The organism is Thermophilibacter sp., from assembly GCF_966187215.1.
Genome location: NZ_CBIFYV010000110.1, coordinates 1 through 48028 on the forward strand (window position 1 = coordinate 1; position 48028 = coordinate 48028).

45 protein-coding genes and 1 tRNA gene are annotated in these 48028 nt (G+C 72.3%); 42 read left to right on the forward strand and 4 right to left on the reverse strand.

Annotated features, from left to right (window positions below):
• Positions 1–145: 145 nt before the first annotated feature.
• Positions 146–343, reverse strand: coding sequence for a hypothetical protein (locus tag ACWTSU_RS08565; RefSeq protein ID WP_455139726.1), 198 nt, complete (start codon positions 341–343; stop codon positions 146–148).
• Positions 344–502: 159 nt separating this feature from the next.
• Between ACWTSU_RS08565 and ACWTSU_RS08570 the strand changes: the two genes are divergently transcribed.
• The 24 genes from ACWTSU_RS08570 (at position 503) to ACWTSU_RS08685 (ending at position 26733) form a co-directional block, all read left to right on the forward strand.
• Positions 503–1279 carry a zinc ribbon domain-containing protein gene (locus ACWTSU_RS08570; protein ID WP_455139728.1) on the forward strand — a complete coding sequence of 259 codons (777 nt, stop codon included), beginning with the start codon at positions 503–505 and terminating at the stop codon, positions 1277–1279.
• 51 nt (positions 1280–1330) lie between these two features.
• A tRNA-Arg gene (locus ACWTSU_RS08575) sits at positions 1331–1407 on the forward strand.
• Positions 1408–1719: 312 nt separating this feature from the next.
• Complete coding sequence (locus ACWTSU_RS08580) at positions 1720–4116, forward strand: HAD-IC family P-type ATPase (protein WP_455139730.1); 2397 nt, start codon at positions 1720–1722, stop codon at positions 4114–4116.
• The gene (gene acnA, locus ACWTSU_RS08585) at positions 4103–6793 is read left to right on the forward strand and encodes an aconitate hydratase AcnA (RefSeq protein WP_455139732.1); all 2691 of its coding nucleotides are present in this window, start codon (positions 4103–4105) and stop codon (positions 6791–6793) included. The genes ACWTSU_RS08580 and acnA overlap by 14 nt, the downstream gene beginning before the upstream one ends.
• A complete protein-coding gene (locus ACWTSU_RS08590) occupies positions 6787–7773 on the forward strand; it encodes a zinc ribbon domain-containing protein (protein WP_455139734.1) in 987 nt (328 codons plus the stop codon). Before acnA ends, ACWTSU_RS08590 begins: the two co-directional genes overlap by 7 nt.
• Positions 7774–7890: 117 nt before the next feature.
• A complete protein-coding gene (locus ACWTSU_RS08595; protein ID WP_455139736.1) occupies positions 7891–8439 on the forward strand; it encodes a peptidylprolyl isomerase in 549 nt (182 codons plus the stop codon).
• A 29-nt stretch (positions 8440–8468) separates the two neighbouring features.
• On the forward strand, positions 8469–9758 hold the full coding sequence (locus ACWTSU_RS08600) for a tetratricopeptide repeat protein (protein ID WP_455139738.1): 1290 nt from the start codon (positions 8469–8471) through the stop codon (positions 9756–9758).
• Between the two features lie 9 nt (positions 9759–9767).
• The gene (gene mreB / locus ACWTSU_RS08605; RefSeq protein WP_455136195.1) at positions 9768–10811 is read left to right on the forward strand and encodes a rod shape-determining protein MreB; all 1044 of its coding nucleotides are present in this window, start codon (positions 9768–9770) and stop codon (positions 10809–10811) included.
• Between the two features lies 1 nt (position 10812).
• Positions 10813–11844 (forward strand): rod shape-determining protein MreC, encoded by a 1032-nt coding sequence (mreC, locus tag ACWTSU_RS08610; protein ID WP_455139740.1) that lies wholly within the window; start codon positions 10813–10815, stop codon positions 11842–11844.
• A gap of 10 nt (positions 11845–11854) precedes the next feature.
• Positions 11855–12406 carry a rod shape-determining protein MreD gene (mreD, locus tag ACWTSU_RS08615; protein WP_455139742.1) on the forward strand — a complete coding sequence of 184 codons (552 nt, stop codon included), beginning with the start codon at positions 11855–11857 and terminating at the stop codon, positions 12404–12406.
• A 4-nt stretch (positions 12407–12410) separates the two neighbouring features.
• Positions 12411–14447, forward strand: coding sequence for a penicillin-binding protein 2 (mrdA, locus tag ACWTSU_RS08620; RefSeq protein WP_455139744.1), 2037 nt, complete (start codon positions 12411–12413; stop codon positions 14445–14447).
• Between the two features lie 13 nt (positions 14448–14460).
• Positions 14461–15651, forward strand: a complete 1191-nt coding sequence (locus tag ACWTSU_RS08625) for an FtsW/RodA/SpoVE family cell cycle protein (RefSeq protein WP_455139746.1) — start codon at positions 14461–14463, stop codon at positions 15649–15651.
• A gap of 11 nt (positions 15652–15662) precedes the next feature.
• Positions 15663–16553, forward strand: coding sequence for a hypothetical protein (locus tag ACWTSU_RS08630; protein WP_455139748.1), 891 nt, complete (start codon positions 15663–15665; stop codon positions 16551–16553).
• Positions 16550–18421 (forward strand): TIGR03960 family B12-binding radical SAM protein, encoded by a 1872-nt coding sequence (locus tag ACWTSU_RS08635; protein ID WP_455139750.1) that lies wholly within the window; start codon positions 16550–16552, stop codon positions 18419–18421. Before ACWTSU_RS08630 ends, ACWTSU_RS08635 begins: the two co-directional genes overlap by 4 nt.
• Entirely contained in the window at positions 18418–19194 is a 777-nt protein-coding gene (locus ACWTSU_RS08640) for a TIGR03936 family radical SAM-associated protein (protein WP_455139752.1), read from the forward strand. The genes ACWTSU_RS08635 and ACWTSU_RS08640 overlap by 4 nt, the downstream gene beginning before the upstream one ends.
• A 143-nt stretch (positions 19195–19337) precedes the next feature.
• On the forward strand, positions 19338–19646 hold the full coding sequence (rplU, locus tag ACWTSU_RS08645; protein ID WP_455136203.1) for a 50S ribosomal protein L21: 309 nt from the start codon (positions 19338–19340) through the stop codon (positions 19644–19646).
• Between the two features lie 41 nt (positions 19647–19687).
• Entirely contained in the window at positions 19688–19936 is a 249-nt protein-coding gene (gene rpmA, locus ACWTSU_RS08650) for a 50S ribosomal protein L27 (protein ID WP_455139754.1), read from the forward strand.
• Between the two features lie 345 nt (positions 19937–20281).
• A complete protein-coding gene (gene obgE, locus ACWTSU_RS08655) occupies positions 20282–21634 on the forward strand; it encodes a GTPase ObgE (protein WP_455139756.1) in 1353 nt (450 codons plus the stop codon).
• 56 nt (positions 21635–21690) lie between these two features.
• Positions 21691–22803, forward strand: a complete 1113-nt coding sequence (gene proB, locus ACWTSU_RS08660; RefSeq protein ID WP_455139758.1) for a glutamate 5-kinase — start codon at positions 21691–21693, stop codon at positions 22801–22803.
• A 15-nt stretch (positions 22804–22818) separates the two neighbouring features.
• Positions 22819–24078 (forward strand): glutamate-5-semialdehyde dehydrogenase, encoded by a 1260-nt coding sequence (locus ACWTSU_RS08665; protein WP_455139760.1) that lies wholly within the window; start codon positions 22819–22821, stop codon positions 24076–24078.
• Positions 24075–24782 carry a nicotinate-nucleotide adenylyltransferase gene (gene nadD / locus ACWTSU_RS08670; RefSeq protein ID WP_455139762.1) on the forward strand — a complete coding sequence of 236 codons (708 nt, stop codon included), beginning with the start codon at positions 24075–24077 and terminating at the stop codon, positions 24780–24782. The genes ACWTSU_RS08665 and nadD overlap by 4 nt, the downstream gene beginning before the upstream one ends.
• A complete protein-coding gene (locus ACWTSU_RS08675; protein WP_455139764.1) occupies positions 24782–25420 on the forward strand; it encodes an HD domain-containing protein in 639 nt (212 codons plus the stop codon). The genes nadD and ACWTSU_RS08675 overlap by 1 nt, the downstream gene beginning before the upstream one ends.
• Complete coding sequence (gene rsfS, locus ACWTSU_RS08680; protein WP_455139766.1) at positions 25417–25818, forward strand: ribosome silencing factor; 402 nt, start codon at positions 25417–25419, stop codon at positions 25816–25818. Before ACWTSU_RS08675 ends, rsfS begins: the two co-directional genes overlap by 4 nt.
• Before the next feature lie 93 nt (positions 25819–25911).
• A complete protein-coding gene (locus ACWTSU_RS08685; RefSeq protein ID WP_455139768.1) occupies positions 25912–26733 on the forward strand; it encodes a zinc ribbon domain-containing protein in 822 nt (273 codons plus the stop codon).
• A 169-nt stretch (positions 26734–26902) separates the two neighbouring features.
• On the opposite strand, the gene dinB is transcribed toward ACWTSU_RS08685, so the two are convergent.
• From dinB to ACWTSU_RS08700, 3 genes are read right to left on the reverse strand one after another with little or no spacing between them, the layout of a single operon-like run.
• A complete protein-coding gene (gene dinB / locus ACWTSU_RS08690) occupies positions 26903–28117 on the reverse strand; it encodes a DNA polymerase IV (protein ID WP_455139770.1) in 1215 nt (404 codons plus the stop codon).
• Between the two features lie 59 nt (positions 28118–28176).
• A complete protein-coding gene (locus ACWTSU_RS08695) occupies positions 28177–29418 on the reverse strand; it encodes a sensor histidine kinase (RefSeq protein WP_455139772.1) in 1242 nt (413 codons plus the stop codon).
• Positions 29419–29422: 4 nt separating this feature from the next.
• Positions 29423–30097, reverse strand: a complete 675-nt coding sequence (locus ACWTSU_RS08700) for a response regulator transcription factor (protein ID WP_455139774.1) — start codon at positions 30095–30097, stop codon at positions 29423–29425.
• Between the two features lie 235 nt (positions 30098–30332).
• On the opposite strand from ACWTSU_RS08700, the gene rpsP reads away from it, so the two are divergent.
• The 18 genes from rpsP to ACWTSU_RS08790 form a co-directional block, all read left to right on the forward strand.
• Positions 30333–30683, forward strand: coding sequence for a 30S ribosomal protein S16 (gene rpsP, locus ACWTSU_RS08705; protein WP_455139776.1), 351 nt, complete (start codon positions 30333–30335; stop codon positions 30681–30683).
• Positions 30684–30693: 10 nt separating this feature from the next.
• Positions 30694–30969: a KH domain-containing protein gene (locus ACWTSU_RS08710; protein ID WP_455139778.1), complete on the forward strand. Its 276-nt coding sequence runs from the start codon at positions 30694–30696 to the stop codon at positions 30967–30969.
• Positions 30970–31038: 69 nt separating this feature from the next.
• Positions 31039–31491, forward strand: coding sequence for a ribosome maturation factor RimM (locus ACWTSU_RS08715; protein WP_455139780.1), 453 nt, complete (start codon positions 31039–31041; stop codon positions 31489–31491).
• A gap of 1 nt (position 31492) precedes the next feature.
• Positions 31493–32227, forward strand: coding sequence for a tRNA (guanosine(37)-N1)-methyltransferase TrmD (gene trmD, locus ACWTSU_RS08720; RefSeq protein WP_455139782.1), 735 nt, complete (start codon positions 31493–31495; stop codon positions 32225–32227).
• Between the two features lie 4 nt (positions 32228–32231).
• Positions 32232–32819 (forward strand): signal peptidase I, encoded by a 588-nt coding sequence (gene lepB / locus ACWTSU_RS08725; RefSeq protein ID WP_455139784.1) that lies wholly within the window; start codon positions 32232–32234, stop codon positions 32817–32819.
• Between the two features lie 34 nt (positions 32820–32853).
• On the forward strand, positions 32854–33762 hold the full coding sequence (locus tag ACWTSU_RS08730) for a glycine--tRNA ligase subunit alpha (protein ID WP_455139786.1): 909 nt from the start codon (positions 32854–32856) through the stop codon (positions 33760–33762).
• Positions 33763–35862 (forward strand): glycine--tRNA ligase subunit beta, encoded by a 2100-nt coding sequence (gene glyS, locus ACWTSU_RS08735; RefSeq protein WP_455139788.1) that lies wholly within the window; start codon positions 33763–33765, stop codon positions 35860–35862.
• 45 nt (positions 35863–35907) lie between these two features.
• Positions 35908–36312: a kinase/pyrophosphorylase gene (locus ACWTSU_RS08740; RefSeq protein WP_455139790.1), complete on the forward strand. Its 405-nt coding sequence runs from the start codon at positions 35908–35910 to the stop codon at positions 36310–36312.
• Between the two features lie 208 nt (positions 36313–36520).
• A complete protein-coding gene (ppdK, locus tag ACWTSU_RS08745; RefSeq protein ID WP_455139792.1) occupies positions 36521–39277 on the forward strand; it encodes a pyruvate, phosphate dikinase in 2757 nt (918 codons plus the stop codon).
• An 81-nt stretch (positions 39278–39358) separates the two neighbouring features.
• Positions 39359–40402: a deoxyguanosinetriphosphate triphosphohydrolase gene (locus tag ACWTSU_RS08750; RefSeq protein WP_455139794.1), complete on the forward strand. Its 1044-nt coding sequence runs from the start codon at positions 39359–39361 to the stop codon at positions 40400–40402.
• A 307-nt stretch (positions 40403–40709) separates the two neighbouring features.
• Complete coding sequence (locus tag ACWTSU_RS08755; RefSeq protein ID WP_455139796.1) at positions 40710–41663, forward strand: DUF6273 domain-containing protein; 954 nt, start codon at positions 40710–40712, stop codon at positions 41661–41663.
• Between the two features lie 111 nt (positions 41664–41774).
• Positions 41775–42119, forward strand: a complete 345-nt coding sequence (gene rplS, locus ACWTSU_RS08760) for a 50S ribosomal protein L19 (RefSeq protein ID WP_455139798.1) — start codon at positions 41775–41777, stop codon at positions 42117–42119.
• Positions 42120–42184: 65 nt separating this feature from the next.
• A complete protein-coding gene (locus ACWTSU_RS08765) occupies positions 42185–42976 on the forward strand; it encodes a ribonuclease HII (protein WP_455139800.1) in 792 nt (263 codons plus the stop codon).
• Positions 42977–43151: 175 nt separating this feature from the next.
• Positions 43152–43592: a YraN family protein gene (locus tag ACWTSU_RS08770; protein ID WP_455139802.1), complete on the forward strand. Its 441-nt coding sequence runs from the start codon at positions 43152–43154 to the stop codon at positions 43590–43592.
• Complete coding sequence (locus ACWTSU_RS08775) at positions 43589–45076, forward strand: YifB family Mg chelatase-like AAA ATPase (protein ID WP_455139804.1); 1488 nt, start codon at positions 43589–43591, stop codon at positions 45074–45076. The genes ACWTSU_RS08770 and ACWTSU_RS08775 overlap by 4 nt, the downstream gene beginning before the upstream one ends.
• A 12-nt stretch (positions 45077–45088) precedes the next feature.
• On the forward strand, positions 45089–45985 hold the full coding sequence (locus ACWTSU_RS08780) for a DNA-processing protein DprA (protein WP_455139806.1): 897 nt from the start codon (positions 45089–45091) through the stop codon (positions 45983–45985).
• Between the two features lie 19 nt (positions 45986–46004).
• Positions 46005–47342, forward strand: a complete 1338-nt coding sequence (gene trmFO, locus ACWTSU_RS08785) for a methylenetetrahydrofolate--tRNA-(uracil(54)-C(5))-methyltransferase (FADH(2)-oxidizing) TrmFO (protein ID WP_455139808.1) — start codon at positions 46005–46007, stop codon at positions 47340–47342.
• On the forward strand, positions 47339–48028 hold a 690-nt coding region (locus tag ACWTSU_RS08790), incomplete at its 3' end, for a site-specific integrase (RefSeq protein WP_455139810.1). The genes trmFO and ACWTSU_RS08790, both read left to right, overlap by 4 nt.

Genomic DNA, 48028 nt, shown 5'->3' on the forward strand with positions numbered 1-48028 from the left:
CGTCCGTCGCGGGCATCGCCCTGAACCCCAGGACCGCTTAGGGAGAAGCTCGCTCGAGGCGGGGCGCCCGCCGATGGGATCTCCCCGCTGGCGGGCGCCCCGTGCGTTCCGTGGATGGGGGCGGCTCGACTGACCGTGCCCCTCGCTACTTCTTTCTGTGCGACCTCACCACGACGACGATGGCCACGATGACGACGATGGCCATGACGACGTAGGGGAGGACGTCGCCGAGCTGGAGTCCCACCTGCGGGTCGTGGACCTGGACCAGCTGCCCGCGCGAGCGCGACGCCGTGCGCACCAGCGCGTCCCCGTACGCCGCGGCCCTCGTCATGTTCTCGAGCATGTTCGCTCCTCTCGCCTGGTTCCCTCGGACGGCTCCAGCGTAGGTCCTCCCGGCGCGCGTTTGTTGCGCAACATGGGGACGAGGGCGGGGGCTATGATGTGACTGGGCCGGTCGCCCGAGTCCATGGGTCGTGACGGCACCCGGATCTGAGGAGGCATCATGTTCTGTCCCAAGTGCGGCACCCAGCTTCCCGACAACGCGCAGTTCTGCGCCTCGTGCGGCGCGCGCATCGCGCCGGCGCCCACGACGGGCGCGCCGGCCGGCGCCGCCCGGGTCACGAGCCGGCACCCCAGGAAAAAGCCGCTGATCGTGGCGGCGGCTGTCGTGGTGGTGGCCGTCGTCGGCGTGGTCGTCGCCTTCGCCACCGGGCTTCTCGGCGGGCCGAGGGTCCCCAACGGGACCATCTCGATCAACGGCTTGCTGTACTTCCAGTTTGAGCGGCAGGGGTCGGACGCTTACGTGACCGTGGGCGGCGCGTATGGCGACGGGGACAAGTCCCCGTTCGTGAGGGGAAGGCTCGTCAGGGACGGGAGCAACGAGGACGGCACCGTCTGGCGGCTCGAGGACGCCACGCTCCCCGACGGCGGGACGCTCTGGGACTGGTATCGCCTCCAGTTCCCCGACGGCGCCGCCGACGGCAAGCTCGTCGGCGCGTGGAAGTTCTCCTACGGCTACGACGACCCTGAGGACAATGACTATGCTTACAGCACGCTCGCGAACTTCAGCGATGACGGGGGAGCTTGGATTCTGACGGTCTCCGGTGGGCTTGACCTCACGCAGCAGCACTATTCCTACGACGACGCGGTGGCGCTCAGCCAGAGCGTCGACGGCGCGAACCTGGGCGACGGCATGACCTGGTGGCCCAACGGCGACAACTACCAGTTGGGCATGAGCGGCTACGACTACAGCTACGACATCACCTTCGACCTCTCGTAGGCGCGCCGTCGCTGGCGCTTCTCGCCGAATCGGCTATACTGTCACCCGCACGCGCCCATAGCTCAGTGGATTAGAGCGTCTGCCTCCGGAGCAGAAGGTCGTGGGTTCGAATCCCCCTGGGCGCACCATCGCACGTTCGGGCCCGGTCGCCATGTGGTGACCGGGCCCTTTGCGCGCGCCTCCCCTTACGCGAGTGCACGAAATTATTGATATTCGTGCTAAGTTCGATGGCGCGGACTTCTCGTGACCTGCGGTTTTGTGGGCAAGAGGGGCTTCAAAGCCGGATGGATATCAATAATTTCGTGCACTCGCGAATCCGGAACTGCGGCGCGCCACCCGTCGCCCGTCACATGGCCGCCGCGTCTCTCTTTTTCGTAAGGATTCCGTCACCCCGGCCGTCCCGTGGCACAATGGACGCCGCACGCGACGGGAGGGGAGCGATGACGGGCGAGAAGGACCAGGGCCTCGCGGGCCTCACGGACGAGGAGGTCGCCGAGCGGGTGGCCCAGGGGCGCACCAACGCCAACACCGACGTGCGCACCAAGTCCGTGGGCCAGATCGTGGCCGAGCACGCGCTCACGCTGTTCAACGCCGTGAACCTCGCGCTGGCCGTGCTCGTGCTCGTCACCGGCCAGTACCGCAACATGCTCTTCATGGTGGTCGTGGCCGCCAACCTGCTCATCGGCGTGGGCCAGGAGCTGCGCGCCAAGCGCATGGTGGACCGGCTCACGATTCTCACGCAGAAGGAGGTCACGGTCATCCGCGCCTCCGGGGAGCGCAGCGTGGCGCCCTCGGAGCTGGTGGCCGACGACCTCGTGCGCCTGGCCCACGGCGACCAGGTGCCCGCCGACGGCGTCATCGTCTCCGGCCATGTGAGCATGAACGAGAGCCTGCTCACCGGCGAGTCGACCCCGGTCTCCAAGGGCCCCGGCGACGAGCTGCTCTCGGGCAGCTTCGTGGACGCCGGCAGCCTCGTGGCGCGCGTCACGCGCGTGGGCGCCGAGGGCTACGCCGCGCGCATCAACGCGGAGGCCAAGTACGTCAAGCCCGTGCGCTCCGAGATCCAGGACACCCTGCGCGCGATCATCCGGCTGGGCACCGTGGTGCTCGTCCCGCTGGGCGCGGGGCTGTTCCTGCGCTCGCTGCTCATGGATGGCGGCACCCCCTCCGACGCGATCCTCACCTCGGTGGCCGCGGTCATCGGCATGATCCCGCAGGGGCTCGTGCTGCTCACCTCGTCGGTGCTCGCGATCGCGACCTTCCGCCTGGGCCGGCGCATGGTCCTCGTGCAGCAGGCCTACTGCGTTGAGACCCTCGCGCGCGTGGACACGCTCTGCCTGGACAAGACTGGCACGATCACCACCGGCGAGATGGAGGTCTCCGACGTCGTGCCCGCGCCCGGCCGCGCCGCCGACGAGGTCGTCGTCGCGCTCGCGCGCGTCACGCGCGCCAACGAGGCCGACGCCAACGAGACCGCCCGCGCGATCCTCGCCTACGTGGGCGAGAAGGGCGAGAGGGACGCGGCGCCCGCGGCCCGCGCGGTGCCCTTCTCGTCCGCGCGCAAGTACTCCGGGTGCGTGACGGCGGACGGCCGCGCGCTGGTCATGGGTGCCGCGGCCTTCGTGCTGGGGGCCGGGCGCGCCGGCGAGGCCGACGCGCTCACGCAGGCCCTCGACGCCACCGAGCGCGTGCTCGTGGTGGCCGAGTCCGACGGCTTCGACGAAGCCGACCGGGTCGTGGGTTCCCCGCGCCTCCTCGGCTGCGTGGCCATCCGCGACCAGATCCGCCCTACGGCGGCAAAGACCATGCGCTACTTCCTCGAGCAGGGCGTGGAGCTGCGCGTCATCTCGGGCGACGACCCGCGCACGGTCTCGGCCATCGCCGCGCGCGTGGGCGTGCCGGGCGCCGAGCGGTACGTGGACGCCACCACGCTGGCCACGCCCGAGGACCTCGACGCGGCGGTCGATGGGGCCCGCGTGTTCGGGCGCGTGACCCCGCAGCAGAAGCGCGAGCTCGTGCGCGCCCTGCACCGGCGCGGGCGCACCGTGGCCATGACCGGCGACGGCGTCAACGACGTGCTCGCCCTGCGCGAGGCCGACTGCTCGGTGGCCATGGCGTCGGGCTCGGCCGCGGCGCGCAACGTCTCGGAGATCGTGCTCGCCGACAACGACTTCGCGCACATGCCCGAGGTCGTGGCCGAGGGGCGCCGCTCGATCAACAACCTGCAGCGCTCGGCGTCGCTGTTCCTCGTCAAGACCGTCTTCACCGCGGTGCTCGCGCTCATCTGCATCGTGATGCCCCCGTACCCGTTCATCCCGATCCAGATGTCGCTGCTCTCCACGGCGGTGATCGGCATCCCGTCGTTCGTGCTCGCCCTCGAGCCCAACCACGAGCGCGTGCGCGGGAGCTTCCTCGCCAACGTGCTCGCGCGCTCGCTGCCCGCGTCGGCGGCCATCCTCTGTGCGCTCCTCGCCGAGCTCGTCGTGGGCCGCGCGCTCGAGCACTCCTTTGACGAGATCTCAACGGTCTGCACCGTGCTCGTGGCCTTCGTGGGCATCGCGCTCATCTGGCGCATCTCCCAGCCGCTCACGCCGCTGCGGGCGGTCCTTCTCGCCGTCATCGTGGCCATTGTTGCGCTTGGGTGTACGGTGGGCCGCTCGTTCTTCGAGTTCGTGGACATGGACGCTAGCATGGGGGCGGTCATCGTCGTCGCGGGCCTGGCGGCGGTGGCGCTGTTCAACGTCATGTACGACCGCTCGCTCGCGGGCTACGAGACAAGCGCGCGCTTCGCGCGGCTCGTGAGCAAGGTTGAGGGGAGCCATCATGGCAGAGGTTAGGGACGACCTGTTCGCGGCGGTCGCGGCCGCGCGGCGGACGAGCACGGTCGAGGCCGGGGGCGTCGCGCGCCCGGCGGTGGTGGTCTCGGGCCTGCCGGGCGCGGACCGGCTGCCGCGCGCGCTCGTCTGCCTGCTGGAGAACGTGGTGCGCCGCGCCGCGAGCGACGAGGCGGCGGCGCGCGGGGCGGCCGCCGTCCTCGAGGCGGGCCTGGCCGGCCGCGCGGGCGACGAGATCGAGTTCATGCCCGCGCGCGTGCTCTTCCAGGACTTCACCGGGGTGCCGGTCTTCGTCGACTTCGCCGCGATGCGCGACGCGATGGCGGCGCGCGGGGGCGACCCGAGGACGGTCAACCCCAAGATCCCCTGCACGCTGATCGTCGACCACTCGGTCATCGCCGACGTGTCCGAGCGCGCGGGCGCCGCCGAGGCCAACGAGGCGCTCGAGGCCGAGCGCAACCGCGAGCGCTTCGCCTTCCTCAAGTGGGCGAGCCGCTCCTTCGACAACGTGGAGATCGTGCCGCCCGGCGGCGGCATCTGCCACCAGCTGAACATCGAGCGCTTCTGCCGCGTGGTCGCCACCGACGCGCTGGCGTCCGACGAGCTCGCCTGCTTCGACACGCTCGTCGGCACCGACTCGCACACCACCACGGCCAACGGGCTGGGCGTGCTCGGCTGGGGCGTCGGCGGCATCGAGGCCGAGGCCGCCTCGCTGGGACAGCCCGTCTCGATGCTCGTGCCCCCCGTGACGGAGCTGCGCCTGACGGGGGCGCCGGCAGACGGCGTCTCGGGCATGGACGTGGCGCTCACCGTGGCCCAGCTCCTGCGCGCGGAGGGCGTCGTGGGCCAGGTCGTGGAGGTGACGGGCCCGGGCGTGGCGGCGCTCAGCGCCACCCAGCGCGCCTGCGTGGCCAACATGACGCCCGAGTACGGCGCCACCGCCACGCTGTTCCCCACCGACGACGTCACCTGCGACTACCTCGAGCTCACCGGGCGCGACCCGGCGGAGGTGGCCTTCGCGCGCGCCTACCTCGAGGCCCAGGGCGTCTACGGCGGCGAGGGGGACGCGGGCCGCGTCTACGCCCGCACCCTGGAGCTCGACCTCTCCTCCGTGGAGGTCTCGCTCGCCGGCCCGTCGCGCCCGCACGACCGCGTGGGCGTCGGCGGCCTCAAGGGACGCTTCGAGGACGCCGCCCGCGCCGCGGGGCGCGACCTCTCCGAGCGCGTGGAGGTCGAGGGCGCGGGCCCGCTCGGCCACGGGGCCATCGCCATCGCCGCGATCACGAGCTGCACGACGGCCACCGACCCGGCGATGATGGTCGCGGCGGGGCTCCTGGCGAGAAACGCCCGCGCGCGCGGCCTCTCTCCCAAGCCGTGGGTCAAGAAGGTCCTCGCCCCGGGCAGCCACGCCACGGAGCTTCTGCTCAGGCGCTGTGGGCTCGACGAGCCCCTGCGCGAGCTGGGCTTCTTCACGTGCGGCTTCGGCTGCATGAGCTGCATCGGAAACTCCGGCGAGATCAAGGCGTGCCTCAGGGCGCGCGCGCGCGAGCTCGAGCTCACGAGCGTGCTCTCGGGCAACCGCAACTTCGAGGGGCGCATCTCGCCCGACGTGAGCCAGAACTACCTCTGCGCGCCCGCGCTCGTGGTGGCGTACTCGATCGCGGGCACCGTGGACGTGGACCTCGCGTCCGAGCCGCTGGGGACGGGCGCCGACGGCGAGCCGGTCATGCTCGCCGACGTCATGCCCACCGACGCCGACGTGGCCGCCGAGCTGGCCGCCCATCTCGACGGGACGCTCTTCGAGGAGGGCGCGCGGGGCCTCATGGAGGGGTCGGCCGCCTGGCGGGCGCTCGGGTCCGAGCCCTCTGACACCTTCTCGTGGGACGAGGCGTCGACCTACGTGCGGCGCCCGCCCTACTTCGAGATCGCCCGCCGCTCGGACGTCTTCGAGGTGCGCGGCGCGCGGGCGCTCGCGCTGCTCGGCGACTTCGTGACCACCGACCACATCTCGCCGGCCGGCGCCATCGCGCCCGACTCCCCGGCGGCGCGCTACCTCACCGAGCACGGCGTCGCCCCCGCCGACTTCAACACCTACGGCGCGCGCCGGGGCAACCACGAGGTCATGGCGCGCGGCACCTTCGCCAACGTGCGGCTGAGAAACGCGCTGGCCGGCGGCCGCGTGGGCGGGTGGACCACCAACCTGCTCACCGGCGAGGTCCAGAGCGTCTTCGACGCCGCGGAGGCCTACTGCGCCGCGGGCGTCCCGCTCGTCGTGGTGGCCGGCAAGATGTACGGCTCCGGCTCCAGCCGCGACTGGGCGGGCAAGGGACCGCTCCTGCTGGGCGTGCGCGCGGTCATCGCCGAGAGCTTCGAGCGCATCCACCGCTCCAACCTCGTGCAGATGGGCGTGCTGCCCCTGCAGCTCCCCGAGGGAGAGACGGCGGACTCGCTGGGCATCCGCGGCGACGAGACCTTCGACGTGGAGCCCGTCGACCTCGGCGGCGGGCTGCCGGAGCCGCGCGCCGCGCGCGTGCGCGCCACGCGACCCGACGGCACCGTCACCGAGTTCTCCTGCGCCGTGCGCGTGGACACGCCGATGGAGGGGGCCTTCCTCGCCTCCGGCGGCATCCTGCCCTACGTGCTCGACCGTCTCGCGGGAGGGGAGGAGGCCCGGTGCTGACCTGCCCCAGCTGCGGCGCGCGCGTCGACGACGGCGCGCTCGTCTGCCCGCGCTGCCACGCGCAGCTCGACGTGACGCGGCGCATATCCCTCTCCGAGGCCAGCTGGTGCCCCGGCTGCGGGGCGCTGGTGGCGCCCGGGGAGACCACGTGCCCCAAGTGCGGGACGCGCGTGGCCCCCGAGCGTCCGGCCCGGCGCGAGCGGGACCTCGACCTGCCCGACATCGCGGACGACGAGGACGGCACCGGCCGCACCGGCGTCATGACGCGCATCGAGAGCGCCATCCCGCCGGCCGACGACGACGCGGGCCGCGCGGCCGCGCGCGACCGCATCCCGCGCCCGCGCGTCTTCGCGCTCGCGGCCCTTCTCGCCGTGGTGGTGGTGGGCGGCGCCACGCTGCTCATCACGCACCCCTGGGACCCGGCCGCCACCCGGACGCGCGCGAGCGAGCCCGCCGACACCACGTACTCGGGCTTCCCCGGAACGGTCGAGACGCTCTCGGGCCAGGACGCGGGCTCCGGCTCCGACGATGGCTCCACGGGCGACGACCAGCCGGCCACGCCGCTCGAGGCGATCTCCTCGGCGTACGAGCGGCTCGGTCAGCTCGCCGAGCGCGTGGACGAGAGCGAGGACGCGCTGCGCGCGCTCGTCACGGGCGTCGTGGAGTCTGACGCCGACGAGGGCCTCTCGGGCGCGCGGTCCGTGTCGATCGACGTCTCGAACCTCATATCGTCGTCCAGCACGCTCTCCGACGACGACGGCGCCTACGCCGAGGAGCTCGAGCACCTCGTGACCCTCGCCAACTGGCTGCGCAACCGCTGCGACGCCCTCACCGCGGCCTGGGGCGAGGCGGCGGGCGCCGACGACGCGACCTCGGTCGCCGACTCGGTCAGCTCGACGCTCGCCGGCGCATCGGACTACCGGGCCCTCTTCGAGCGGAACTACGACGACTGGGCCCCGACCGCCGAGGACGCCTCCTAGCGCCGTCGCCCGCGCGCCGCGTCTGCCGAATGTGTGAAACCGTGCGCGTCCTGATAGAATCATTGAGTTGAACACGCGCGCGGGCACGCCCGCCGACGGCGACGCTAAGGAGGGGACATGGGCTTTCTCGCCGACCAGCTCTACACCCCGACCTACGAGGTCACAGGCGACGAGGTCGCGGTCATCGACACCTCGCGGGGCACCATCCGCGTGAGGCTCGACGGCGCCGGCGCGCCGGTGCACGTGGCCAACTTCTGCGAGCTGGCCTCCTCCGGCTTCTACGACGGCCTCAAGTTCCATCGCTACGTCCCCGGCTTCGTGATCCAGGGAGGCTGCCCCAACACGCGCGACATGACGCCCGAGCAGGTGGCGCGCGGCGAGGCGGGCCCCAGCGGCCGGCCGGGCACGGGAGGGCCGGGCTACCGCATCCGCGAGGAGTTCAGCGTGAACCCGCGCAACTCCCACGAGGACGGCGCGCTCGCGATGGCGCGCTCCCAGGACCCCGACTCGGCGGGCTCGCAGTTCTACCTCTGCCTGGGGCCGCAGCACGGCCTCGACTCGGGCTACACCGTCTTCGGGCAGACCATCGAGGGAAGAGACGTCATCGACCTGCTCCGCGCGGGCGACGTCATCAACAGCATCAGGATCGAGCACGCGAAGGCGTAGCGCCCGGCTCCTGCGAGGGGGAGAGAAACGTGAACCAACAGGCTTTCGAATCCGGCAAGCGCGCGTACCAGCAGGCCGACTGGCTCGGTGCCGTCACCCTGCTCGGTCAGGCCGTCGCCCCCGGCGAGACCTCGGGCGAGGTCGAGCACCTGCGCGGCAATGCCTACATGAAGCTCGGCCAGTACGACGCCGCCGCGGCCGCCTACGCCGCCGCGCTCGCCGACGCGTCCTACGGCAAGCGCGGCGCGCTGAGCTGCAACCGCGGCCGCGCGCTGCTCGCCGCCGGCCGCACGGAGGAGGCCGTCGCCTCGCTCACCGAGGCCGTCTCCGACGACTCCTACGCCACGCCCTACAAGGCCTACATGGCCCTCGGCAGCGCCTACGAGCGGCTGGGCGACGTCCGCAACGCCGGCATCGCCTACCGCAGCGCCGCGATCGACGAGTCCAACCCGGCGCCGTCGCTCGCCCTGTCCGACCTCGGCAGCTGCTTCATGCGCCTGGGCCGCCCGGTGGACGCCGTGGAGGCCTACCGCACCGCGCTCGACTTCACCGGCCCGCTCGAGAGCCAGAACCGGATCTGGTGCGACCTCGCGCTCGCCTACGTGGCCGCCAACCGCATGAACGAGGCCGTCGACGCCTTCGCGCACGCCACGGCCGACGGCACCCTCACGCTCACCCCCGAGGCCCAGGCCTCCTACGACGCCGCCCGCAAGGCCGTTGCCTCCATCGGCCAGCGCCGCCCCTCCGAGACCGACGCCATGCTCGCCGCCGCGGGCTACGGCGTCACCTCCTACGACCCGCTCGACCCCACCGGTGCCTCCGGCGAGCTCATGCCGTCGCCCGAGGACACCGGCTTCTTCGAGATCCGCGAGGAGGACATCGTCGAGCAGGATAAGCACGACCGCAAGGCGCGCCGCAAGCACCGCCGCACCGGCCTCAAGGTCTTCCTCGTTATCCTCGTGCTGCTGGTCCTGCTCGCCGGCGCCGCCGCCTTCGCCTACGTGAGCGGCTACGGCTGGCCCACGCAGCAGGCCGTTGCCGAGGAGCTCTTCGGCGCCAAGAGCGACGGGTCCGACATCGCCCCCTACGTGGCCCCCGGCACCTCGAGCGCGCAGATCCAGGAGATGTCCGACGTGCTGCCCTCCGGCGCCGAGGTCACGGTCAACGGGGTGGACCGCTCCATGAGCACGTCCACCGTGACGCTCACCGCCACGCTCGCCGGCGGCGGGGAGCAGGACTACACCATCGAGATGGTGCGCGACGGAATCGGCTGGAAGGTCAGCTCCGTCGAGCCGACCTACCTCGCGACCACTGAGTAGGAACCGAGCATGTCTATCATTGACTCCCTCTTCGGTGAGTACGGCGGCGACCTCGCCATCGACCTCGGCACGGCCAACACGCTCGTGGCCGTCCGCGGGCAGGGCATCGTGATCAACGAGCCCTCGGTCGTGGCGATCGACAAGTCCGAGAGCCGCGTCCTGGCCGTGGGCGCCGACGCCAAGCGCATGATCGGCCGCACGCCCGGCTCGATCATCGCCGAGCGCCCCCTCAAGGACGGCGTCATCGCCGACTTCGACGTCACCGAGGTCATGCTCCGCTACTTCATCGAGAAGGCCCGCGAGCGCCGCTACCCCTGGTCGCCGCGACCGCGCGTGGTGGTGTGCGTGCCCTCCGGCGTCACGTCCGTCGAGAAGCGCGCGGTCTTCGAGGCCACCATCCAGGCCGGCGCGCGCCAGGCCTACCTGATCGAGGAGCCCATGGCCGCGGCCATCGGCGCCGACCTGCCGATCGAGGACCCCACCGGCTCGATGGTCGTCGACATCGGCGGCGGCACCACCGAGGTCGCCGTCATCTCGATGGGCGGCATCGTGGTCTCGCAGTCCATCCGCACCGCCGGCGACGAGTTCGACCAGACGATCCTCGAGCACGTGCGGGACGCCTACAACCTCTCCATCGGCGAGCGGACCGCCGAGGACATCAAGATCAAGGTCGGCTCCGCGGCGCCGCTCGCCGAGGAGCTCGACGTGGAGGTCAACGGCCGCGACGTGATGAGCGGCCTGCCCAAGACGGTGCGCATCGAGAGCGAGGAGATCCGCCGCGCCCTCGACCGCCCGCTCGACGAGGTCACCAAGGCCGTCAAGGACGCGCTCGACGTGACCCCGCCCGACCTCGCGTCCGACCTGATGTACTACGGCATCCTGCTCACGGGCGGCGGCGGCCTTTTGCGCGGGCTCGACCAGCGCCTGCGCGAGGAGACGGGCGTGCCCGTGAACGTGAGCCCCACGGCGCTCGAGAACGTCGTGGTGGGCTGCGCCAAGGTCCTCGAGGCCAACGCGCTGTCCGGCGGCTTCGTCCAGAGCACGGCGCAGTAGCGTGCAGCTGAGCTCGAGGGGGAGGGGAGCGGCCCCGACCCTGGGACCCACGACGCGCAAGCAGTCATCGGGCGTCCGCGCCCTCGTCGCGTGCCTGGTCGCGTCCGTCGCGCTGTTCACGCTCAGCTGCCAGACGGGCGAGTCGGGCCCGCTGGGGGCCGTCCGCGGCGCCTTCCAGACCGTGACCACGCCCGTGCGGCTGCTCGGGTCGGCCGCCGCCGCCCCGTTCCGCGGCCTCGGCAACATATTCTCCAATCTGACCGCCGACCAGGCGACGCTCTCCGACCTCCAGGCCGAGGTGGACGAGCTGCGGGCCCGCAACGCCGAGCTTGAGGAGGACGTGGGGGAGGCAGACCGCCTGCGCGAGCTGCTCGAGCTGCAGGACACCAGCCAGCTCACCTCCACGGGCGCCCACATCATCTCGGGCTCCACGGACTCGTGGAGCTCCACGGTCACGATCGACAAGGGGAGCTCGTCGGGGCTCACCGCCGGCATGCCGGTGACGGCCTCGAGCGGGGTCATCGGGCAGATCGTCTCGAGCGGGGCGACGAGCTCCACCGTGCGCCTGCTCTCCGACGAGAACTCCTCGATATCTGCGATGGTGCAGTCCTCGCGCGCCCAGGGCATGCTGCAGGGCTCGGCGACCGGCGAGGTGACCCTCGAGCTGGTGCGCACGAGCGAGCAGGTCAACGTCGGCGACGTCATCGTCACGAGCGGGCTGGGCGGCGTCTTCCCCAAGGGGCTGCCCGTCGGCGAGGTGGCGAGCGTCGAGAGCAGCCCGGGCGACATGTACCTCACGATCGTCGTGGACCTCTACGCCGATCCCTCCCGCGTGGAGGAGGTGCTCGTCATCACCTCGCTCACCGAGGAGCAGCAGGGCAGCGCCGAGGACATCGCCGAGGCGGACCGGCAGGAGCGCGAGGACGGCGCCTCGTCCGGCGACGGCTCGGACGAGGGAGCCTCCGACGACGGAGCGACCGACGACGCCGGCGCCACAGACGACGCCGGCACGTCCGGCGGGGACGCGGAGTAAGGGGGGGAGCGTGCAGGTAGCCGACAGGAACCGTGAGGCCCGGACCACGGCGGTCGTCGCCGCGGTGTGCCTCGTGGCGCAGCTCGCGCTCGCGCCCAACGTGGGGCTCGGCAACGGTCGGGCCAACTTCGCGCTCGTCTTCGCCGTCAGCGTGTCCCTCTCGGCGCCGCCCTCCCGCGCGGTGGTCGCGGGGTTTCTCGCCGGGCTCGTCTTCGACCTGTGCACGACCGGCCCGGTGGGGCTCATGGCGTTCTGCCTGACGGTCGCCTCGTTTTTGCTGTCCGGCGAGGGCCGCGAGCGGGCGGCGGGCGACCTCGGCCTGTGCGTCGCGCGGTTCGCGGTGGCCGACCTGGCCGTCGCCCTCGTCTACCACCTCGCCATGCTGCTGGTGGGGCAGAGCGACTCGCTCGTCGACGCGCTCTTCCTCAGGGCCCTGCCCACCGCCGCGCTCACGCTCGTCGCGTTCCTCCCCTTCGCCTGGCTCCTCAACCGCGCGCGCACCCCCGGCTCCTCGCTTGGGGGCCGTCGCCGCGGCAGCCACCTTTCCGGGAGGGGGCTGTAGGGGCGTGGACCTCTCGCTCGTCATAGTCATCGTGTGCGTGGTGCTCGCGCTCGCGCTGGTCGTCGTCTTCCTCGTGTTCGGCCGCTCGGAGGCCAACTTCACGCTCGACATCGGCGGGCAGGCCCCGCGCGCCGCGGGTGGCGCGGACTCGTCCGGCGAGAAGAAGTCGTCCAACCGCCTCGTCGGGCTGGCCGTCGGCGTGGGCGCGATCTTCTCGGCGCTCGTGGCGCGGCTGTGGTCCATGCAGCTCGTCTCCAGCGAGCAGTACGCGGAGCAGGCCGAGAGCAACCGGCGCAGCACCGTCTACACGCAGGCCCCGCGCGGCCGCATCCTCGACCGCAACGGGCGCGAGATCGTGGGGAACCGCTCGAGCCTGACGGTGGTGGCCGACTCCGATGTCATCGACGACACCGTGGAGGTGCAGCTGCTCGCCAACCTCATCGGCATGCCCGCGCAGGCGGTCCGCCGCAAGCTCCAGGACGCCACCGAGGGTGCCCAGGCCCCGCGCGTGGTGTCCGTGGACGTCTCCCGCCGCGTCGTGGCCTTCATCGGGGAGCACCCGGAGGCCTTCGAGGGGGTCTCGGTCGAGCAGCGCACCCAGCGCTCCTATCCCTACGGCTCGCTCGCCGCGCACGTGGTGGGCTACACCGGCACCGTGACCACCGACCAGCTTGAGGCGAGCCAGGACGTCGAGGGGGGCGTCTCCTATCGCTCCGGCGACGTGGTGGGGCAGTCGGGCGTCGAGCTCTCCTACGAGAGCGTGCTCGCGGGCGTGCGGGGCGAGCAGACCGTCTTCGTGAACGCCGACGGCGCCGTGCTCGGCTACTCGACCAACATCGAGCCCGAGGCCGGCTCCGACGTGGTGCTGACCATCGACATCGACCTGCAGCGCGCGGCCGAGGAGTCCCTGGAGCGCATCGTCACGCAGCAGCGCGACGCGGGGCGGGACTGCGTCGGCGGCAGTCTGGTCGCGCTCGACTGCACCAACGGGGAGGTGCTCGCGATGGCGAGCTACCCGACCTTCTCGCCCAACGTCTTCACCGGCGGCATCTCGCAGGCCGACTGGGACGAGCTCCAGGCCGAGGACGCCAACTACCCGATGCTCAACCGCGCCATCGCGGGCCAGTACCCCTCCGGCTCGGTCATCAAGCCGCTCACGGCCCTCGCCGCCCTCAACGCCGGCGTGGCCACCACCGGCTCCACCTACACGTGCAACGGCTGGTGGTCGTGGTCCGGCGACCGCTCGGGGGGCGTCATGCGCTGCTGGAACGAGAGCGGCCACGGGCCCATCGACCTCCAGAACGGCATCACCTACTCGTGCGACGTGGTGTTCTACGAGATCGGCAAGGGGTTCTACTACTCCGAGACCGACCCAGAGGGCATGCAGGAGACCTTCCGGGCCTACGGGCTCGGCTCCGTCACCGGCATCGACCTCGACGGGGAGGTGTCCGGTCGCGTGCCCGACGCCGCCTGGAAGTGGGACTACTACAAGGGGCTCGGCTACTCCGACGACGACGCCACCTGGAAGGGCGGCGACAACTGCAACATCGCCATCGGCCAGGGCGACCTGCTGGTGACCGCGCTGCAGATGGCCCAGGCCTACAGCAGCATCGCCAACGGCGGCCCCGCGTGGCGCCCGCACGTCCTGCGCGGCGTGCGCGCGAAGGTGGGCGACGGCTTCGTCACGGAGTACCGGGCCGAGCAGAGCCTCGACGTCGAGGAGGACGACTCCTATCGCACGCTCGTGCGCGACGGCATGCTCGGCGTGACCTACCGGGAGTCGCAGAGCCAGGCGGCGCACTGGACCAACCTGAGCATCCAGGTGGCGAGCAAGACGGGAACGGCCGAGCAGACCTACCTCGACCGCAACTGCTGCTGGTTCGGGGGCTACGGCCCCGTCGAGGACCCCAAGTACGTCATCGTCTCGAACGTCGACGGCGCCGACTGGGGCTCCTCGTCGGCCATGCTCGTGGTGCGCGACGTCTTCGGGGCCATCTACGACGAGCCCGACGGGTCCAGCGCCGTGGCGACCGGAGACTAGGGGGAGGGGAGCGATGGCACTCGAGTCACAGGCTGCCGCCGTGGGCGGCCCCGCGTCGCGCGGCGCGGGCGGTTCGCGCGTGGGGGGCCGGCGCGGGCGGCTCGACGGGGTCTACCTGTCCCAGCTCATCCCCGCCCTCCTCATCGTGCTGCTCGGCGTGGTCACCATCTGGTCGGCCTCGCTCACGCTCGAGGCCGCCAACTTCGTGAGCCACCTCGGGGGCATCGCCCTCGGCCTCGTCTTCGCGATCGTCGTCTGGCGCTACGACTGCCGGGCGCTCTCGAACCTCACCACGGCGCTGTTCGTGCTGGCGTGCGTGCTGATGGTGCTGCCGCGCGTCCCGGGGCTCGGCTACGAGGTCAACGGCATGATGGGGTGGGTGAAGCTCGGCCCGATCCGCTTCCAGCCCTCGGAGCCGTCGAAGCTCGTCGTCATCTTCCTCATGGCGTCCGCGTGCGCGCAGTACAACGGGCGCATCGAGACCTTCCGCGACTACGCCAGGCTCTGCGGGACCCTGCTCGTCCCGCTGCTGCTGATCCTGTCGCTCGACCTGGGCACGGGCCTGGTCATCTTCTTCATCGGCGCCGTGGTCATCACGGTCTCGGGCGCGCCGCGCGCCTGGGTGCTCGGGACCGTGGCGCTGATCGTGGCGGTGGCGGCGTTCGTGGTGGGGACGTCTCTGGCGGACTGGTTCCCCTTCCACATCCTCAAGCAGTACCAGCTCAACCGCCTGCTCGTCTTCGTCGACCCGAGCATCGACCCCACCAACGTGGGCTACCAGCTCCAGCAGGCTATGATCGCCGTGGGCTCGGGAGGGTTTCTCGGCAAGGGCCTCGGCAACGCCACGCAGGCACTCAACGGCTTCGTGCCCGAGGCCCAGACCGACTTCGTGTTCTCGCTGTACGCCGAGCAGTTCGGGTTCGTGGGCTCGGTCGTGCTGCTCGGCCTGTACGCGTGGATGATCGTGTCCACCATCCTCCTGGCCATGCGCACCGACGCGATGTTCCCGCGCCTCGTGCTCGTGGGCTGCGTGGCGATGTGGACCTTCCAGGTCCTGGAGAACGTGGGCATGTGCATCGGCATCATGCCGATCACGGGCATCCCGCTGCCGTTCGTGAGCTACGGCTCCTCGTCGATGATCGTCCAGCTCGGGTCCGTGGGAATGGTCCAGTCCGTGTGGCGCCACCGGCAGCGAGCGGCGTGAGGGGGCATCCGATGAGAGGTGGTTTCAGCGTCGGCCGCGCGGCCGAGGTCACCGGGGCGGGGCGCTCCGCGCTGCGCGAGTCCCGCGGGCCGGTGGCCCTGCGCGTGGTCGTCTGTGAGTCGTGCCCGCGCTGGCTCGCGCTCGCCGCGCGCGACGCCCTCGTGCCCGCGCGCGGGGGCGCCCGCCTGATCGTGGGCGACGACCGCGCCGCGGCGTCCCGCGAGGCCTGCGACGCCGCGCTCGTGCTGGGTGGCTCGGACGGGGCGGGGGCCGCCGCGGCCTCCCGACTCGCCGCCTCGGGCGAGCCGACGGCGCTCGTGCTGCCCGCGGGCTCCTGCGCCCGCGCCCCCGAGGGGGCCGAGCTGCTCGAGGTCGCGTCCGCCGACGGGGCGGCGGGGGTCATCGGCCCCTGGCTCGCGGGGGCCTGCGCCCGTCCGCTCGCCCTGGCGTCGGCCTTTCCCGTCTGCCGGGCCGCGGTCTGCGAGGAGCTCGTCCGCGCCTGCGCGGCGAGAAACGCCACCGTGGCCGCGCTCCCGCTCGTCCGCGGCGCCGACCTCCCGGTCATGTGCGCCAACCAGGTCGCCCTCGCCCTCGAGCTGGCCGCGGCCCACGGGCGGGGAGCCGGCCTCGCCCGCGTCGCCGACATCGGCGGCGTCTGCGCGCTCGGGGCGCTCTGGCGCGCCTGCGCCCGCGCGATCGCCCGCCGCTCCGCGCTGCCGGGCCGCGTCGTGGGGGCGCTCGTGGCCGCCGCGGGCACGGTCGCGACCGGCGCGGTCCTCTCGGCGCGGCTCTCCGTGGGGGAGGCGCTGCCGCGGGGCGCGGCCGGCGGCGAGGCGGCCCCCGCGCCCGGGCGGGACGCGAGCGAGGAAGACGGGTACGTGACCATTGGGGAGGCACGATGAGGGCACGACGAGAGAACCTCTTCCACCGGATCGAGCCGCTGCTCGCCCGGGTCGAGCACCCGGCGCGCTACCTCGACCACGAGTGGGGCTCGGTCCAGGAGCAGGACGGCCCCTTCCACCTCTGCATGGTCTACGCGGACGTCTACGAGGTCGGCCAGCCCAACCTCGGCGTGGCCATCCTCTACAACGCGATAAACGACCAGCCCGACATGAGCTGCGAGCGGTGCTACCTTCCTTGGCGCGACATGGCGGCGCTCATGCGCGAGAGCGGCGTGCCGCTGCTCTCGCTCGAGGGCGCGGCCCCGCTCGCCTCGTTCGACGCCATCGGCTTCACGCTCGCCCACGAGCTCATCGCCACCAACGTGCTCGAGGCGCTCGACCTCGCCGGCATCGCCCTGCGCTCCGACGAGCGCGACGAGGACGACCCGATCATCCTCGCGGGCGGTCCCTCCGCCTGGAACTGCGAGCCGCTCGCGCCGGCGCTCGACGCGGTGCTGCTCGGCGACGGCGAGGAGTCGATCGTGGAGGCGTGCGCCTGCATCCGCGACGCCCGCGCCGAGGGCGCGAGCCGCGCCGAGGTGCTGCGGCGCCTGGCGCGCGTGCCGGGCACCTACGTGCCCTCCCTCTACGACGTGGTCGTGGACGAGACCACCACGCGCTGGGGGCGCGCCGTGCCGCGCCCGGGCGAGGACGTGCCCGAGGTCGTGCTCAAGCGCTGCGTGGGCGACTTCGCCGCCACGCCCGCCGTCGCGCAGCGCATCGTGCCCTACATGGGGATCGTCCAGGACCGACTCTCGCTCGAGGTGCTGCGCGGCTGCGCGCGCGGGTGCCGCTTCTGCCAGGCGGGGATGACGTATCGCCCCGTGCGCGAGCGCCCCGCCGACCAGGTGGTGGGCGAGGGCGTCCGCGCCCTTCTCGCCACGGGCTTCAACGAGGTCTCGCTCACGTCGCTCTCGACGACCGACCACTCGCAGTGCGCGGCCATCCTCGGCCGCATGAACGAGGGGCTCGAGGGGACGGGCGTGCGCGTCTCCATCCCGTCGCAGCGGCTCGACTCGTTCGGCGTGGAGATGGCCGCCGCGGTGGCCGGCAACCGCAGGGGCGGGCTCACCTTCGCCCCGGAGGCGGGGAGCCAGCGCCTGCGCGACGTCATCAACAAGAACGTGACCGAGGACGACATCGAGCGCGCGGCGAGAAACGCCTTCGAGCAGGGCTGGCGCCGGTGCAAGCTCTACTTCATGATCGGCCTGCCGACCGAGACCGACGAGGACGTGGTCGGCATCGCGCGCACGGCCGAGCGCGTGCTCGCGATCGGGCGCGAGGTGGCCGGGGCGCGCGCGGGCGTGTCGGTGTCGCTCTCGGTGGCGGTGCTCGTGCCCAAGGCGTTCACGCCCTTCCAGTGGGCGGGGCAGCTCGACCCCGGCGAGGTGCGCCGCCGCCAGCAGCTGCTGCTCCACGAGGTGCGCGACCGCGCGATCCGCGTCTCCTACCACGACGCGGACGTCTCGCTCGTCGAGGGGGCGCTGTCGCGGATGGGCCGCGCGGGCTTCGAGCTGGTGCGCGCCGCGTGGGAGCGCGGGTGCGCCTTCGACGCGTGGACGAGCGAGTTCGACTTCGCGGCCTGGACAGAGGCCGCGCGCTCCTGCGGCATCGACCTGGCCGACGTGGCGTGCGAGGACCTGCCGCTCTCCGCCGCCCTGCCGTGGGACCACACCTCCCCGGGCGTCGACAAGGGCTACCTGCAGCGCGAGTGGCTGCGCGCCACGCGGGGCGAGACCACGCCCGACTGCACGCGCGCGAGCTGCACGGGCTGCGGCGTCTGCCCGACCCTGCGCGTCCGCAACGTCATCCAGGGGGTGAGGGCATGACCGCGCGCCCGCAGCCCACGACGGCCCGTCCCCAGGACCTGCCGACCAAGGCGGAGCTCGCGCGCCTGCGCGTGACCTTCGTCAAGGACGAGCGCCTCGCCTATCTGGGCCACCTCGACCTCATCTCGACCATAGAGCGCTGCGTGCGGCGCTCGCGCCTGCCCTTCTCGGTGGGCAACGGCTTCGCGCGGCGCATGCGCATCCAGTTCACGCAGGCGCTGCCGGTGGGCGCGTCGTCCGCGTGCGAGTGCTACGACGTTCGGCTGAACGAGCGCGTGGACGCCGACGAGTCGCTCGAGCGGCTGCACGCGGCGACCCCCGCCGCGCTGCGCCCGACCGGCGCCGCCTACGTGGACGGGCGGCTGCCCGCGCTCGAGGCCTGGCTCGACCGCTCGGCGTGGGAGGTCGAGCTTCCCGGCGCGCCGTTCGGTCCTGACGAGCTGGCCGCGGCCGTCGACGCGCTCGCGGGCGCCGGCGAGCTCACCTACCGGCGCGGCGAGAAGCTCAAGCGCGTGGACCTCGCCCGCGCCCTCGTGTCCGCGCACGTGACGGGGGAGGGCGGGATTGTGCGGCTCTCGCTCGACGCCCGCTCGGGACCGGGCGGGGCGCTGCGCCCGCGGGCGCTTCTCGACGCCGCCCTCGAGCGCGCCGGGCTCGCTGCGCCGGCGTCCGTCCGCGTGCGCCGCACCGGCCAGTGGCACGAGTCGGATGATGGGCGTCTTGTGGAACCTCTGGGCACTGCGCGCGCGACGGGCCGCGCACCACTATCCTGAGCAAGGTCGCATCGTCCCGGCGCGACCCCGCCCGTCTTTTCCCTTGCGGCCGGGGTCACGGCAACACCTGTGTTGACGAGCCAAGACGCTGCTTGTAATATAAGCAACTGTTGCATTCACGCCAGCAATGAAGGGTCATGCACATGTACGCAATCGTAGCAACTGGGGGCAAGCAGTATAAGGTTGCCAAGGGCGACGTCCTCGACGTCGAGAAGCTCGACGCGCAGCCTGGCGACAAGGTCGAGCTCCCCGTCCTTCTCCTGAACGACGGGACCAAGACCATCGTTGGCTCCGAGCCCCTCCAGGGCAAGTCCGTCACCGCCGAGGTCGTCGACCAGCACAAGGGCGAGAAGGTCCTCGTCTTCAAGCTCAAGAAGCGCAAGCGCTACCACCGCGCCCGCGGCCACCGTCAGAACCTGACGCGCATCAAGGTCGTTGAGCTCCCCGCGTAAGTTCGTCGTCTCTTTCCTCGGTTCAGAAGGCAGGTAACCCCATGGCTCACAAGAAAGGTCTCGGCTCCTCGCGCAACGGCCGCGACTCCCACGCCCAGCGTCTGGGCACCAAGCGCTACGGCGGCCAGTTTGTGAAGGCCGGCGAGATCCTCGTCCGTCAGCGCGGCACCCACATCCACCCGGGTGACAACGTCGGCATCGGCAAGGACGACACGCTGTTCGCCCTCACCGCCGGCACCGTCGAGTTCACCAAGGGCGACAAGCACAAGGTGCACGTCCGCGAGGCGTAAGCGGTATCCCCATCACATACGTCGCGACCCCGTTCCCGGTCGGGAGCGGGGTCGTTTTTTTGCACGCGTCGACCGGAAGCCCGATTTTGATCCGAACCCCGTGCGATTGGGTGGCATCCTTGATATGGCTGACGGCCCGGGCGCCCAACTCGTGATCCCTCTGAGACGCCCAACTGGGCAAACGTCGGAATCGGGGCACAAGTTGGGCGCCTGAGGGCGACCCGACATCAAGGATGCCACCCAATCGCGGCCCGTTTGCGCGCCAGGGGCCCGTTGGCGCGACGCGGACGGTTGGACGCCTCGTGCCGCATGTCCTACCATGGGGTCCGAGCAAAGGAGAACCACGTGGAGAACACCTTCACCGACCTGTCCCACATCAACGTCCGCGGCGGCGACGGCGGGGCCGGCTGCATGTCCTTCCGGCGCGAGGCCTTCGTGCCCAAGGGCGGCCCCGACGGCGGCGACGGCGGGCGCGGCGGCAACGTGGTCGTAGAGGCCGACCCGCAGCTCTCGTCGCTGATCGACTACCGCTACAAGCACCACTTCCGCGCCGAGCGCGGCACCCACGGCCAGGGCGCGCGCCGCCACGGAAAGGACGGCGCCGACCTCGTGCTGCGCGTTCCGGTGGGCACCGTGGTGCGCGAGCTCGACGCGGCCACGCAGACCCCCGCCTACACGATCGCCGACCTCACCCGTCCCGGGGAGCGCGTGGTGGTGGCCCCGGGCGGCGCGGGCGGGCGCGGCAACATCCACTTCGTGACCTCGGTGCGCCGCGCCCCGGCCTTCGCCGAGAAGGGCGAGCCGGCTCGCGAGCACTGGATTGAGCTCGAGATGAAGCTCATGGCCGACGCCGCGCTCGTGGGCATGCCGAGCGTGGGCAAGAGCTCGATCATCGCGCGCGTCTCGGCGGCGCGCCCCAAGATCGCCGACTACCCCTTCACCACGCTCGTGCCCAACCTCGGCGTGGCGCGGGCCGCGAGCGGGCAGTCCTTCGTCCTCGCCGACGTCCCCGGCCTCATCGAGGGCGCGAGCGAGGGCCGCGGGCTCGGCCACCAGTTCCTGCGCCACATCGAGCGCACGGCGCTCATCCTGCACGTGGTCGACGTCACGGGCGGCTACGAGGGCCGCGACGCTGAGCAGGACTACGAGACCATCAACGCCGAGCTCGCTGCCTACGCCTCCGAGCTCGCCTCCCGGCCGCAGATCGTGGTCGCCAACAAGTGCGACCTGCCGGGCACCGAGGACGCCGCGGAGCGCCTCCGCGCGCTCGCCGAGCGCGACGGGCACGCGTTCTTCGCGGTCTCGGCCGCGACCGGCGAGGGGCTCGACGCGCTCGTGAGCGCGACGGCCGCCGAGGTCGCGCGGCTCAGGGCCGAGGGCGCCGAGGAGGGCCCGGGCGCCGAGGAGGCGAGCGAGCGCTGGGAGCGCGAGCGCCAGCGCCGCGAGCGCGGCGTCCACGTGGCGCGCGAGGAGCGCCACGCCTGGCGCGTCAGCGGCACACAGGTCGAGCGCATGGTCGTCCAGACCGACTGGGACAACGACGAGGCCGTGGCCTACCTCCAGCACCGCTTCGCGCGCTCCGGCGTCGACGAGGCGCTCGCCCGCGCCGGCGCCGTGAGCGGAGACGAGGTCCGCATCCTCGAGCTCGCCTTCACCTACGAGGGCGCCGGCGCCGAGCGCGCCGAGGAGCCCCCCTAGGACGCCCGCGCCGACGACGATCTGGCCGCGAGCCTCGCGGACGAGAGCGAGGCCTGATGGACGGAGGCCGCCTCGTCGTCTTCAAGGTCGGCTCGTCCACGCTCGTGGACGACGCCGGCTCGCTCGACCGAGCCTTCATACGCTCGCTCTGCGACCAGCTGGCGCGCCTCATGGACGAGGGCACGCGCGTGGTCATGGTCTCCTCGGGGGCGGCCGCCACGGGCCGCGACGTGCTCGGGATGTCCGAGCGCCCCACCGACCTCGCGACCCTGCAGGCCTGCGCCTCGGCCGGGCAGGCGCGGCTCACCCAGGCCTACGCCGACGTCCTCGCCGAGCGGGGCATCCCGTGCGGCCAGGTCCTGCTCACCCGGCGCGACGTCATGGACCGCGACGGCTACCTCGGCGCGCGCACCACGCTCGGGCGCCTGATCGAGCTCGGTGCCGTGCCGGTGGTCAACGAGAACGACACCCTCTCCACTGCCGAGTTCGCCTTCGGCGACAACGACATGCTCGGCGCCCTGGTGGCGGCCCTGCTCGGCGCCGACCTCTACGTGATCTGCTCGGACGTGGAGGGGCTCTACGACGCCAACCCGACCGAGCACCCCGACGCCCGCCTCATCGAGCGCGTGACCGAGGTCGACCACGACCTCACGGCCGTCGCGGGCGGAGCGGGCACGTCCTACGGGACGGGCGGCATGTCCTCCAAGCTCCGCGCCGCCCGCGCGATGCTCGCGGCGGGCATCCCCACCGTCATCTGCCGCGGGCGCCGCCCGGACGTCCTCGTCGACGTGGCCCACGGCGAGCGGCTGGGCACGCGCTTCGAGCCAGCGACGGGCTCGGCCCACGAGGGCGGCCGCAAGCTGTGGATCGGCCTGGCCGAGGTCCCGCGCGGCACCATCGCGCTCGACGGGGGCGCCACGCGGGCCGTGCTCGCGCGCGGCGCCTCGATCCTGCCCGTGGGCGTCACCTCCACGAGCGGCACCTACGACGCCGGCGACGTCGTCACCGTCGTGGGGGACGACGGCGAGGTCATCGGGCGCGGCATCGCCCGCTACTCCTCCGACGACATGGCCCGCGTCCGCGGGCTCAAGCTCGACATCGTCGCGCGCTTCCTGGGACAGGACCGCGCGCAGCCGGCCGTCCACCGCGACGACCTTCTCGTCTTCTAGGGAAAGGGGAGACACATGGCCGAGGCACGCAGGAGGGCGGCGCTCGCGCGCGAGGCGTCCGCGGAGCTGGGACTGGCGAGCGCGGCTCGGCGCTCGCGGGCCATCGAGGCGGCGGCGCGGCTCGTGCGGGAGCGCGCGGCCGACATCGCCTCCGCCAACGCGCGCGACCTCGAGCGCGCCCGCGCGAACGACATGCCCGCTCCGCTGCAGGACCGCCTGCTGCTCGACGAGGCGCGCCTCGCCTCCATCGCGGCCTCGCTCGACGAGATCGCCCGCCAGGACGACCCGCTCGGGCGCGTCGTGGGCGGGCGCACGCTCGACTGCGGCGTGCGCGTCGAGCAGGTCACGGTCCCGCTCGGCGTGGTCGCCGTGGTCTACGAGGCGCGCCCCAACGTCACGGCCGACGCCTTCGCGCTGTGCGTGCGCTCCGGCAACGCGTGCGTGCTCAAGGGCGGGTCGGCCGCCCAGGAGTCCTGCGAGGCCATCGTCGCCTGCTGCCGCGACGCCCTCGCCGAGGCGGGACTTCCCGCCGATGCCGTCCAGTACGTGCCCGACGACGCCTCGCACACCCAGACCCGCGAGCTCATCACCGCCACCGGCCTCATCGACGCGCTCATCCCGCGCGGGGGCGCGTCGCTCATCCGCGCGTGCGTGGAGGGCGCCACGGTCCCCACGATCGAGACGGGCACCGGCAACTGCCACATCTACCTGCACCGCGACGCGGACGTCGAGAAGGCCGTGCGCATCGTGGTCAACGCCAAGTGCCAGCGCCCGGGCGTCTGCAACGCGGCCGAGTCGCTCTTGGTGGACGCCTGCGCCGCCGGGCGCCTGCTGCCCCCGGTGCTTCTCGCCCTGGACGAGCGGGGCGTGGAGCTCGTGGGGGACGAGCGGGCCCGCGAGGTGGCCGCCGCGACCGGCGTGGCGATGGGGGAGGCCACCGAGGCGGACTGGGGCACGGAGTACCTGGACCTCAAGATGAGCGTCGCCTGCGTAGCTGACGTGGACGCCGCGATCGCGCACGTCAACCGCTACGGTACGGGCCACTCCGAGGCCATCGTGAGCGAGTCCTACGCCGCCTGCGAGGCGTTTCTCGCCGGCGTCGACGCCGCGGCGGTCTACGCCAACGCCTCGACGCGCTTCACCGACGGCGGGGTCTTCGGCCTGGGCGGCGAGATCGGCATCTCCACGCAGAAGCTGCACGCCCGCGGCCCCATGGGGGCCTCGGCGCTCACGACCACCAAGTACCTGCTGCGCGGGGAGGGGCAGGTGCGATGAGCGTGGACGTGGCGCGGCTGCGCGAGCGCGACCTGCCGGTGCTCGGGCTCGACGAGGGCCGGCGCTACCGCCTGGGCATCATGGGCGGCACCTTCGACCCCATTCACAACGGGCACCTCGTGACCGCCGAGCAGGCCTTCGACGACCTGGGGCTCGACCTGGTGGCCTTCATGCCGGCGGGGAGCCCCGCCTTCAAGCAGGACCGCGCGGTCACCTCGGGCGAGGAGCGCTTCGCCATGACGCTGCTCGCCACTGCCGACAACCCGCACTTCGTGGCCTCGCGCTTCGAGATCGACCGCCCCGGCGTCACCTACACGGCCGACACGCTGCGCCTCCTGCGCGAGCTCTACCCGCCCAACGTCGAGTTCTACTTCATCACCGGCGCCGACGCCATAACCGAGATCGTCTCGTGGCGCGACGCGGCCGACATCGCGCGGCTCGCGCACCTCGTGGCGGCCACGCGGCCCGGCTACGACCTCGACCGCGCCTGGGACGCCATCGCCGCCTCGGGGCTCGACTTCGACGTGACGTACCTCTCGGTCCCGGCGCTCGCCATCTCGTCGAGCCATCTGCGCGAGCGCGTCCGCGGCGGCCAGAGCCTGCGCTACCTGACGCCCGACCAGGTCACCGGCTACCTCCACAAGCACGGCCTGTACGGGGCCCAGCGCAGCCGCTACGGCCAGACTCGGGAGGTGGTTGCCTGATGGGCAAAGACGCCCTCAGCGCCGCCCAGCGGGCCCTCCTGGACCGCATCGACGCCGACCTCGCGCGCCAGCTCGCGGCCAAGCCGCGACGCCTCGCGCACTCCCGCTCGGTGGCGGAGACGGCCGCCTCGCTCGCCCGGACCTACGGCGTGGACGAGTTTCTCGCCCGCGCCGCGGGGCTCCTCCACGACTGGGAGAAGGCCCTGGGCGGCCGCGAGATCGTGGCCCGGGCGCGTGAGCTCGGCATCGACCTCGGGGTGGACCCCGCGCTCGTCTCGCCGCTCTTGCACGGGATGGTGGCGGCCCGCACGCTGCCCGCGCGCTACCCCGAGCTCCCTGACGAGGTCTGGCGCGCCGTCGCGGTCCACACGACCGCGGCGCCCGAGATGTCGCCGCTCGACGAGGTCCTTTTCGTCGCCGACGGCATCGAGCCGCTGAGGCCGTCCTCGCCCGGCATCGAGCGCACCCGCTCGCTCGTCGGGGCCGTCCCCCTCGACGACCTGTTCTGGGAGTCGTTCGTGGGCGGCATCGTCTACGTGCTGGAGGGCGGACGCTACCTCTGGCCCGGAACCATCGACACCTACAACGCCCTCGCCGCGCGCCGCGGCGGGGGACCCCGCAAGGAGGGAACCGCATGAGTGTGACCCCGCTCGAGCTCGCCCGCGTGGCGGGACGCGCCGCCGACGACAAGAAGGCGGCCGACGTCGTCTGCCTCGACCTCACCGGCAAGACCGACGTCTGCGACTACTTCCTGATCTGCACCGGCGAGAACGCGCGCCAGGTCGACGCGATCGTCGACGAGGTGCGCGAGCGCGTGAGCGCCAACTGCGGCGTCTCGCCGCTCTCGTGCGAGGGGCGCGAGGGCCTCTCGTGGGTGCTCGTGGACTACGGCTCGGTCGTGGTGCACGTGTTCCGCCGCGAGACGCGCGACTTCTACCGCCTTGAGAACCTCTGGGCCGACGCCCCCCGGGTGGACCTCGGCCTCGGTGCCGCCGACGCTCACGTTCCCGGCGCTGCGCCCGCGACGGCCGAATAACCCGCAAAATCTGACATCCACAAACCTTAATCCTGCGATTATATGAATATGAAATCATTATTTGCGGGTTAATTGCTTCGGAAGGGAGAACGCGTGCTTCCCGTCATCGTTCCCACCGGCCTGGTGGAGTACGCCTCGACCGCCTCCGGGCGCAGGCCCGTCGTGTACCGCTGCAGCCGCTGCGGGCGGACCGAGGTCACCTGGTGCGAGCTGACCGCCACTGGTCGGCGCATGGGCCACGTTCTCAGTCGCAGTGCCGCCAGGGAGCGGGCGCGCAACGCCGCGTCCGAGTCCGCGTCGGAGGCCCTCACGGCGCTCGACGAGGATCGTGCGCGCATGATCAACGAGAAGCGCGAGTACGGATACATCGATGCCCCCGTCACCTGCCCCGACTGCGGGATCGAGCAGCCCTGGTCGGGGCTGCCGCGCCCGTGGCGCCCGAGGGAGCACCGCGTGTGGCGTCTGGTCGTCGCGCTCCTTGCCCTCTTCATGGTTTATGCGGTGGTGCTGGTGGTGCAGCTGGCCCCCGGCCAGGGTGCGATGGGCCCCGTGTTCGCCGTGGGCATGATCGCCTATGCGCTGGCGCTTCTCAGCCTGCCCTTCCTGTACCGGTCGAGAAAGATCCGGGCGCATGACCGCGCGGTCGCCGCGCTGCCGGTCCTCAACTTCGATCCGCCGGTCTACCTGAGCGCCGCCGAGCTCGCGCGGCGCACGGGCACGTCCTGCCAGGCTCCCTTGCGGCCGCCCGCGCACGTCGCACCCGACGGGTTCTGCTCGCGCTGCGGCGCCCCGCGCCATCCGGGGTCGCGATTTTGCACGAACTGCGGCGCTCCCCTGGGGGACTCCGTGGCTGCGGGCGCCGATGGCGGGCCCACCTCAGAACAACCCGCAAAATCTGACATCCACAAACCTTAATCCTGCGATTATATGATTATGAAATCATTTTTTGCGGGTTAATCGGGAGTGAGAGGGCGAGAAGGTCGCGGGACGCGGGGCGAGAGGTGCGCGGGACGCCCGACGAGAGGGGCGTGGCGGGCGAGAAGGGCGCGGCGACGCGGCGCCGCAGCGGCGCGCCCGGCCGGCGTCAGAAGTCGGACTTGTGCATGGGCGCGGTGTCGGAGGTGCGCCCGCGCAGGCGCAGGTCGCGGCCGTAGCCTACGGCGTCGTCGCCGAAGCGCTCGCGCAGCGCGTCGGTGAGGCGCCCGAGCCCCTCGCGCCCGTGCCCCGCGTCCGCCTCGCCCGTGGCGCCGAACAGGCTCATCTGGCGCGGCCCCGCGTCGTCGAAGCCCGAGACCCCCACGCCGAGCAGCCGCACGCGCTCCCCCGGCTGCCAGAGCGACCCCACGAGCGAGGCGGCCACGTCGGCGATCGCCCGGTCGTCGTCTATCGCGTCGTCGAGCGTGCGGCGGGCGGTGCGCCCGCGGCTCGCGTCGTACTTCACCTTGAGGGTGACGGTGCGCCCGGCGAGTCCCTTGCGCCGCAGCCTCCTGCCCACGGTGCCGGCTATCGAGCGCACGGCCTGCTCGATCTCACGCGCGTCGGTGAGGTCCTCGGCGAAGGTCCGCTCGTTCGAGACGGACTTGACCTCCTCCTCGGCGGCCGCCTCGGCCACGACCGAGCGCTCGGCGCCGGCGGCGCGCACGCGCAGGCGGGGCCCCACGACCCCCAGCTCGCGCTCGAGCGCGGCGTCGGGAACGCGGGCGAGCTCGCCGAGGGTCCGCACGCCCATTCGCTCGAGGCGCGCCGCCGTGGAGGCGCCCACGCCGGAGAGCGCGCGCACGGGCAGCGGCGCGAGGAAGGCCGCCTCCGTCCCCGGCATCACCACGGTGAGCCCGCGGGGCTTCTCGCGCTCCGACGCGATCTTGGCCACGGTCTTGTTGACGCCCAGGCCTATGGAGCAGGTGACGCCGAGCTCGGCCACGCGCGCCTGCACGCGCCGGCAGATCTCGACGGGGCTCTCGCGCGAGAAGCGCCCCGGGGTCACGTCGAAGAACGCCTCATCGATCGAGACCTGCTCGACGCGCGGGGTCTCGTCGGTGAGAATCGTCATCACGCGGGCGCTCATCTCGCGGTAGCGGGCGAAGTTGCCCTGGGTCCAAACGGCCTGCGGGCACAGGCGCGCCGCGGTGGCCGAGGCCATGGCGGAGTGCACGCCAAAGCGCCGCGCCTCGTATGACGCCGTCGACACCACGCCGCGCCGCTCCGGGGAGCCGCCCACGATCACCGGCCTCCCGCGCCACGCGGGATGGTCGAGCTGCTCGACCGAGGCGAAGAACGCGTCGAGGTCGAGAAGGCCCACCGCGGGGCCCTCCCAGACGAAGGGCCCGGCTTTGCTCGTCTCGCTGTCCATACAGGCGATTATAGGGTCACGGTGAAGGTGGTGCCGTCGCGCTCGGTGGAGGCGGCCTCGATCCTGCCGCCCGCGGACTCGACGATGCTGCGGGCGATGGCGAGCCCCAGGCCGAAGCCGCCCTCGGGGCTGCGCCGGCGGGCCCGGTCGGTGCGGTAGAAGCGGTCGAAGAGGTGGGGGAGGTCCTCCTCGGAGATGACCTCGCCGCGGTTGTTGACGGTGAGGCGCGACCTCCTCCCGTCGCGCTCCAGGCGCACGCGCACCACCGTTCCCGGCGCGGCGTACTTGGTGGCGTTGTCGAGCAGCGTGCGCACCACGCGCCCGTAGTCGTCGGCGCGCACCCGCGCGCTCACGCCGTCCTCGAACGAGCACTCGATCGAGCAGCCGCGCTCGAAGGCCACCGCGTCGAACTCGAGCGCGCATCCGGACACGAGCCCGGTGAGATCGATCACATCCGCCTCGCCGCCGCTCGCGCCCGCCGCGCCCCGCTCGTCGGCGCGCGCGAGCGTGAGCAGGTCCTCCACGAGCCCCTTCATGTGCGTGGCCTCCTCGGCCGTGCTGCGGACCCAGCGGCGCGCCTCGGCGTCGAGGTCGGACTCCCCCTCGAGGATCTGCGTGTTGGCGAGGATGACGGCCAGGGGCGTCTTGAGCTCGTGGGAGGCGTCCGAGACGAAGCGGCGCTGCTGGTCCCACGCCCGCTCCACCGGACGGAGGGCCAGCCCCGACAGCACCCAGGCGACCACGAACAGCACCGCCATCGACACCACGAAGATGACGGCGGAGTTGAGCGCCTGAGAGCGCAGGGCGGCGTCGCGCGAGTAGGTGTCGGCGAGCGAGACGCGCCAGCCGTCCGCGGTGCGCGCGCGCATCCACGAGATGGTCGGGTACTCCGCGCACTCGCCGGAGTCGGCGTCCGAGGCGATCGCCTCGTCCACCACGTCCACGAGCGTCGTCACGGGCAGCTGCAGCCAGGCGTTGTCGCGGCTGATCACCGCGCCGTCGTCGCTCACGTCCACGGTGATCGCGAGCATCACGTCGGCGCCCCCACCGTCGGCGTCGCCGAAGCTCGCGGTGACCACCTCGCCGCGCAGCGCGCGCCTCAGCGTGCGCTCGGTCATCTGCTGGCTCGTGAGGGCCGACGAGACGAGGGCGGTTCCGAGCACGCCGGCGAGCACGAGGCCCACGAGCAGCATCGTGATGGCGATGAGCTCGCGCCGCAGGCGCCTGAGCATGGGGGAGCCGGCCGCCACGGCGCTACTCGCCGAACACCTCGAGGCGGTACCCCAGCATGCGCAGCGTGGTTATCTGGACGGAGGAGCCGATGTGGGCGAGCTTCTTGCGCAGGAACGACACGTAGGCCTCCACGGAGTTCTCCGAGGCGTCGGTGTCGCCCCAGACGCGGGCGAGCAGGTCCTGCTTGGAGACCACGCGCGAGGTCGAGCTCATGAGGATGCGCATGACCTCGAACTCCTTGCCCGACAGGTGCACCGAGCGGTCGCCGCAGCTGAGGTCGTGGGTGGCGAGGTCGAGCGTCACGTCGGCGAAGGTCACGTCGTCGAGCATGACGTCGCCCTTGCGGCGGGTGAGCGCGCGCAGGCGGGCGAGAAGCTCGGGCGCCTCGAAGGGCTTGGTCATGTAGTCGTCGGCGCCCGCGTCGAGCCCCTCGACCTTGTCGGCCGTGGAGGTGCGCGCGGTGAGCAGCAGCACCGGCGTGGCCACGCCCTGGCGCCGCAGCTCGTGGACGACGTCGTAGCCGCCCATGCCCGGCAGCATGACGTCGAGGACCACCGCGTCGAAGGTGCCCGAGAGCGCGGCGCGCAGCCCGGAGGGTCCGTCATAGGCCGCCTCGGCGGTCCATGAGGCGTCCTCGAGGATGCGCACGATGGCGTCGGCGAGGTTGCGCTCGTCCTCTACGACCAGAACGTTCATGGGAGGCCCCATTTCGCGCGCACGCGAGCGCGGCACTCGACTGCGCTTATCGTACCCAGCGACCCTGAATTCCTCCTGAACGTCGGCGCCCGTCGCCGGCCTTCGTCACCGCCTTACACAAAAACTGCACCTTGCAGCCACATTGAAGAGTCGTATGATGAATAACGCTTGTGGCTGAGCGGTGCGGCCACGCCCAACATCCACGCGCACCGCAGTACGTATGGAGGAGTGTCCATTGGCAGTCAAGATCCGCCTGGCCCGTCACGGTGCCAAGAAGCGCCCGTACTACCGCGTCGTCGTCGCTGACGGCCGCATGCCGCGCGACGGCCGCTACATCGAGCAGGTCGGCCGCTACAACCCGCTGACCAACCCCAAGACCATCGAGATCGACCTCGAGAAGGTCGACGAGTGGGTCGCCAAGGGCGCCCAGCCCACCAACGCCGTCGCGCACCTCATCGACGTGGCGCGCAACGGGCAGCCCGTCGTGGAGAAGAAGACCAAGCTCTCCAAGAAGGCCGCTGCCAAGGCTGCCGCCGCTGCCGAGGCCGCCGAGGCCGAGGCCGAGGCGGACGCGGACGCCGAGTAGGGTCCCGCCCATGGGGACCACCGAGCCCGCCGAGCAGGAGCTCCCCTCCGATCGCGTCGCCGACCTCGTCGAGTACATCGTCTGCGGTCTGGTGGACGACGCCGACGCGGTGTCGCTCGACGTGACGGACGGCGACGAGGGAGCCCTCATCGAGGTCAGCTGCTCCGAGTCCGACGCCGGCCGCGTCATCGGCCGCAAGGGTCGCACCATCAAGGCGATCCGCACCCTCGCGCGCGCCCTCGGGCAGCGCGTGGGGACCGCCGTCGAGGTCGAGGTCGTGGGCTAGCGGACCATGCCGGAGCGCTACAGGCGCATAGCCCGCGTGCAGAAGGCGCACGGGAGGTCGGGGGAGGTCGTGACGGTTCCCGTTCACGGCCTTCCCCTGCTTGTGCGCGCCGGGCTCGAGGTGGCCGTGGTGCCCCCGCCGCTGCGCGGGTCGCGCTGGCACGTCGTCACGGCGTGCTCCTCCGACGACCGCGCCGGCGCCCTCGTGGCGCTCTCGGGTGTGGGGAGCATCTCGGAGGCCGAGCGGCTCGTGGGAGGCTACCTGCTCGCCCGTGTGGACGACCTGCCCGAGGACCTCGCGCTGCTCGACGCCGAGCGGCTCGTGGGCCGCGAGGTGGCCTGCGACGACGGCGCGCGCGCGACGATCGCCGAGGTCATGCGCGGCCCCGCTAACGACGTGTGGGTGCTGCGCGGCGAGCGCGGAGAGCTCCTGCTGCCCGTCATCCCGGGGACGGTCCCGTCCGTCCCGGACGAGGGGCCCATCGACGTCAGCGTGCCCGCCGGGCTCGCGTGGGAGGCGTGAGATGCTCATTGAGACCATATCCGTCTTCCCCGAGCTCTTCGAGCCGTACCTCAGCGCCTCGATCATGGGTCGCGCCCGCCGCGCGGGCCTCTTCGAGTTCCGCGCGCACGACCTGCGCGACTGGACGCACGACCGCCACCGCACGGTCGACGACGCGCCCTTCGGCGGCGGCCAGGGCATGCTCATGAAGGTCGAGCCGATCTTCGAGGCCGTGGAGGCCGTCTCCGCCGAGGGGCCGCGCCCCCACGTGGTGTTCTTCTCGCCGTGCGGGCGCCGCTTCGACCAGCGCGCGGCCGAGCGGCTGAGCCGCGAGGACCGGCTGCTGTTCGTGTGCGGGCGCTACGAGGGGATGGACGAGCGGGCCTATGCGCTCGCCGACGAGGTCGTCTCGCTGGGCGACTACGTGCTCACGGGCGGCGAGCTCGCGGCCCTGGCCGTGATCGACTCCGTGGTGCGGCTGCTGCCCGGCGCGCTCGGCGACGAGATGAGCCCGGTGGACGAGTCCTTCTCGGCCGACGCGGGCCTTCTGGAGTACGCGCAGTACACGCGTCCCGCGAGCTTCCGCGGCATGGACGTGCCCGAGGTGCTGCTGTCGGGCGACCACGCGCGCGTGGCGGCATGGCGGCGCGCCAGCGCGGTCGAGCGCACGGCGCGCTGGCGACCGGACCTCCTGGAGCGCGCGAGCCTCACCCCCGAGGAGACCGAGCTCGCCCGGCGCGCGAGAGAGGGGGCCTAGGGACATGGCGCGACCCAAGCACGCCCGCGCGGAGGCGCGGGGAGGGCGCCTCGGGTGGTGGGCCGGCACGCTGGCGCTCGGCGTGGCGCTGGCCGTCGTGCTGCGCCTGTTCGTGATCGGCGCCTACTACGTGCCGTCCGGCTCCATGCTCGACACCATCCACGAGGGCGACCTCGTGCTGGGCGAGCGCGTGACGCTGGGCCTCTCCGAGCCGGCGGCCGGCGACGTGGTCACCTTCGACAGCCCCCTCACCGAGGGCGAGACCCTCGTCAAGCGCGTGGTGGCTGTGGGCGGCCAGACCATCGACCTGGTGGACGGCGCCGTCTACGTGGACGGCGAGTCGCTCGACGAGCCCTACGTGCGCCTCGACCCCGCGACCGGCGCGCCCGAGCGCACCGACTCGCTCAGCGACCTGGCCGGCTCGGCCGGCATCAGCTACCCGTACACGGTCCCGGAGGGCATGGTCTGGGTCATGGGCGACAACCGCACCAACTCCAAGGACTCGCGCTACTTCGGCCCCGTGAGCGTCGATGACGTAACATCGAGGGCGCTTCTCATCTACTGGCCCCTCCAGGACGCGCGCCTGCTCTAGCGCCGCCCGAGCAAAAAGCCCAGAAGGGATGACCATGAGCGAAAAGACGCTTACGTTCCAGGACATGATCTCCGCCCTCGAGCGGTACTGGGCCGCCCAGGGCTGCACGGTCATGCAGCCCTACGACTCCGAGGTCGGGGCCGGCACCTTCCACACGGCGACCACGCTGCGCTCGCTGGGCCCGGACGCCTGGCGGACCTGCTACCCGCAGCCGTGCCGCCGCCCCGCTGACGGGCGCTACGGCGAGAACCCCAACCGCCTGCAGCACTACTACCAGTTCCAAGTGCTGCTCAAGCCCTCGCCGACCGACTCCCAGGACCTCTACCTGGGCTCGCTCGCGGCAATCGGGCTCGACCCCGCCGACCACGACGTCCGCTTCGTCGAGGACGACTGGGAGAGCCCCACGCTCGGCGCCTGGGGTCTGGGCTGGGAGGTCTGGCTCAACGGCATGGAGGTCACCCAGTTCACCTACTTCCAGCAGGTGGGCGGCATCGAGGTCGACCCGGTGCCCGTCGAGATCACCTACGGCCTGGAGCGCATCGCGATGTACATCCAGGGCGTCGACTCGGTCTTCGACCTCGTCTGGAGCTACCTGCCTGACGGCACGCCCATGACCTACGGCGACGTCTTCCTCGAGAACGAGCGCGAGTTCTCGACCTACAACTTCGAGGTCGCCGACGTCGACATGATGCGCGCCAAGTTCGACGACTACGAGCGCGAGTGCCACCGCTGCCTCGACGCGCGGCTGCCGCTGCCCGCCTACGACTGCGTGATGAAGTGCAGCCACGCGTTCAACCTGCTCGACGCCCGCGGGGCGCTGTCCGCCGTCGAGCGCGCCAACTACATCCTGCGCGTCCGCGCCGTGGCCAAGGCCTGCTGCGAGTCGTACCTGGCCGAGGTCGCCGGCGGCGGCGAGAAGACCAAGAAGGGGGAGGTGGCCTAGATGGCCGAGACCCGTGACTTCCTGCTCGAGATCGGCTGCGAGGAGATGCCGTCCGCGCCGCTGATGGGCGCGGTGCGCCAGCTCGGCCCGCTCGTGGAGCGCGGCCTCGACGAGGCGGGGCTCGCCCACGGCTCGCTGCGCGTCATCTCGACGCCGCGCCGGCTGGCCGTGATCGCGCGCGACGTGGCCACGCGGACCGAGGAGGTCCACGAGGTGCGCCGCGGGCCGGCCGCGAGCATCGCCTTCGACGCCGACGGCAACCCCACCAGGGCCGCGGAGGGCTTCGCGCGCAAGTTCGGCGTCTCCGCCGCCGAGCTGGAGCGCCGCGTCGACGACGACGGCCGCGAGTACGTCTTCGCCGAGAAGAGCGTGCCCTCGGCGCCCGCCGCGCCGATCCTCTCCGAGCTCTGCGAGCGCACCATCGCCGGCCTCGAGTGGCCCAACTACCGCAGCCAGCGCTGGGGCTCGGAGCACCAGACCTTCGTGCGCCCGATCCGCTGGATCTGCGCGCTGCTCGGCCACGACGTCGTGCCCGTGCGCTACGCCGACGTCACGAGCGGCAACACCACCCGCGGGCACCGCGTGCTGGGTCCGGGCGAGCACGTGGTCAGCGAGCCCGCCGCCTATGAGGCCGTGCTCGAGGCCGCCGGCGTGCTCTCCGAGGAGCGCCGCCGCGAGGTCATCGCCGAGGGCATCGCGCGCGTCGAGGCCGAGCGCGGCGGCGCCCGGGTGGACACGCCCAAGAAGGTCCTCGACGAGGTCGTGAACCTCTGCGAGTGGCCGAGCGTGCTCGTGGGCACCTTCGACGAGGAGTTCCTCGACGTCCCGCACGAGATCATCTGCGAGTCGATGCTCTCCAACCAGCGCTACTTCCCGATCTACGACGCCGACGGCAACCTCACGCGTGAGTTCGTGGTGGTCTCCAACGCCCGCCCCGAGAACGCGGCGCGGGTCGTCGACGGCAACGAGCGCGTGGTGCGCGCCCGTCTCGACGACGCGAAGTTCTTCTACGAGGAGGACCTCAAGCGCCCGCTCGAGGCCTACCTCCCGCGCCTCGCCGACGTCACCTTCCAGGAGCGGCTCGGCACGATGCTGCAGAAGGCCGAGCGCCTCGAGCGCCTCGCGCCCGAGGTCGCGCGCCGCTCGCTTCTGCTCGACGACGCCCGCGCCTCGCTCGCCGGGCGCGCCGGCCTTCTCGCCAAGGCGGACCTGGTGACGCAGGCGGTCGTCGAGTTCACGAGCCAGCAGGGCGTCATGGGCGGCTACTACGCCGCCGCCTCGGGGGAGGACCCGGAGGTGGCCGCCGCCATCCGCGACCACTACCGCCCGCGCTTCGCCGGCGACGAGGTCCCGTCCGGGCTCGTGGGCGTGGCGGTCTCCGTGGCCGACAAGCTCGACACCATCTGCGGCATGTTCGCCATCGACCAGCCGCCCACCGGCTCCTCGGACCCCTTCGCGGTGCGCCGCAGCGCCATCGGCGTGATCGCGATGCTGCGCGAGGCGCCCGCCGACGCGCTCGCCGAGCTCGTCTCGTGCTCGCTCGACGCCTACGAGGCCCAGGGCCTCGTCTTCGACCGCGCCGCCGTGGAGGCGGCCGTGCGCGCGTTCTTCCAGGGCCGGCTCGCCACGATCGCCCGCTCCGAGGGCGTCTCGCCCGACACCGTCGAGGCCGTCTCCTCGGTGGGCGTGGTGGACCCGGCCGAGTTTTTGGCCCGCGCCCACACGCTCGAGGACGCGCGCTCACGCGACCCCGAGACCTTCGACGCCCTCGCGCAGGCCTACGCCCGCGCCGCGCACCTCGCCGACGCGAGCCTGGGCGACGAGGTCGACCAGTCGATGCTCGGGGACGCGGAGCGCGCCCTTCTCGACGCCTGCGACCTCGGCTCGGTTCGCGTGCGCGAGGCGCTCGAGGCCGGGGACTTCCGCGCCGCGCTCGGCTCTCTCGCCGGCCTGAAGGGACCCATCGACCGATTCTTCGATGACGTGCTTGTCATGGACGAGGATACTGCGGTAAGGGGCAACCGACTGAGGCTGCTCAACCGCTTCGTCGCGGTCTTCGCCGACGTCGCCGACTTCCGGGCGATGTCGCGCAAAAAGTAGCAGGGTGCGCCGCTTGTGGCGCAAGGGGACACAGGAGGATCCAAGATGGCCAAGCTCGACCTAGACGATGACATCTTCGGACAGGTCATCCCGCTCATCTACGTCCTGTCGGACTCGCGCGGCGAGACCGCCAACACCGTCGTCATGGCCGCCGCCGCCCAGTTCGGGGACGGCTGCGTCGACATCGAGCGTCTCTCGGGCGTCCAGGACGTCGAGACCGTGCGCTCCTACTTCGACGAGCACTTCGACCCGGAGCGCCCGTGCGCGGTCTTCCACACGTTCGCCAACGCGACGCTGCGCCGCGAGATCCGCCGCGAGCTCGACCGCAGGGGCATCCCCTCGATCGACCTGCTGGGCCCGGCCGTGACGGTCATCTCCACGCTGACGGGGGAGGAGCCCACGCACGCGATCGGCGCCACCTTCGCGCCGGAACCGCAGGTCCGGGAGTAGCGGGACGCACACAGAGCCTCCGCGCGGGGCGGGGTCGGGGTCGCACCCCCGGCCCCGCCCCGCCGCTTGCGAAGCCAACCCCACCGGACGGCGAAACGGCCCGGCGCCGCTTGCGCCCGCTGCTAGGATGTGCAAGGTGCCGCGCGGCGGCACGAGTGAGTGCGTCCCCCACAGGGACGTCGGGAACCACAGAAAGCAAGGGGAAAACATGGCAGAAAAGCACGTCTATCGCTTCGGCTTTGACGCCAACGGCAACAACGTGACCGAGGTCGCGGGCGCCAGCGTCGACGAGGCCAAGTGGATCACCGGTGGCAAGGGCGCTAACCTCGCCGAGATGGCCAACATCGGCCTTCCCGTCCCTCCCGGGTTCACGATCACCTGCCAGACCTGCGTTGCCTACTCGAGCGCCGGCAACGTGTGGCCTGAGGGCGTCCTCGACGAGATCGACGAGTACCGCAAGGACCTCGAGGAGCGCATGGGCAAGAAGCTCGGCGACTCCGAGGACCCGCTGCTCGTCTCCGTGCGCTCCGGCGCGCCGTTCTCCATGCCCGGCATGATGGACACGGTCCTCAACCTCGGCCTCAACGACGACTCCGTCCAGGGCCTCATCAAGCAGACCGAGAACCCGCGCTTCGCCTACGACTCCTACCGTCGCTTCATTCAGATGTTCTCCGACGTCGTCATGGGCGTCTCGGGTCAGCTCTTCGAGGACGCCATCAACGCCAAGAAGGCCGAGAAGGGCGTGAAGCTGGACACCGAGCTCGACGCCGACGACCTCAAGGACCTCGTCGAGACCTTCAAGCAGATCTTCGCCGACAACGTCGACACCGAGAAGTATCCCGAGGTCGTCGCTGACGGCAAGGTCGCCTTCCCGCACGACCCGCTCGTGCAGCTGCGCCTCGCCGAGCAGGCCGTCTTCGGCTCCTGGAACACCGACCGCGCCATCCTCTACCGCAAGCAGAACAAGATTCCCGACGAGCTCGGCACCGCCGTCAACGTCCAGGTGATGGCCTTCGGCAACAAGGGCAACACCTCCGCCACCGGCGTCGCCTTCACGCGCAACCCCGCCGACGGCACCAACGAGCGCTACGGCGACTTCCTGGTCAACGCCCAGGGCGAGGACGTCGTGGCCGGCATCCGCAACACCGAGCCCATTGCCGACCTGCCCAAGACCCCGGGCCTCGAGGAGGCGGGCAAGCAGCTCTACCACGTCTTCGAGATCCTCGAGGACCACTACGCCGACATGATGGACCTCGAGTTCACCATCGAGCAGGGTAAGCTCTGGATGCTGCAGACCCGCGTGGGCAAGCGCACCGCCCTGTCTGCGCTGCGCGTGGCCATCCAGATGTACAACGAGGGCCGCATCACCAAGGAGCAGGCGGTCTCCCGCGTGGCCCCCGAGCAGCTCGACCAGCTGCTGCACCCGCAGTTCGACAAGAGCGAGAAGTACGACGTGCTCGCCAAGGGCCTCAACGCCTCCCCGGGCGCGGCCGTGGGCGCCGTGGTCTTCTCCTCCGCCGACGCCGAGGCCTTCGCCGAGGCCGGCAAGCCCTGCATCCTCGTGCGCTGGGAGACCACGCCCGACGACCTGCACGGCATGGTCGCGGCCGAGGGCATCCTGACCTCCCACGGCGGCAAGACGTCCCACGCGGCCGTCATCGCCCGCGGCATGGGCGCGCCCTGCGTCTGCGGCGTCGACGCCCTGCAGATCGACGCGGCCAACAAGACCTGCGCGGTCGCCGGCACCGACGTCGTGCTCCACGAGGGCGACGTCATCTCCATCGACGGCACCACGGGCGAGGTCATCCTCGGCGAGGTCAAGCTCGTCCGCCCGGAGCTCGGCGGCGACCTGCAGACCATCCTCGACTGGGCCGACGAGATTCGCACCGACGCGGAGCGCGGCCGCGTGATCGGCGTGCGCGCCAACGCCGACAACCCCGCCGACGCCCAGCTCTCCCAGGACAACGGCGCCGAGGGCATCGGCCTGTGCCGCACCGAGCACATGTTCCTCGGCGAGCGCAAGCAGCTCATCCAGGACTACATCCTCGCCGATGACGGTTACGTCAAGCGCGCCGCCGTCGACAAGCTCGGCGAGGCCCAGAAGGGCGACTTCCTCGAGATGTTCAAGGCCATGGACGGCATGCCCGTCATCGTGCGCCTGCTCGACCCGCCCCTGCACGAGTTCCTTGACGACCCGCGCTCCCTCGAGGTGGAGATCGCCCACGACGAGGACGCCGGCAAGGACGTCACCGAGAAGCGCGCGCTTCTCGCCAAGCTCGACTCCTTCCAGGAGGCCAACCCGATGCTCGGCCTGCGCGGCTGCCGCCTCGGCCTGGTCTACCCGGACCTCAACGTCATGCAGGTGAGGGCCATCGCGTCGGCCACCGCCGAGCTCAAGAAGCAGGGCCTCGACCCCAAGCCCGAGATCATGATCCCGCTGGTGGCCTTCGAGGAGGAGCTCGCCCAGGTGCGCGAGGTCGTCGAGGAGGTCGTCGAGGACACCGCCAAGAACTACGGCGTCGAGCTCGACATCCCGGTCGGCACCATGATTGAGATCCCGCGCGCGGCGGTCATGAGCGAGGACATCGCCAAGCACGCCGACTTCTTCTCCTTCGGCACCAACGACCTGACCCAGATGGGCCTCGGCTTCTCCCGTGACGACGTCGAGTCCGCCTTCATGCCGCTCTACCTGGACAAGAAGATCACCAAGACCAACCCCTTCGCCACGCTCGACAAGGGCGTTGCAAAGCTGGTCGAGATGGGCGTCGACGGCGGCCACAAGGGCAACCCCGACATCGTCTGCGGCGTCTGCGGCGAGACCGGCGGTGACCCGGAGTCCATCCACATGTACTACGACCTCGGTCTGGACTACGTGTCCTGCTCGCCGTACCGCGTGCCCATCGCGCGCCTCGCGGCCGCGCAGGCCAAGATGGACGCCAACGGCGGCCCCAAGAAGCTCGCCTAGGCACCCGCACGTGAGATAGGTCCTGTGAGGGGAGGGGAGCCGGTCGGCTTCCCTCCCCTCTGCCGTGGGAGGGGGGCAGCCATGAGAGTCATCGGGCGCGAGGCCCAGGAGCGATCCGAACGCGAGCGTCTCTCGGAGGACGCCACGTTTGCCGACTCCTCCGCCGGCAGGCTCCGGCTGGAGGAGGCGGACCTGCTGAGGACGTGCTTCCAGTGCGACCGCGACCGCATCCTGCACTCCAAGAGCTTCCGGCGGCTCGCCCACAAGACGCAGGTCTTCCTCGCGCCGGAGGGGGACCACTACCGCACGCGCCTCATTCACACGCTCGAGGTCGCGCAGGTCGCCCGCTCCATCGCCCGGCCGCTGGGCCTCAACGAGGACCTGACCGAGGCCATCGCGCTCGGCCACGACCTCGGCCACACGCCGTTCGGCCACATGAGGGAACGCGCCCTCAGCCACGCCATCGCACGCTACCGCAACCTCGACCCCGACGCCGCCGGCTCTCGGTGCCTCTTCGCCCACAACGAGCAGGGCGCGCGGCTCGTCGAGCTGCTCGAGCGCGACGGGCGCGGCCTCAACCTCACGCGCGAGGTGGTCGACGGCATCCGCCGCCACACCGGTCCCGTGCGCCCGTCCACGCCCGAGGGCCGCGTCGTGGCGCTCTCGGACCGCATCGCCTACGTCTGCCACGACATCGACGACGCCGAGCGAGCCGGGCTGCTCTCCGAGGCCGACCTCCCGGCGGGCCCGCGCTCCGTCCTGGGCGGCGGCTCCTCGGAGCGCATCGAGACGATGGTCCACGACGTGGTCCGGGTGAGCGCGCGCGAGGGTGACGTCCGCATGTCGCCCCGCGTCCGCGAGGCGATGATGACCATGCGCTCGTTCCTCTTCGAGAACCTCTACTCGCGCGGCGACGCCAAGTGGGAGGAGCCCAAGGCCTACGCGATGCTCGAGGAGCTCTTCGACCACTTCGTGACCCACCTCGACGAGGTCCCTGCCGAGTACCGCGTCCACGACGACACGCCGGACGTCCAGGTGGCCGACTTCGTCTCGGGCATGACCGACCGCTACGCGATCAGGCTCTACGAGCAGCTCAAGATCCCCCGCTCCTGGCGCCGCCGCTAGCCCGACCGGCCACCCGCCCGTCTGGCCCCGTGCGGCCTGGGTCCGGCCCCGCCGGGCCAGACCCGGCGCTCGGACAGTCCTCGCTCGCTACGCTCGCTGCGGAACTCGCGGCGGGCCTGGCCCGGCGGGGCCTGCCGTCACGTCGTCGCGCGTAAGCTGGCCTGTCGCGGCCCGCCGGCATGGGTCCGCCGCGAGTTCTTGCCGAGCGCTTTTCTCGGCAAGCTGTCTGAGCGGCGGACCCATGCCGGCGGGCCCCGGTTGAGTCGCGCTATCATGGGGCGACCAAGGCGGACGAGAGGGGGCTGTGATGGCGAGAAGGGGTGGCGGGCTTCTGACGGCGCTCGCGGTGGTGCTGTCGGTCGCGGTGCTCGCGGTCGGGGCCGGGCTGCTCTACCTGGTCGTCACCGGGGGCGTGCCCGGAGGTCAGGGGGTGCCTCGGCAGGAGGCCGGCCTCGAGCGCAAGGGCTTCTCGGAGTACGACTGGGACGAGCTCGCGCAGGTCGCCCAGATGATCGCGGAGGCGCCCTCCGACGAGGAGGGGCGCGCGGTGGCGGACGAGTGGGGCGTCCACGTGGGCGACGCGCGCCCGCTGGCGCTCGATGACGGCACGCAGGCGCAGCTCGTGGTCGTGGGGATCCGTCACGACAGCCGCGCGGACGGCTCGGGGGCCGCGGGCCTCACGCTCATGACGTCGCCGATCGCGCGGCGCGCGGTGAACCCCACCGACACCAACGCCGGGGGGTGGGAGGCCAGCGACCTGCGCGCCTGGCTGGCCTCGGACGGCGCCGCCCTGCTGCCCGACGACCTCGCCTCAAACCTCGTCGAGGTCACCAAGCTCACCAACAACACGGGCGCGACCTCGGACGCCGCCTCGGTGACGCAGACCGCCGACGCGCTGTGGCTCTTCTCGCTCACCGAGGTCTGCGGCCCCGTGGACCTCTTCGCCACCGAGTACGGCGACGAGGTGAGGGCGCGCACGTACTACATCGACTACACGGCCTACGACGAGCTGCTCTCGCAGGAGGGCTCCCAGTACGAGTACTTCGCCGACGCCGGGGTCACCGACCTCGCGGACGCCTCGGACACCCTCGCGCTCACCTACGGCGGGTCGGCGTGCGCGTGGTGGTACCGCTCGCCGTACCCGCTCACCTTCGACATGGGGGACGAGTACTTCTTCTACCAGGTCATGGACTCCGGGTACCCCGCGACGCTCGGCTACGCGAGCCAGCCGGCCGGCGTGGTCGCGGGCCTGTGCCTGTAGTTGTGTGGTTCTTGTCCAAACGGCGTCCGTGGCCTATAATCGTCCGCTGTGTGTAAACCTATGTGTCGTTCGCAGCCGCGTCGGCACCTCTAGCGACAGGAAGAGAGAGCCATGGACTACATCCGCGCCATCGAGCGTCAGCAGATCCGCGAGGACATCCCCGCCGTCCGCGTGGGCGACCACGTCAAGGTCCACTATCGCATCGTCGAGGGCGACCGCACCCGCGAGCAGGTCTTCGAGGGCGACGTCATCCGCATGAGCGGCTCCGGCGCGCGCGAGACCTTCACCGTCCGCAAGGTCAGCTTCGGCGTGGGCGTCGAGCGCACCTTCCCGCTCCACAGCCCGAAGATCGCCAAGCTCGAGGTCGTCCGTCACGGCGACGTGCGTCGCGCCAAGCTCTACTACCTGCGCGACCGCGTGGGCAAGGCCGCCCGCATCCGCGAGAAGCGCGACTAGGTCCCATCGCATCGAGGCCGCGAGCCGCCCTTTCGGGGGCGGCTCTTTTCTTAGGGAGATGACCCATGACCGCTGACAGGCCCCGTCCCGCCACCGCGCGGGAGGTCGCCGCCGCGCTCGCCGACGCCCCGCTCGGGGAGGCGCGCGAGCTGGTGGAGCGCTACGCCGAGGACCCGCGCGCCCAGGTGCGGCAGGCGGTCGCTCGAACCCGGCGCCGCATCGAGCGCGACGAGGCCGAGCGCGGGCGCGTGCGGGGGATGTACGCGCTCCAGGACGAGCTCGCGGGCGGCGGCGTGGCCGTGGGCGTCGACGAGGTCGGGCGCGGCGCGCTCGCCGGGCCGCTCACCGTGGCGGCCGTGTGCCTGCCCGACGAGCCCGTCGTCTGGGGGCTCAATGACTCCAAGCAGCTCTCGCCGCGACGCCGCGAGGCCCTGGCGGCGCAGGTGGCGGACGTCGCGCTCGCCATCGGGATAGCCCACGTCGAGCCGCGCGACATCGACCGCGACGGCATGGCCGCCTCGCTCAGGCGCGCGATGGCTGCCGCGGTGGCCGACACCGGGCTCGACCCCGACGTCGTCCTGATCGACGGCAACCCCGTCCACGCCCACCCGCGCGAGCGCTGCCTGGTCAAGGGCGACGCTCGCGTGGCCGCCATCGCCGCCGCCTCGATCGTGGCGAAGGTCACGCGCGACGCGCTGATGGTGGCGCTCGACGAGGAGTGGCCCGGCTACCACCTCGCCGCCTGCAAGGGCTACGGCTCGCCCGAGCACATCGCGGCCATCCGCGCGCGCGGTCTCACGCCCGTCCACCGGGTCTCGTTCTGTGGGAACTTCCTGGAGACGCCGCGCCTCTTCTGAGCGCTGCCGAGAAGCGCCGCGCTCGTTCGGGCGCCGCGCCCGCAGCTCATCTTCGCGCGCACGCGGCGCGGAGGTCCCGGGGTCAGCCAGGCGTCAGCCAGCGGCGCGCCCGGTGGAAGCCCCGTGCTCGTGCCCTCTGCCACCCTCTCGTCATCGGTCGACGGAGGGAGCGAGGATGCTGGGAGAGACGTGCTACGCGCCGGTGACGACGACGGGGGCGCAGGCGGTCCCCGACGGGGGGACGCGCGAGCTGGGCCGCCGCGGCGAGGACGCGGTCGCGCGCAACCTGGAGGGGCGCGGCTGGGAGATCGTCGCGAGGAACTGGAGGACCGAGGCGGGCGAGGTGGACATCATCGCCCGCGACCCCGGGCAGGGACCGGGGGCGGTGACGATGATCGAGGTGAAGACCAGGCGCTCGCCCGACGGGACCGTCATGCCCGAGGAGGCGGTCGACGAGGCGAAGCGTCGCCGCTACGTCCTGCTCGCCGCCGAGTTCATGCGGCGTCACGAGGGCGTGAGCGCGGTGCGCTTCGACACCGTGGGCGTCACCGACCGATGCAACGGCTGGGCGAACCTGCACCACGTCCGCAACTCGTTCGGGAGCGACGGGCGATGAGCACCGAGGCGCCGAGCGCGATGACGGCCGCGCTGCACGGCGTCGAGGTGACGGCCGTGTGGGTGGAGGTGAGCCTGTCGGCCGGCATACCGGGCCTCGACATCGTGGGCATGCCGGACTCCGCCGTGCTGGAGGCGCGCTCGCGCGTGCGCTGCGCGCTCCGCTCGAGCGGCTTCACGCTGCCGCGCGCGCACGTGACCATCAACCTGCGACCGGGCGAGATCAGGAAGTCGGGCACCGCGTTCGACCTCCCCATAGCCGTGGCGCTGCTCGTGGCCACCGGGCAGCTCCCGCCCTCCGTCGCGTCCGGGACGCTCTTCGCCGGCGAGCTGTCGCTCGACGGGGAGGTCTGCCCCGTGCGCGGCGAGGTCGCCTACGCCCAGCTCGCGAGCGCGTGCGACGTCACGCTCGTCACCTCGGCCCTGTCGCGCGCCGGCTCGGCCCCGCTCGGGGACGCGCGTGGGGTCAGGACGCTCGCCCAGCTCAAGGGCGGCGTGGAGGCCCTGCCGGCGCTCGGCGCGGGCGGGGGCGGGGAGGACGGCGACGGCCGGCCGGCCCTCGACTTCGCCGACGTCGTCGACCAGGAGCTCGCCAAGCGCGCCCTCACGATCGCCGCGGCGGGCCGTCACGGCGCCCTCATGGTGGGGCCGCCGGGCGCGGGCAAGACGATGCTGGCGCGCCGGGTCCCGACGATCCTGCCGCCTCTCGACGAGGAGGAGGCGGCGAGCGCCATGCTCGTGCACTCCGTGGCGGGCCTGCCCGTCGACGCGCTCGCGCGCGGCGAGCGGCCCTTCAGGGCACCGCACCACTCCATCTCGACGGCCGGGCTCGTGGGAGGGGGACGGCCCGTCACCCCCGGCGAGGTCTCGCTGGCCCACCATGGGGTCCTCTACCTCGATGAGCTGCCCGAGTTCGCGCGCGTCTCCCTGCAGGCCCTGCGCCAGCCGCTCGAGGACCGCGAGGTCAGGATCACGCGCGTCGACGGCACCTACGTCTTTCCCTGCGACTTCCAGCTCGTCGCAGCCGCCAACCCCTGCCCGTGCGGCCACCTCGGCGACCCGGGGCACGAGTGCACCTGCCCGCCCGCGCGGGTCGCGAGCTACCAGGCACGGATCGGCGGCCCGCTCATGGACCGCATCGACCTCGTCGTGGACGTGCCCCGCCCCGACGCGAGCAAGGTGATAGACGGCCAGCCGGGCACCTCCTCGGGGGAGATGGCCGAGCAGGTGGCGGCCGCGCTCGAGTTTCGCTCGTGGAGGGAGGCGCGACGTGGCGACGCGCCCGCCGGGCCCCCGGCCTCGAGCCTGGAGCCCGCGGCGCGGGCGGCCTTCGAGTCGCTCGCGTCCTCGCTGCACCTCGGCGGGAGGGCCATCGCGCGGGTCGCGCGCGTGGCGCGGACGATAGCCGACCTCGCCCAGCGCGAGCTGGCCAGCGAGGGGGACGTCGTGGAGGCCCTCGGCTTCCGGTCCCGAGCGGGCGCGTGAGGAGGGGACGAGATGGGTGATCGCTGGGAGCTCACGCGCGGGGACGACCTCTGGCCGCCCGCCCTCGACGACCTCGCGCGCCCGCCGGAGCGGATCTTCGGGCGCGGCGACCCTGAGGCGCTGCGGGGGCCGTGCCTGTCGGTGGTGGGGGCCCGACGCCCCACGCCCTACGGCGTCGCGGTGGCGGAGATGGCCGCGCGCGTGGCCGCGGGGTGCGGCGTGTGCGTGGTGTCCGGGGGCGCGATGGGCTGCGACCGCGCGGCGGGCGCCGCCGCGCTCGCGGCCGGGGGGAGGACCGTGGTGGTCTCGGGATGCGGCGCCGACCTGGTGTACCCCGCGTCGTCGCGCGACGTCTACGAGGGGGCGGTCGAGCGCGGCGGCGCGGTCGTCTCGGCGGAGCCGTGGGGGTCGGGTCCCCGGAGGTGGGCCTTCCCGAAGCGCAACGCCCTCATCGCCGCCCTCTCGAGGGTACTCGTCGTGACCGAGGCCGGCCTCAGGTCGGGCACGATGTCGACCGCCGAGGCCGCCCTCGAGCTCGACCGCGTCATATACGCCGTGCCCGGCTCGATCTTCTCGCCCAGCTCGGCGGGGACCAACCGCCTCATCGCCGAGGGGGCGCGGGTCATACCCGACGAGCGCACGCTGGCGGTGGCGATCTCGCTGGACTACGGCCGCGTCCCGCTCGCCTCCCCGGCCGCGCGGGACGCCCCCGGCCCGGTCATGTCCGCCCTGCTCGCCTCGCCGCTGCGCCCGGACGAGCTGGCGGCGCGGATGGGGGAGGACGTCCTCACGGTCCTCAGGACCCTCACCGACCACGAGGCGCGCGGGCTCGTGGAGCGGCTGCCCGACGGGAGATACTCGCCCACGAGGGAGTTCCTGTTGGGGCACAATGGAGCGACGGTCGGCTGAGCGGGAGGACGGAGTGCGAATGGGAGAGCTCGTCACGGTGGTGGGCGGCGGACTCGCGGGCTGCGAGTGCGCCCTGCAGCTCGCGCGCAGGGGCGTGCGCGTGCGCCTCGTGGAGCAGCGGGGGCCCTTCTCGTCGCCGGCGCACCGCACCGACGGCCTCGCCGAGCTCGTCTGCTCCAACTCGCTCAAGTCCACCAAGCCCGACACCGCGGCGGGCACGCTCAAGTCCGAGCTCGACCTCATGGGCTGCGAGCTGCTCCGCCTTGCGCGCGCGTGCGCGGTGCCGGCGGGCGGGGCGCTCGCCGTCGACCGCGAGGCGTTCTCCGCCGCGGTGGGCGAGCGCGTCGCCGCGAGCCCGCTGATCGAGCTCGTCCGCGAGCGGGCGGACGAGCTCCCCGAGGGCCCCGCGGTCGTCGCGGCGGGCCCGCTGTGCGCCGACGCGCTCTTCGACGCCATCGCGCGGCGGGTGGGCTCCGGGCGGATGAGCTTCTATGACGCCGCCGCGCCGATCGTGGACGCCGAGACGCTCGACCGGGACGTCGTCTTCTCCCAGTCGCGCTACGGCGAGGCGGGGGGCGGCGACTACCTCAACTGCCCGCTCTCGCGCGAGGAGTACGACGCCTTCGTCGACGCCCTGGTGGGGGCCGAGCGCGTGATCGCGCGCGACTTCGAGCAGCGCGACCTGTTCTGCGCCTGCCAGCCCGTGGAGGAGGTCGCCCGGACCGGGCACGACACCCTGCGCCACGGCGCGCTCAAGCCGGTGGGGCTCACCGACCCGCGCACGGGGCAGCGCCCCTGGGCGGCCGTGCAGCTGCGCGCCGAGAGCGCCTCCCACGCCGCCTACAACCTCGTGGGGTTCCAGACCAACCTCACCTGGCCCGAGCAGCGCCGCGTCCTCAGGATGATCCCCGGGCTGGGGGAGGCGGAGTTCCTGCGCTACGGCGTCATGCACCGCAACAGCTTCGTGGACGCGCCGCACGCGCTCGGCCCCACGTTCGAGATCCCCGGCACGCACGTGCGCCTCGCCGGGCAGATCTGCGGCACGGAGGGCTACGTCGAGGCGATGGCGTCCGGGCTTCTCGCCGCGCTCAACACCTACGCCGAGCTCATCGGCGCCGACGCGGTTCGCCTGCCCGGGACCGGGGCTCTGGGCTCGCTCGTGGCCTACGCCACCGACCCCGCGACCGTGGACTACCAGCCCATGCACGTGAACTTCGGGCTGTTCCCGCCGCTTGAGCCGCCGGTGCGCAACAAGGCGCGCAGGCGCGCGGCGCTGGCGGAGCGGGCCCTGGGCGACCTGCGCGCCTACCTCGCGCGACGCCCCGAGCTCGCGGTCGCGCCGGTGACGGCCCCGTGACCCCCGAGGCCGAGGCGCGGCGGGCCGACCAGGACCGCTTCGACGAGCTGGCCGCCTCCTTCTGCTCCGCGCTCGCCGACGTCCGGCGCCTCTCGCCCAACACGGTGCGCGCCTACCGCGAGGACCTCGCGTCGTTCTCGGCCTGGGCGCGGCGCGAGGGGGTGAGCCCGCTGCGCGTGACGCACCGCGAGGTGCGCGGCTACCTCGCCGAGCTCGCGGGCGCCGGCTACTCCGCGCGCACGGTGAGCCGGCGGCTCTCAGCCCTGCGGGGGCTCTTCCGGTGGCTGCTCAGGGAGGGCCTCTGCGACTCGGCGGCGCTCGCCGCGGTCGCGAGTCCCAAGCTCGCCCGGACGCTGCCCAAGACCATGAGCGAGTCCGACGCGCGCGCCCTGCTCGCCACCTGCGAGGGGGAAGAGCCGGCCGACCTGCGCGACCGCGCCTTCCTCGAGCTGCTCTACGCGACCGGCGCCCGCGTGGGGGAGATGGCCGGCCTGCGCGTGGGCGACGTGGACCTCGCGCAGGGGCAGGCGCGCCTCTTCGGCAAGGGGTCGAAGGAGCGCCTGGTGCCCGTCTACCCCGCGGCGCTCGCGCGCGTGCGCCGCTCCCTCAGACTTAGCCGGCCTGAACTCTCGCGCGCGGGTCGGCCCTTTTGCACACTGCTTTTCTCCGCGCGAGGCAAACCCATA

What these genes read in the sequence shown, in the direction of transcription:
- ACWTSU_RS08565 (WP_455139726.1), bottom strand. Translation starts at nt 343, where the DNA reads ATGCTCGAGAACATGACGAGGGCCGCGGCGTACGGGGACGCGCTGGTG.
- ACWTSU_RS08570 (WP_455139728.1), top strand. Translation starts at nt 503, where the DNA reads ATGTTCTGTCCCAAGTGCGGCACCCAGCTTCCCGACAACGCGCAGTTC.
- ACWTSU_RS08580 (WP_455139730.1), top strand. Translation starts at nt 1,720, where the DNA reads ATGACGGGCGAGAAGGACCAGGGCCTCGCGGGCCTCACGGACGAGGAG.
- acnA (WP_455139732.1), top strand. Translation starts at nt 4,103, where the DNA reads ATGGCAGAGGTTAGGGACGACCTGTTCGCGGCGGTCGCGGCCGCGCGG.
- ACWTSU_RS08595 (WP_455139736.1), top strand. Translation starts at nt 7,891, where the DNA reads ATGGGCTTTCTCGCCGACCAGCTCTACACCCCGACCTACGAGGTCACA.
- mreB (WP_455136195.1), top strand. Translation starts at nt 9,768, where the DNA reads ATGTCTATCATTGACTCCCTCTTCGGTGAGTACGGCGGCGACCTCGCC.
- ACWTSU_RS08625 (WP_455139746.1), top strand. Translation starts at nt 14,461, where the DNA reads ATGGCACTCGAGTCACAGGCTGCCGCCGTGGGCGGCCCCGCGTCGCGC.
- ACWTSU_RS08630 (WP_455139748.1), top strand. Translation starts at nt 15,663, where the DNA reads ATGAGAGGTGGTTTCAGCGTCGGCCGCGCGGCCGAGGTCACCGGGGCG.
- ACWTSU_RS08635 (WP_455139750.1), top strand. Translation starts at nt 16,550, where the DNA reads ATGAGGGCACGACGAGAGAACCTCTTCCACCGGATCGAGCCGCTGCTC.
- ACWTSU_RS08640 (WP_455139752.1), top strand. Translation starts at nt 18,418, where the DNA reads ATGACCGCGCGCCCGCAGCCCACGACGGCCCGTCCCCAGGACCTGCCG.
- rplU (WP_455136203.1), top strand. Translation starts at nt 19,338, where the DNA reads ATGTACGCAATCGTAGCAACTGGGGGCAAGCAGTATAAGGTTGCCAAG.
- rpmA (WP_455139754.1), top strand. Translation starts at nt 19,688, where the DNA reads ATGGCTCACAAGAAAGGTCTCGGCTCCTCGCGCAACGGCCGCGACTCC.
- proB (WP_455139758.1), top strand. Translation starts at nt 21,691, where the DNA reads ATGGACGGAGGCCGCCTCGTCGTCTTCAAGGTCGGCTCGTCCACGCTC.
- ACWTSU_RS08665 (WP_455139760.1), top strand. Translation starts at nt 22,819, where the DNA reads ATGGCCGAGGCACGCAGGAGGGCGGCGCTCGCGCGCGAGGCGTCCGCG.
- nadD (WP_455139762.1), top strand. Translation starts at nt 24,075, where the DNA reads ATGAGCGTGGACGTGGCGCGGCTGCGCGAGCGCGACCTGCCGGTGCTC.
- ACWTSU_RS08675 (WP_455139764.1), top strand. Translation starts at nt 24,782, where the DNA reads ATGGGCAAAGACGCCCTCAGCGCCGCCCAGCGGGCCCTCCTGGACCGC.
- rsfS (WP_455139766.1), top strand. Translation starts at nt 25,417, where the DNA reads ATGAGTGTGACCCCGCTCGAGCTCGCCCGCGTGGCGGGACGCGCCGCC.
- ACWTSU_RS08700 (WP_455139774.1), bottom strand. Translation starts at nt 30,097, where the DNA reads ATGAACGTTCTGGTCGTAGAGGACGAGCGCAACCTCGCCGACGCCATC.
- ACWTSU_RS08710 (WP_455139778.1), top strand. Translation starts at nt 30,694, where the DNA reads ATGGGGACCACCGAGCCCGCCGAGCAGGAGCTCCCCTCCGATCGCGTC.
- trmD (WP_455139782.1), top strand. Translation starts at nt 31,493, where the DNA reads ATGCTCATTGAGACCATATCCGTCTTCCCCGAGCTCTTCGAGCCGTAC.
- lepB (WP_455139784.1), top strand. Translation starts at nt 32,232, where the DNA reads ATGGCGCGACCCAAGCACGCCCGCGCGGAGGCGCGGGGAGGGCGCCTC.
- ACWTSU_RS08730 (WP_455139786.1), top strand. Translation starts at nt 32,854, where the DNA reads ATGAGCGAAAAGACGCTTACGTTCCAGGACATGATCTCCGCCCTCGAG.
- glyS (WP_455139788.1), top strand. Translation starts at nt 33,763, where the DNA reads ATGGCCGAGACCCGTGACTTCCTGCTCGAGATCGGCTGCGAGGAGATG.
- ACWTSU_RS08740 (WP_455139790.1), top strand. Translation starts at nt 35,908, where the DNA reads ATGGCCAAGCTCGACCTAGACGATGACATCTTCGGACAGGTCATCCCG.
- ppdK (WP_455139792.1), top strand. Translation starts at nt 36,521, where the DNA reads ATGGCAGAAAAGCACGTCTATCGCTTCGGCTTTGACGCCAACGGCAAC.
- ACWTSU_RS08750 (WP_455139794.1), top strand. Translation starts at nt 39,359, where the DNA reads ATGAGAGTCATCGGGCGCGAGGCCCAGGAGCGATCCGAACGCGAGCGT.
- ACWTSU_RS08755 (WP_455139796.1), top strand. Translation starts at nt 40,710, where the DNA reads ATGGCGAGAAGGGGTGGCGGGCTTCTGACGGCGCTCGCGGTGGTGCTG.
- rplS (WP_455139798.1), top strand. Translation starts at nt 41,775, where the DNA reads ATGGACTACATCCGCGCCATCGAGCGTCAGCAGATCCGCGAGGACATC.
- ACWTSU_RS08765 (WP_455139800.1), top strand. Translation starts at nt 42,185, where the DNA reads ATGACCGCTGACAGGCCCCGTCCCGCCACCGCGCGGGAGGTCGCCGCC.
- ACWTSU_RS08770 (WP_455139802.1), top strand. Translation starts at nt 43,152, where the DNA reads ATGCTGGGAGAGACGTGCTACGCGCCGGTGACGACGACGGGGGCGCAG.
- ACWTSU_RS08775 (WP_455139804.1), top strand. Translation starts at nt 43,589, where the DNA reads ATGAGCACCGAGGCGCCGAGCGCGATGACGGCCGCGCTGCACGGCGTC.
- ACWTSU_RS08780 (WP_455139806.1), top strand. Translation starts at nt 45,089, where the DNA reads ATGGGTGATCGCTGGGAGCTCACGCGCGGGGACGACCTCTGGCCGCCC.
- trmFO (WP_455139808.1), top strand. Translation starts at nt 46,005, where the DNA reads ATGGGAGAGCTCGTCACGGTGGTGGGCGGCGGACTCGCGGGCTGCGAG.